At 64.7% G+C, this 56,773-nt stretch carries 46 protein-coding genes and 1 other RNA gene; 33 read left to right on the forward strand and 14 right to left on the reverse strand.

Translation table 11 applies throughout. The features are described 5' to 3' along the window. The first annotated feature begins 200 nt into the window (after positions 1 to 200). The 7 genes from XcyCFBP4188_RS17710 (at position 201) to XcyCFBP4188_RS17740 (ending at position 10,760) form a co-directional block, all read left to right on the forward strand. Positions 201 to 1,781: a CocE/NonD family hydrolase gene (locus tag XcyCFBP4188_RS17710; RefSeq protein ID WP_006452203.1), complete on the forward strand. Its 1,581-nt coding sequence runs from the start codon at positions 201 to 203 to the stop codon at positions 1,779 to 1,781. Between the two features lie 910 nt (positions 1,782 to 2,691). Further along, positions 2,692 to 2,784, forward strand: a complete 93-nt coding sequence (locus tag XcyCFBP4188_RS17715; RefSeq protein ID WP_006452907.1) for a potassium-transporting ATPase subunit F — start codon at positions 2,692 to 2,694, stop codon at positions 2,782 to 2,784. A gap of 15 nt (positions 2,785 to 2,799) precedes the next feature. Continuing rightward, entirely contained in the window at positions 2,800 to 4,614 is a 1,815-nt protein-coding gene (gene kdpA, locus XcyCFBP4188_RS17720; protein WP_006452906.1) for a potassium-transporting ATPase subunit KdpA, read from the forward strand. Positions 4,615 to 4,626: 12 nt separating this feature from the next. Continuing rightward, positions 4,627 to 6,675 carry a potassium-transporting ATPase subunit KdpB gene (gene kdpB / locus XcyCFBP4188_RS17725; protein WP_046932384.1) on the forward strand — a complete coding sequence of 683 codons (2,049 nt, stop codon included), beginning with the start codon at positions 4,627 to 4,629 and terminating at the stop codon, positions 6,673 to 6,675. A 3-nt stretch (positions 6,676 to 6,678) separates the two neighbouring features. Beyond that, the gene (kdpC, locus tag XcyCFBP4188_RS17730) at positions 6,679 to 7,332 is read left to right on the forward strand and encodes a potassium-transporting ATPase subunit KdpC (protein ID WP_104592546.1); all 654 of its coding nucleotides are present in this window, start codon (positions 6,679 to 6,681) and stop codon (positions 7,330 to 7,332) included. 61 nt (positions 7,333 to 7,393) lie between these two features. Next, positions 7,394 to 10,054 (forward strand): sensor histidine kinase, encoded by a 2,661-nt coding sequence (locus tag XcyCFBP4188_RS17735; protein WP_104592547.1) that lies wholly within the window; start codon positions 7,394 to 7,396, stop codon positions 10,052 to 10,054. Next, on the forward strand, positions 10,044 to 10,760 hold the full coding sequence (locus XcyCFBP4188_RS17740) for a response regulator (RefSeq protein ID WP_006451857.1): 717 nt from the start codon (positions 10,044 to 10,046) through the stop codon (positions 10,758 to 10,760). Before XcyCFBP4188_RS17735 ends, XcyCFBP4188_RS17740 begins: the two co-directional genes overlap by 11 nt. 124 nt (positions 10,761 to 10,884) lie before the next feature. Here the strand turns inward: XcyCFBP4188_RS17740 and XcyCFBP4188_RS22925 are convergent, their stop codons facing one another. The 6 genes from XcyCFBP4188_RS22925 to XcyCFBP4188_RS17780 form a co-directional block, all read right to left on the reverse strand. Then, positions 10,885 to 12,369 carry an XVIPCD domain-containing protein gene (locus tag XcyCFBP4188_RS22925; RefSeq protein ID WP_155767017.1) on the reverse strand — a complete coding sequence of 495 codons (1,485 nt, stop codon included), beginning with the start codon at positions 12,367 to 12,369 and terminating at the stop codon, positions 10,885 to 10,887. 9 nt (positions 12,370 to 12,378) lie between these two features. Then, entirely contained in the window at positions 12,379 to 12,942 is a 564-nt protein-coding gene (locus tag XcyCFBP4188_RS17760) for a lysozyme inhibitor LprI family protein (protein WP_080949626.1), read from the reverse strand. Between the two features lie 103 nt (positions 12,943 to 13,045). Beyond that, complete coding sequence (locus XcyCFBP4188_RS17765; RefSeq protein WP_104592548.1) at positions 13,046 to 14,443, reverse strand: FAD-binding oxidoreductase; 1,398 nt, start codon at positions 14,441 to 14,443, stop codon at positions 13,046 to 13,048. Beyond that, positions 14,440 to 14,979 carry a metal-dependent hydrolase gene (locus XcyCFBP4188_RS17770; RefSeq protein ID WP_104592549.1) on the reverse strand — a complete coding sequence of 180 codons (540 nt, stop codon included), beginning with the start codon at positions 14,977 to 14,979 and terminating at the stop codon, positions 14,440 to 14,442. The genes XcyCFBP4188_RS17765 and XcyCFBP4188_RS17770 overlap by 4 nt, the downstream gene beginning before the upstream one ends. A gap of 16 nt (positions 14,980 to 14,995) precedes the next feature. Next, positions 14,996 to 15,364, reverse strand: coding sequence for a YraN family protein (locus XcyCFBP4188_RS17775; RefSeq protein ID WP_006451851.1), 369 nt, complete (start codon positions 15,362 to 15,364; stop codon positions 14,996 to 14,998). Between the two features lie 4 nt (positions 15,365 to 15,368). Beyond that, positions 15,369 to 17,099, reverse strand: coding sequence for a penicillin-binding protein activator (locus XcyCFBP4188_RS17780; protein WP_046932388.1), 1,731 nt, complete (start codon positions 17,097 to 17,099; stop codon positions 15,369 to 15,371). Positions 17,100 to 17,181: 82 nt separating this feature from the next. Here XcyCFBP4188_RS17780 and rsmI point away from each other — a divergent pair, with 82 nt between their 5' ends. Both rsmI and rnpB read left to right on the forward strand, forming a co-directional pair. Further along, positions 17,182 to 18,003 (forward strand): 16S rRNA (cytidine(1402)-2'-O)-methyltransferase, encoded by an 822-nt coding sequence (gene rsmI, locus XcyCFBP4188_RS17785; protein WP_006452799.1) that lies wholly within the window; start codon positions 17,182 to 17,184, stop codon positions 18,001 to 18,003. 146 nt (positions 18,004 to 18,149) lie between these two features. Next, positions 18,150 to 18,499, forward strand: an RNA gene (gene rnpB, locus XcyCFBP4188_RS17790) — RNase P RNA component class A. 384 nt (positions 18,500 to 18,883) lie between these two features. Here rnpB and XcyCFBP4188_RS17795 read toward each other — a convergent pair. Genes XcyCFBP4188_RS17795 through XcyCFBP4188_RS17805 form a run of 3 tightly spaced genes read right to left on the reverse strand, consistent with a single transcriptional unit; the run spans position 18,884 to position 20,267 of the window. Then, positions 18,884 to 19,201, reverse strand: a complete 318-nt coding sequence (locus XcyCFBP4188_RS17795) for a CcdB family protein (protein ID WP_006452800.1) — start codon at positions 19,199 to 19,201, stop codon at positions 18,884 to 18,886. Further along, positions 19,198 to 19,449 (reverse strand): type II toxin-antitoxin system CcdA family antitoxin, encoded by a 252-nt coding sequence (locus XcyCFBP4188_RS17800; RefSeq protein ID WP_006452801.1) that lies wholly within the window; start codon positions 19,447 to 19,449, stop codon positions 19,198 to 19,200. Before XcyCFBP4188_RS17800 ends, XcyCFBP4188_RS17795 begins: the two co-directional genes overlap by 4 nt. A gap of 50 nt (positions 19,450 to 19,499) precedes the next feature. Beyond that, entirely contained in the window at positions 19,500 to 20,267 is a 768-nt protein-coding gene (locus XcyCFBP4188_RS17805) for an NRDE family protein (protein WP_104592551.1), read from the reverse strand. A gap of 324 nt (positions 20,268 to 20,591) precedes the next feature. Between XcyCFBP4188_RS17805 and mraZ the strand changes: the two genes are divergently transcribed. The 15 genes from mraZ (at position 20,592) to lpxC (ending at position 38,414) form a co-directional block, all read left to right on the forward strand. Next, positions 20,592 to 21,047, forward strand: coding sequence for a division/cell wall cluster transcriptional repressor MraZ (mraZ, locus tag XcyCFBP4188_RS17810; RefSeq protein ID WP_095574949.1), 456 nt, complete (start codon positions 20,592 to 20,594; stop codon positions 21,045 to 21,047). A 14-nt stretch (positions 21,048 to 21,061) separates the two neighbouring features. Beyond that, entirely contained in the window at positions 21,062 to 22,120 is a 1,059-nt protein-coding gene (gene rsmH / locus XcyCFBP4188_RS17815; protein WP_006452804.1) for a 16S rRNA (cytosine(1402)-N(4))-methyltransferase RsmH, read from the forward strand. Beyond that, positions 22,117 to 22,380, forward strand: a complete 264-nt coding sequence (ftsL, locus tag XcyCFBP4188_RS17820; protein WP_005991913.1) for a cell division protein FtsL — start codon at positions 22,117 to 22,119, stop codon at positions 22,378 to 22,380. The genes rsmH and ftsL overlap by 4 nt, the downstream gene beginning before the upstream one ends. A gap of 205 nt (positions 22,381 to 22,585) precedes the next feature. Then, positions 22,586 to 24,454, forward strand: a complete 1,869-nt coding sequence (locus XcyCFBP4188_RS17825; RefSeq protein ID WP_006452805.1) for a peptidoglycan D,D-transpeptidase FtsI family protein — start codon at positions 22,586 to 22,588, stop codon at positions 24,452 to 24,454. Between the two features lie 8 nt (positions 24,455 to 24,462). Continuing rightward, a complete protein-coding gene (locus XcyCFBP4188_RS17830; RefSeq protein ID WP_174705860.1) occupies positions 24,463 to 25,938 on the forward strand; it encodes a UDP-N-acetylmuramoyl-L-alanyl-D-glutamate--2,6-diaminopimelate ligase in 1,476 nt (491 codons plus the stop codon). After that, positions 25,935 to 27,428, forward strand: coding sequence for a UDP-N-acetylmuramoyl-tripeptide--D-alanyl-D-alanine ligase (locus XcyCFBP4188_RS17835; protein ID WP_104592553.1), 1,494 nt, complete (start codon positions 25,935 to 25,937; stop codon positions 27,426 to 27,428). The genes XcyCFBP4188_RS17830 and XcyCFBP4188_RS17835 overlap by 4 nt, the downstream gene beginning before the upstream one ends. After that, positions 27,418 to 28,503, forward strand: coding sequence for a phospho-N-acetylmuramoyl-pentapeptide-transferase (gene mraY / locus XcyCFBP4188_RS17840; protein ID WP_006452808.1), 1,086 nt, complete (start codon positions 27,418 to 27,420; stop codon positions 28,501 to 28,503). Before XcyCFBP4188_RS17835 ends, mraY begins: the two co-directional genes overlap by 11 nt. Further along, positions 28,503 to 29,879: a putative lipid II flippase FtsW gene (ftsW, locus tag XcyCFBP4188_RS17845; protein WP_006452809.1), complete on the forward strand. Its 1,377-nt coding sequence runs from the start codon at positions 28,503 to 28,505 to the stop codon at positions 29,877 to 29,879. Before mraY ends, ftsW begins: the two co-directional genes overlap by 1 nt. 59 nt (positions 29,880 to 29,938) lie before the next feature. Next, positions 29,939 to 31,156, forward strand: a complete 1,218-nt coding sequence (gene murG, locus XcyCFBP4188_RS17850; RefSeq protein ID WP_006452810.1) for an undecaprenyldiphospho-muramoylpentapeptide beta-N-acetylglucosaminyltransferase — start codon at positions 29,939 to 29,941, stop codon at positions 31,154 to 31,156. Continuing rightward, complete coding sequence (gene murC, locus XcyCFBP4188_RS17855; protein ID WP_006452811.1) at positions 31,153 to 32,586, forward strand: UDP-N-acetylmuramate--L-alanine ligase; 1,434 nt, start codon at positions 31,153 to 31,155, stop codon at positions 32,584 to 32,586. The genes murG and murC overlap by 4 nt, the downstream gene beginning before the upstream one ends. Beyond that, positions 32,583 to 33,539 carry a D-alanine--D-alanine ligase gene (locus XcyCFBP4188_RS17860; protein WP_006452812.1) on the forward strand — a complete coding sequence of 319 codons (957 nt, stop codon included), beginning with the start codon at positions 32,583 to 32,585 and terminating at the stop codon, positions 33,537 to 33,539. Before murC ends, XcyCFBP4188_RS17860 begins: the two co-directional genes overlap by 4 nt. Positions 33,540 to 33,669: 130 nt before the next feature. Next, positions 33,670 to 34,506, forward strand: coding sequence for a cell division protein FtsQ/DivIB (locus tag XcyCFBP4188_RS17865; protein ID WP_006448954.1), 837 nt, complete (start codon positions 33,670 to 33,672; stop codon positions 34,504 to 34,506). Further along, the gene (ftsA, locus tag XcyCFBP4188_RS17870) at positions 34,503 to 35,738 is read left to right on the forward strand and encodes a cell division protein FtsA (RefSeq protein ID WP_003485272.1); all 1,236 of its coding nucleotides are present in this window, start codon (positions 34,503 to 34,505) and stop codon (positions 35,736 to 35,738) included. The genes XcyCFBP4188_RS17865 and ftsA overlap by 4 nt, the downstream gene beginning before the upstream one ends. 290 nt (positions 35,739 to 36,028) lie before the next feature. After that, a complete protein-coding gene (gene ftsZ / locus XcyCFBP4188_RS17875) occupies positions 36,029 to 37,267 on the forward strand; it encodes a cell division protein FtsZ (RefSeq protein WP_006448955.1) in 1,239 nt (412 codons plus the stop codon). A 235-nt stretch (positions 37,268 to 37,502) separates the two neighbouring features. Beyond that, positions 37,503 to 38,414, forward strand: a complete 912-nt coding sequence (lpxC, locus tag XcyCFBP4188_RS17880) for a UDP-3-O-acyl-N-acetylglucosamine deacetylase (protein ID WP_006448956.1) — start codon at positions 37,503 to 37,505, stop codon at positions 38,412 to 38,414. 186 nt (positions 38,415 to 38,600) lie between these two features. Here the strand turns inward: lpxC and XcyCFBP4188_RS17885 are convergent, their stop codons facing one another. After that, positions 38,601 to 39,047: a DciA family protein gene (locus XcyCFBP4188_RS17885; protein ID WP_006448957.1), complete on the reverse strand. Its 447-nt coding sequence runs from the start codon at positions 39,045 to 39,047 to the stop codon at positions 38,601 to 38,603. Here XcyCFBP4188_RS17885 and XcyCFBP4188_RS17890 point away from each other — a divergent pair, their 5' ends adjacent. The 6 genes from XcyCFBP4188_RS17890 to XcyCFBP4188_RS17915 all read left to right on the forward strand — a co-directional run bounded on the left by XcyCFBP4188_RS17890 (position 39,048) and on the right by XcyCFBP4188_RS17915 (position 49,224). Further along, positions 39,048 to 39,992: a M23 family metallopeptidase gene (locus tag XcyCFBP4188_RS17890; protein ID WP_006448958.1), complete on the forward strand. Its 945-nt coding sequence runs from the start codon at positions 39,048 to 39,050 to the stop codon at positions 39,990 to 39,992. A gap of 155 nt (positions 39,993 to 40,147) precedes the next feature. Next, positions 40,148 to 42,886 (forward strand): preprotein translocase subunit SecA, encoded by a 2,739-nt coding sequence (gene secA / locus XcyCFBP4188_RS17895; protein ID WP_006448959.1) that lies wholly within the window; start codon positions 40,148 to 40,150, stop codon positions 42,884 to 42,886. Positions 42,887 to 43,276: 390 nt separating this feature from the next. Further along, a complete protein-coding gene (locus tag XcyCFBP4188_RS17900; RefSeq protein WP_006448960.1) occupies positions 43,277 to 43,642 on the forward strand; it encodes a VOC family protein in 366 nt (121 codons plus the stop codon). A gap of 136 nt (positions 43,643 to 43,778) precedes the next feature. Next, positions 43,779 to 44,726, forward strand: coding sequence for a Nudix family hydrolase (locus XcyCFBP4188_RS17905; RefSeq protein ID WP_104592554.1), 948 nt, complete (start codon positions 43,779 to 43,781; stop codon positions 44,724 to 44,726). After that, entirely contained in the window at positions 44,723 to 45,241 is a 519-nt protein-coding gene (locus XcyCFBP4188_RS17910) for a P-loop nucleotide/nucleoside kinase family protein (RefSeq protein WP_006448962.1), read from the forward strand. The genes XcyCFBP4188_RS17905 and XcyCFBP4188_RS17910 overlap by 4 nt, the downstream gene beginning before the upstream one ends. A gap of 323 nt (positions 45,242 to 45,564) precedes the next feature. Next, complete coding sequence (locus tag XcyCFBP4188_RS17915) at positions 45,565 to 49,224, forward strand: autotransporter domain-containing protein (protein ID WP_233397339.1); 3,660 nt, start codon at positions 45,565 to 45,567, stop codon at positions 49,222 to 49,224. Between the two features lie 135 nt (positions 49,225 to 49,359). Here the strand turns inward: XcyCFBP4188_RS17915 and XcyCFBP4188_RS17920 are convergent, their stop codons facing one another. Next, complete coding sequence (locus tag XcyCFBP4188_RS17920) at positions 49,360 to 50,019, reverse strand: hypothetical protein (protein WP_104592562.1); 660 nt, start codon at positions 50,017 to 50,019, stop codon at positions 49,360 to 49,362. 141 nt (positions 50,020 to 50,160) lie between these two features. Further along, positions 50,161 to 50,988 (reverse strand): methylenetetrahydrofolate reductase [NAD(P)H], encoded by an 828-nt coding sequence (gene metF / locus XcyCFBP4188_RS17925; protein ID WP_006450126.1) that lies wholly within the window; start codon positions 50,986 to 50,988, stop codon positions 50,161 to 50,163. A gap of 90 nt (positions 50,989 to 51,078) precedes the next feature. On the opposite strand from metF, the gene XcyCFBP4188_RS17930 reads away from it, so the two are divergent. Together XcyCFBP4188_RS17930 and XcyCFBP4188_RS17935 are read left to right on the forward strand one after the other, a co-directional pair. After that, on the forward strand, positions 51,079 to 51,315 hold the full coding sequence (locus XcyCFBP4188_RS17930) for a hypothetical protein (protein WP_043908390.1): 237 nt from the start codon (positions 51,079 to 51,081) through the stop codon (positions 51,313 to 51,315). A gap of 141 nt (positions 51,316 to 51,456) precedes the next feature. Continuing rightward, complete coding sequence (locus tag XcyCFBP4188_RS17935; RefSeq protein ID WP_104592556.1) at positions 51,457 to 52,434, forward strand: NAD(P)H-quinone oxidoreductase; 978 nt, start codon at positions 51,457 to 51,459, stop codon at positions 52,432 to 52,434. Between the two features lie 172 nt (positions 52,435 to 52,606). On the opposite strand, the gene XcyCFBP4188_RS17940 is transcribed toward XcyCFBP4188_RS17935, so the two are convergent. Further along, positions 52,607 to 53,005 carry a VOC family protein gene (locus XcyCFBP4188_RS17940; protein ID WP_043908393.1) on the reverse strand — a complete coding sequence of 133 codons (399 nt, stop codon included), beginning with the start codon at positions 53,003 to 53,005 and terminating at the stop codon, positions 52,607 to 52,609. A 410-nt stretch (positions 53,006 to 53,415) separates the two neighbouring features. On the opposite strand from XcyCFBP4188_RS17940, the gene XcyCFBP4188_RS17950 reads away from it, so the two are divergent. Next, a complete protein-coding gene (locus XcyCFBP4188_RS17950) occupies positions 53,416 to 54,351 on the forward strand; it encodes a Gfo/Idh/MocA family protein (RefSeq protein ID WP_104592558.1) in 936 nt (311 codons plus the stop codon). 148 nt (positions 54,352 to 54,499) lie between these two features. On the opposite strand, the gene XcyCFBP4188_RS23480 is transcribed toward XcyCFBP4188_RS17950, so the two are convergent. Continuing rightward, positions 54,500 to 56,170: a histidine phosphatase family protein gene (locus tag XcyCFBP4188_RS23480; RefSeq protein ID WP_233397340.1), complete on the reverse strand. Its 1,671-nt coding sequence runs from the start codon at positions 56,168 to 56,170 to the stop codon at positions 54,500 to 54,502. Positions 56,171 to 56,773: the final 603 nt, after the last annotated feature.

Consider the following 56,773-nt stretch of genomic DNA (forward strand, 5'->3'; position numbering starts at 1 on the left):
CAATCCCCAATCCCCAATCCCCAATCCCCAATCCCCAATCCCCAATCCCCAATCCCCAATCCCCAATCCCCAATCCCCAATCCCGGCCCTTGAGCCATACCGTACCGTCTGGTACGTTCGCGACGTTCTCCCCCGAACCACGGATGCATGGCAGTTGCCGCTGGGCCATTCCGGCCTGGCCTTGCGTGGGAGAGAGCAGCATGAACAAGCCTTGGATCGGGAGCATCGCCGCACTGGCGTTGCTGGTGGCATCGGCGTCGGCAGTGGCGGGCGCTTTCAGCAAGACTTACGAACGTATTCCCGGCTGGGATGGCGCCCCGATGGGCGCGCTGGTGCTGGTGCCGCAAGGGCAGGGTAGCGGGCCGTTTCCGTTGATCGTGATGCCGGCCAGCTGGTCGTTGCCGAACTTGGAATACCTTGGCCGTGCGACCCAACTGGCCAGCGACGGCTACGTGGTGGTGAGTTACACCTCGCGTGGATTCTGGGATTCGGCCGGGCAGATCGACATTGCCGGTGCGGACACCGTGGAGGACGTCAGTGCGGTGATCGACTGGGCGTTGGCGCATACGCCGGCCAACCCGAACGCGATCGGTGCGTCGGGCATCTCGTACGGGGCGGGCATCAGTCTGTTGGCGGCCGAGCGCGATCCGCGCATCAAGGCGGTGGCTGCGCTCAGTGGTTGGGCCGATCTGGAGGCATCTCTGTATTCCAACCGCACTGTCAGCCAGCAAGGGGTGGGGCTGTTGGTCGGTGCCGGCGCGTTGACCGGGCGGCCCGGGCCGGATCTGGCGCAGATCGGCGCACGGGTTGCGGTGGGCGATTACGACGGCGCGGTGCAGGGCTTCCTGCCGCAGGCGGCCTCGCGTAGCCCGGCAAGCGATGTGGCCGCACTTAACGCGCGTGGCACGGCGGTGTTGCTGGGCAATGCTTTCAACGACGGCTTGTTTCCGCCCAACCAGACCATCGCGTTCTTCAACCAGCTGCGCGGGCCCAAGCAGTTGCTGCTCAGCCAGGGCGATCACGCCACAGCAGAACTGCCGGGCGCGTTGGGCCTGCCCAACGAGGTGTATGCGGCGACCACGCGCTGGTTTGATCGTCATCTCAAGCAAGTGCGTAACGGGGTGGATGCCGAGGCGCCGGTGCGGTTGTCGCCGCGTGCGGGGCAATGGTTGGAATACACAGACTGGGCGTCGGTGCAGCAGGGCAGCACACGCTTGGGGCTATCCGCACCGGCAGGACTGCTTAGCCCCACCGGCGGTTTGATCGGCGGCACTGCCAGCGGTTGGCAGTCGCGCATCGCCACCGATGTGCCGACGTTGGCCGATTCGGGCGTGGTACTGGTCAGTGGTCTGTTGCAGGGCATCGGCCTGCCGGTGACTACTTCGATTCCGTTAGTGAATCGTGCTGGCGCTGCAGTGTGGGTTGGCGCGCCATCAAGCGGTGTGCGGCGGTTGGCGGGTAGCCCATCGCTGCGGGTGACCGTGGTGCCCAGTCAGTCGAAGGTGAGTTTGTTCGCGTATCTGTATCGCATGGATGCACTGGGCGTGGCGCAATTGATCACGCACGCGCCGTATTCGTTGCGCGGGGCCACACCGGGTCGTGCGGTAACGCTGGATTGGTCGCTGCAAGCGGCCGCTGCGGAGATTCCGGCAGGGCAGCGTCTGGTGTTGGTGATCGACACGCGCGACGTGCGTTACACCGACGCAAGCGATGGCGGCGGCACAGTGACATTTACTTCGCCGGTGGCAACGCCATCGGTGTTGAACGTGCCGCTGCGATAAGGTTGCGGTCGGCCAGTAACGCGGTAAGTCTTTGCCGGTTTGCATCTGATTGGGTGATTGCGTTGAGTAGTTTTCATCCCACCCTCTCGCACCTGCCTTTTTATCCGGTTGCAGGGCGGGTGATCTGTTACTTGGCTGCGGGGCCCTTGCCCGCCCACCATCGCGGGACACGCCGCAAGTACGTCCCTGTAGGCTCTTACGCGGCATCCATGCCGCGTAAGGTCCCGCGCCGGTGGGCGGGCAAGGACCAGTCGAGAGGGTCGGTGTGCAAGGTGCAAGCAAGCCACAACATGCGCTGTTCGGATAACGGCTCGACCGATCAGCACCCCAAGCAAGTCAAGCATCAGGCAAACTTTCAACAAAACAACCTACAAACGTCCTGGTGCGGTGTCCTCGCCGATTGCGGGACCATGTGGCGGCATGGATGCCGCCACTGAGCCTACATGGACGTACTTGCGGCGTGTCCCGCGAGCGGCGAGGGCACCGCGCCCTCGACCAACAAGGCTTCGCAACAAAGTCATAACGCCATGATTCGAAAGCTGGTCATCCTGAGTTGAGCTTGGTGATCTGAGCTTGGAAAGTGTGGATAAGGCAGTGACCGTAGCTGCCTTGAGAAATTGGAGAGTGTGGCTGCGTCGTTACAGACCATCGCCACGCAGCATTTATGCGGAATTTATGCCGCCGCCCCGGTAGGTCCATAGCGACTTTACGCAGGCCGGGAAGACACTGCGCAGGTTGGCGGAGCGGTTCCGCCCTGGACGATCCCGATGCATCCCTTGACCTGTCTGCTCCATCGGCGCTGCGCGCACGGTGCGGCAGCGTTTTGCCTTGTTGGCATGCACACGCTGCATGCGCCGTCGCACATCGCATCCATCGCGCCGCGTTGCGCGCGTCTCGGGGAGTAGCCGACATGCCTGCCTGGTTGTCCCTGTTGTGCGGCGTGGCCGTGCTCGTTGCCGCTGCGTACCTGTTGTACGTGGTGCTGCGGCCCGAAGACTTCTGATGCGAGTGCGCTCCGATGATTGAAACCCTACTTATCTATGCGCTGGCCATCGTGCTGGCGTGGCCCCTGGGCCGCTATCTGGCGGCGGTGATGCGTGGTGCCCCGATGCGTGGCGATGCGCTGTTCGGCTGGATCGAGCGGCCGTTGTATGCGTTGCTCGGTACCCGTCCGCAGCAGGGCATGTCGTGGCGCGGCTATGCCGTGGCGTTCTTGCTCAGCAACCTGGTTGTTGGTCTGCTGACCTGGGCGGTGTTCATGACCCAGGCGTGGCTGCCGTTCAACCCCGACGGCATCCCCAACATGCGCTGGGATACCGCGCTGCACACCATGGTGTCGTTCGTCACCAACACCAATCAGCAGCATTATTCGGGCCAGGCGCAGTTGTCGTATCTGGCGCAGATGACCGGCATCGTCGGCCTGCAGGTCGTGACGCCGATGATGGGCCTGGCGTTGGCGTTGGCGACCTTGCGTGCCTTGTTCGGCGGGCGAGCTGTCGCAGGCGTGCCCAATGCCTCGCTGGCATCGAACGCGACGACGAGTACCTCGCCACGGATGGCCGGGCCGGACGATCCGGAGATCGCAATACCGCGTCAGGGACGGCTGCAGTCGAGTTCCGGATTGGAAGCCCTGCCCGAAGCAGACGTCGGCAACTACTGGGCGGATGTGATCCGCGCCAGCGTGCGCGTCTTGTTGCCGCTGTGCCTGCTGTGGAGCGTACTGCTCGGCTGGCAAGGTGTGCCGTCCACGCTGCAGGGCGCTGCGACTGCGACACCGTTGGATAGCAGTGCGAGCATGCCCAAGCAGACCATTCCGGTCGGCCCGGTTGCCGCGATGGTCGCAGTCAAGCAACTCGGCACCAACGGCGGTGGCTGGTACGGCCCCAACAGTTCGGTGGCGCTGGAAAACCCCACGCCGTTGAGCAATTTTCTCGAAACGTTGGCGATCGTGTTGTTGCCGATGAGCGTGGTGTTCATGGTCGGCTATCTGACCGGGCGCAAACGTCTCACCGCCTTGGTATTCGGCACCATGCTGACGATGTCGGCCGCATCCACCGCGCTGTTGCTGTGGTCCGAAGCGCATTCGGCCAGCACGAGCTCGCCTGCCTTGATGGAAGGCAAAGAGGTGCGCATCGGCGCGGATGCCTCGGCGTTGTGGGCAGCGTTGACCACACAGACCTCCAACGGCTCGGTCAATGCGATGCACGATTCGCTGGCGCCATTGAGTGGCCTGGTCACGCTGGTGAATATGCTGATCAACGCGATCTGGGGCGGTATCGGCTGTGGTTTGCAGCAGTTCGTGGTGTATCTGCTGTTGAGCGTATTTCTGGCCGGGTTGATGACCGGACGCACGCCGGAGCTGTTCGGCCGCAAGATCGAATCGCGCGAAGTGCAGTTGCTGGCGTTATTGATCCTGCTGCAGCCGCTGGTGGTGCTGGGCTTCACCGCAGTGGCGCTGGCGGTGCCGGCGTTCACTGCCAATTCCAATCCCGGTTTCCATGGCATCAGCCAGGTGTTCTACGAGTACACCTCTGCCTTCGCCAACAACGGGTCGGGTTTCGAAGGGCTGGGCGATGCCACGTACTGGTGGAACCTGAGTTGCTCGGTGGTGCTGGTGCTGGGCCGGTATCCGGCATTGATCCTGCCGTTGATGGTGGCCGCGCGCATGGCGGTGAAGCGGCGCGCGCCGGAGTCTGCCGGCAGCCTGCAGGTCGAAACCCCCACCTTTGCGTTGACCCTGATGGCGATCGTGCTGGTGCTCACCGTGCTGCAGTTCATGCCGGCACTGGTGCTGGGTCCTATCGCTGAACACCTCGCCCTGGCGGCGTCCTGAGAGTTTTGAGCAATGTCTACGATCGATACGACTGAAAAACGCGAGCGCGGCGACGCAGCGTTGTTCGATGCTGCCGTGCTGATGGCGGCGATGCGTGCGGCCTTCCTCAAGTTGGCGCCGCGGCATTTGCTGCGCAGCCCGGTGATGGCGGTGGTGATGGGCGGCACGGTGCTGGCGGCGGTGATCACCGCCAGCGGGCATGGCAATGCCGGCTTCGGCTGGGCGGTAACGGCAATTTTGTTCGTCACCGTGTTGTTCGGCAATTTTGCCGAGGCCATCGCCGAAGCGCGTGGACGTGGGCAGGCCGCATCGTTGCGCCGTGCACGCAAGGATCTGGTCGCGCGTCGCGTGGAAACCGCGCTCGGCGGCCGCGAGACGCGCGTGCCGGCGGCAGAGTTGCGCCCGGGCGATTACGTGATGGTGTCCGAGGGCGAATTCGTCCCGGCCGATGGCGAAATCGTGCGCGGCGTTGCAACGATCAACGAAGCGGCGGTGACCGGCGAATCGGCACCGGTACTGCGCGAAGCCGGCACCGATCGCAGTGGTGTGATCGGCGGCACGCGGGTGCTCTCCGACGAGATTGTGTTCAAGGTCACCGCCGAGCCGGGGCATAGCTTTCTGGATCGCATGATCGCGTTGGTGGAAGGCGCCAACCGGCAGAAGACGCCGAACGAAATCGCGCTGACCTTGTTGCTGGCGGCGATGACGCTGACCTTCTTGATTGTGGTGGCGTCGTTGCCGGCGATTGCTGGATTCGTCGGTGTCACGCTGGATCCGCTGCTGCTGATCGCACTGCTGGTGTGCCTGATTCCGACCACCATCGGCGGGCTATTGCCGGCGATCGGTATTGCCGGCATGAACCGCGCGTTGTCGGCCAATGTGTTGGCCAAATCCGGCAAGGCGGTGGAAGTGGCTGGCGACGTGGACGTGTTGCTGCTCGACAAGACCGGCACCATCACCTACGGCGACCGTCAGGCCACCGCGTTTCATCCATTGGCCGGCATCGATCCTGCGCAACTGCGCGATGCGGCGATGCTGGCATCGCTGGCGGACCCGACGCCAGAAGGTAAATCCATCGTCAAACTCGCGCACCAGCAGGGTGCGGTGGCAGTCGAACCGGACGGCGGGCATTTCATTGCGTTCACTGCGCAAACGCGCATGTCCGGCGTCGATATCGCCGGGCGCAGTATTCGCAAGGGTGCCGGCGACTCGATCGTGGCCTATGTGCAGGCAATGGGCGTCACGGTGTCGCCGGAATTGAACGGGCGCATCGAGGAAGTGGCACGCGGCGGTGCCACGCCGCTAGTGGTGGCCGAAGGCCGGCATGTACTGGGCGTGGTCGAGCTGAGCGACGTGGTCAAGCAGGGCATCAAGGAAAAATTCGCGCAGTTGCGTGCGATGGGCATCAAGACGGTGATGATCACCGGCGACAATCCGCTCACGGCCGCCGCGATTGCCGCCGAAGCCGGCGTGGACGATTACATTGCGCAGGCGCGCCCGGAAGACAAGCTGGCCCGCATCCGCGCCGAGCAGGCCGGCGGGCGGCTGGTGGCGATGGTCGGCGACGGCACCAACGATGCGCCGGCGCTTGCCCAGGCCGACGTGGGCCTGGCGATGAACTCCGGCACGCAGGCGGCCAAGGAGGCCGGCAACATGGTCGATCTGGATTCGGATCCGGCCAAATTGCTGGCGGTGGTCGAAGTGGGCAAGCAGCAGCTGATCACGCGCGGTGCGTTGACCACGTTCTCGCTGGCCAACGACGTCTCCAAGTATTTCGCGATCCTGCCGGCGCTGTTTGCCGCGGCGATTCCGTCGATGGCGGCGCTCAACGTGATGCAGTTGTCCAGCCCGCGGCATGCGGTGCTGGCGGCGTTGATCTTCAATGCGCTGATCATTCCGGCGTTGATTCCGCTGGCCTTGCGCGGCGTGCGCTTTCGTCCTTCCAGTGCCACGGCCTTGTTGCGCCGGAACATGCTGATCTACGGCGTGGGTGGCGTATTGCTGCCGTTTGCCGCAATCAAGTTGATCGACCTGGCGCTTGTCGCCGCTGTAGGAAACTGAGTCGTGACGATTTCTTCAAACACCAACCTATCCACGTCGCTCCCGTTGCGCGACGACGGCGCTCTACGCGGTTCGGTGATGCTCGCGTTGTTCATCCTGCTCGGGTTGGGCTTGAGCTATTCGCTGATCGCCACCGGCATCACTGGCGCGTTGTTTCCTGCGCAGGCGCACGGCTCGTTGCTGCGTGTGGACGCGCGCGTCGTCGGCTCGGCGCTGGTGGCCCAGCCGTTCGCCGATGCGCGTTATTTCCAGCCACGCCCCTCGGCTGCCAAGTACGACCCGACTGCGGCGGCCGGCAGCAACCAGGCGCGCTCCAATCCCGACCTGCAAGCGCGCATCGCGGCAACGCGTGCAGAAGTTGCTGCACGCGACGGCATCGCGCCCGGGGCAGTTCCCAGCGAGTTGCTCACCCAATCCGGCAGCGGCCTGGACCCGCACCTGAGCCCGGCCGCCGTGCAGGTGCAACTGCGCCGTGTCGCCAACGCGCGCGGCTGGCCGGAGCAACGCGTCGCCGCCATGGCGCAAGCCGCCACCGAACACCCACAGTTCGGTCTGCTTGGGCAGCCGCGGGTGAATGTTCTAGCGCTGAATCTGGCGCTTGATGCGGCTGGGAATCGGAAGTCGGGAATCGAGAATGGGTCAAAGCAACAGCGCTAGAGCCATCAGGTCGCGGTAGGCTCCACGAATTCCCAATCCCGACTCTCCAATCCCGGCCCCAATGCCCGACGCCCGTACCCAACAAGCCGACGCACTCATCGGCGAACTGCAGCGCGAACATGGTGGGCGCCTGACGGTGTTTCTGGGCGCGGCGCCCGGCGTGGGCAAGACCTACGCCATGCTGTCGCGCGCACGCGAGCGCTTGCGGCAGGGCATGGACGTGGTGGCCGGTGTGATCGAAACCCACGGCCGCAGCGAAACTGCTGCGCTGCTGGAGGGCCTGCCGCTGCTACCGCGCGCTCGCGTGAGTTACCAGGGCCGCGTGCTGGAGGAATTCGATCTGGACGCGCTGCTGGCGCGCAAGCCAAAGCTTGCCCTGATCGACGAACTGGCGCATCGCAATGTGCCGGGCAGCCGGCACGAGCGGCGCTGGCAGGACATCGTGGAACTGCTCGATGCCGGCATCGACGTCTACACCACGGTCAACATCCAGCATCTGGAAAGCCTCAACGACATCGTGCTGCGCATCACCGGCGTGCGCGTGTCCGAGACCGTGCCCGATGCGGTGTTCGACCGCCTGCGCGACATCGTGCTGGTGGATCTGCCGCCACGCGAACTGATCGAGCGGCTGCAGCAGGGCAAGGTGTATCTGCCCGAGCAGGCCACGCAGGCCTTGCAGGCGTTTTTTTCGCCCTCCAACCTCACTGCGTTGCGCGAGCTGGCGATGCAGACTGCGGCCGACCGCGTCGACAGCGACCTGCGCGACACCCAGGCCGCACGCGGATTGCCGGGCATCGCTGCGTTGCGTCGCCGCGTGGTGGTGGCCATCGACGGGCGTGGCAGCTCGGATTATCTGGTGCGCGTGGCGCGGCGATTGTCGGAGCGCCGCGATGCGCCGTGGACGGTGGTCACTGTGCAGACGCGCACCGTGGCCGATGCCGCGTGGCAGCTGGAAATCGACCGCGCGTTCGCACTGACACGCCGGTTGGGTGGCGACACCGCGCTGCTCCACGGCGCCAACGTCGCCGAGGCATTGCTGGATTTCGCTGCGCAAAACGGCGTATCCACGCTGGTGCTCGGGCGCACGCGCGAGCGCCCGCTGGCGCGCATGTTCAACCGCACGCTGACCCAGCAACTGCTGCAGCGTGGCGCCCATTACGAACTGGTCATCGTCAGCTCCGCCGATGCGCGTGCACGTGCGCGCCAGCGTTGGCGCAATCCGCGCCAGTGGCTGCAGCGTTACGACCTGGCCTTCGCAGCGATCGCGGCTGCCGCAGCCGTTGCGGTGGCGTGGGTGATCCAGCGCTGGACCGACATCGACGATCTGTCGATGGTGTTCATCGTCGCAGTGGTGCTGGTGGCCTCGCGCACGCGCATGGCCGCTGCGGTGATTGCCGCGTTGCTGAGTTTTGTCGCCTACAACTTCTTCTTCATCGAACCGCGCTTCACCTTGCACATCAGCGCGCGCCAGGGCGTGGTGACGGTGTGCCTGTTCCTGATCGCCGCACTGGTGGCCGGGCGCCTGGCCTCGCGCCTGCGTAGCCAGGTGCTGGCACTGCGCGCCGCCAACACGCATGCCAATGCACTGCAGACGCTGGCGCGCGAACTCAGCACCGCCGCCGATCTGGGGCAGGTATTGGAAGCCGGACGCCGCGCGTTGGCGACAGCGCTCGATGCAGAAACCTGGCTGCGTCTGGAACAACGTGAAAGCGATGCACCGGCCAGCTTCGGCGCACTCGATCGCAGCGCAGCGGATTGGACCCAGCGTATCGGTCAACCGGCCGGCCGTTTCACCGATACGCTTGCCGGCGCGCAGTGGTGGTGCCTGCCGGTGCGGCACGAACGCGGCAGCCTGGGTGTGGCGGCGCTGCGCTTTCGCCAGGCCGTAGAGCGGCCAGGGTTGGAGCAGCGGCGGCTGGCCGAAGCGATGGTGGAAGACATCGGCCAGGCGGCGTTGCGCACGCGTCTGGTCGCCGATCTGGAAGGCGCGCGCGTCAGTGGTGAAACCGAGCGCCTGCGCTCGGCGTTGCTGTCGTCTGTCTCGCACGATCTGCGCTCGCCGCTGGCGTCGATGATCGGCTCGGCCAGCAGCCTTGCCAACTACGGCGACGCGATGGACGCGCAGGACCGCCACAGCCTGCTCGACACCATCCAGCTCGAAGGCGAGCGACTGGATCGCTACATCCAGAACCTGCTCGACATGACCCGGCTCGGCCACACCGGGCTGACCTTGAATCGCGACTGGATCGGCGTGGACGAGCTGCTCGGCTCGGCCACACGCCGGCTGCAGCGCTACCAGCCGGCGGTACGCCTGCAACTGGATCTGGCCGTCGACCTGCCGGCGATCTGGGTGCACCCGGCGCTGGTGGAACAGGCGATCTTCAACGTGCTGGAGAATGCGGCGAAATTTTCGCCACCGGGCATCGCGGTGACTGTGCAGGCGCGGCTGCAGGCCGGCGCCCTGCAGATCGATATCGGCGACCAGGGGCCGGGCATTCCCGAAGACGAGCGCGCACGCATCTTCGACATGTTCTACAGCGTCGAGCGTGGCGACCGCGGTCGCAATGGCACCGGGCTGGGTCTTGCCATTTGCCAGGGCATGATCGGCGCACATGGTGGCAGCGTGGAGGCGCTGGCCGGCGCAGATGGTCACGGCACCACGATCCGCATTACGCTGCCGTTGCTCGTTCCCGTCGCGCCACCTCGCCCCGATGCCGACTGACCCCACTGCCATCCCGCCCGCCCGTGTGCTGATCGTCGACGACGAGCCGCAGATCCGCCGCTTTCTCGACATCAGCCTGCGCGCGCAGGGCTACCGCGTGCTGCAGGCCGGCACCGCCGAAGAAGGCCTGGCCGTGCTGGCCGGGCAGGGCGCCGAACTGGTGGTGCTGGACATCGGCCTGCCCGATCGCGACGGCCACGAAGTGCTGCGCGAGATCCGCCAGTGGTCCAACGTACCGGTGATCATGCTCACCGTGCGCGCCGGCGAAACCGAAAAGGTGGCCGCGCTCGATGCCGGCGCCAACGACTACGTCACCAAGCCGTTCGGCGTGCAGGAATTGATGGCACGCATCCGCGCGCTGCTACGCCAGGCCGGCGCCGGCAGCACGGTAGAAGAAAGCGTGTTCGACGACGGCCGCCTGCACATCCATCTGGGTCTGCGCGAGGTCACGCTGGCGGGCGAAGCGGTACCGTTGAGTCGCAAGGAATACGCCTTGCTCGCGCTATTGCTCAAGCACGCCGGCCGCGTGGTCACCCAGCCGCAACTGCTACGCGAAGTGTGGGGCCCCACTCACGAAGAAGACACCCATTACCTGCGCATCCTGGTCGGCAAGCTGCGCCAGAAACTGCACGACGATGCCGCCGACCCGCAGTACATCGTCACCGAACCGGGTGTGGGTTTGCGCTTTATCGGTGTGACGCGTTGAGCGTGCTGCAATGTGGCGCCCGCCAAATTTAAGAAGCGGCATCGAAATCGCGCATAAACTTCGATTTTTGAAATGCGATTGGAATGACGTGGCAGCTAGGGTTGCCTGAAAAATTATGCGGCATCTATCCTACAACTGGCCCTGGGCGCTCCTGTTCTTGTGCCTGTTCACGTTGCATGCTCTGCTGCTTGCTTAACTGCTCCCGATGAATATCCACACCATGCTGGATGGATACTTCGACTGGTGTATTGATCGCAACCTCTGTTGGCACATGAGCTCGCATACTCGCAGGGTTGCTTGGCTCTCCTTGTACCGCAAAAAGATATTGACCCGCCTGCCTAGATGGGGTGGCCGTACTAAGTATTACGTGGTCCACACGCGTGAGACCATTTGCCATTGCTTCAGTAGCCAGACATGCGGCTGCTCGATCGCTCCGATCATCTGGTAACCGCCCCATCGAGCGGTCTAGCGCATGAACATGTTCCACGCACTGTCCAAATATTTGTGGGAGAGCTGGTGAGTCAATGGCAAATGGTGCAGGCGGTCCAAAGGGGTGTGCGCCCTGGTGATAATGAGGGTCGGTAGGTTCAAGTGCAGAAGACCACGCTCTGCCCTCCCAAGTATGGATCTCCCCTGAAGGATTGGTGACAGACAAGCTACCTTCGCGGTCAACTCGCACCTGAGAAATTTCTTCTCTAGCCAGTTCATTTCTACCTGTAATTGTCAGGATGGGACCAGACGTTCTTTCATCCATCCGGTCGAGGATGCGGGAGCCATTCACCGGATCTCGTAACATCGCGTCAAACAACTGCAAGCTAGGCTCATTGTTGAACCCTCGGGCCAAGGCCGGGTTGTCGGCTTCCCTGACCTTAGATTGCCATTCCTCGCTACCTTGTCCTTGTCCGAGTTCCAATGCGTTGACGAGGCCAACCCCCCGAAGCGTCGCATCGCGCCCGGACACGATCGCTGCCCTGGCAGCGGGATTTAACCCATTAATGCCTTGATTCCCGATCCATTCGCGCACCGCATCCGCAGTCATGCCATCCGATTGCTGGAGGCTTTCGACAAGCAATGCTCCACGGGCTTGGTTTTGGTTGTAAAGTTTACTGGTCACGGCAACAATTGCGGCAGCGCTCTCGGGATGGTCCCTATTGAGATCCTGCAGCCAAATTATCTGCGAAAGGGGCTGGCCAACAGCTTCCCATTTTCGGTCCACCTGCTGATCGTTCAGGCCTTGAACAAATGTCCGGCCGTCGTCTGACCTGAGGAACTCGTTGAGTCGATCCTGCTCTGCGGTCGAAAGGTCATTACCTACTTGTCCAGGGGTCTGCAGGCGCTGCAGAAGGTTCGTTTGCTCTAGGTGGTTGAACTGCTGTTGAGGCGGGGCCCACTCTGCATAGTGGCGAAGCATCTCCTCGGCAGCAGCTCCCCGCCCAGGCTGACCGAAGTCCCACTGCATAATGCCTACAGACCAGCCTGAATTTCCGGTGCCGTGTTGCAAGGCGTACGCGGCGCCAAGATTCACTTCGCTGGCACGGCCCACAGCGCTGTATGCAAGCACTTCGAAGCTTTGACGACTTAACGCGTCGTAGCGGTATCCTTGTGTCATCTTCGTCCCCTAAGGAATGGCTTTTATCAACTGTTCCAGTTGCTCGATACGTAGCCGAGTGGCGTTTATGCTGCAGTCTGCAGTCAGGGCATCTTGTTCATTGCGAGACATGCCCTGCACCAATGGCTCGGCTTGGCAATAGGCATCTCGATAAGTGCGCCAGGCTTTAGACGCAGCATTGAAATTCTTTTCCAGATCATCCAGATAAGCGGGATCGTCAGTCGCATAGCTGGCGTAGCGCACGCGCGCCTTGTCGAGGATTTCCCTTTCGATTCTTGTCAATTTTTCGTTGATCGAACGAGTTTCACGTAACGAGATGCACGTTGCGCCCAATAGCTTGCAGTCAGCTTCCGGCAAGGCCAACAGGCATGCTTGTCGATCTTTGGTTGCAGCAATGCGGGAGCAGTCCGAACTGGCTCTTGTTGATGAAGTGCTTGGCTGGCCTGAAGCGACAGCGCCAGCCTCCGGCGACGAACAGCCTGCCAACGACAGCAATGCAGATGTTGCTATCCATCGCGCGGCCGTTCCCAGTGTGAAAGCGGCTCTATCGGGTTTTTTTCTGGTGGCGATCATAGGCATTCTCTAGTGCAATCGCTTGGCGGCCAAGCTAGCCAGAGAAATCGCTTTGAATCAAGCGACGATCGCCTGACGCCAGCACGGCCAGGGCTATAGACAGCTACGAAGAATTTTCTAGAGAAGGCAGCACTTTCCCCGGATTCAAAATCCCATCCGGATCCAGCGCGGCCTTGATCGCGCGCATCGCGGCCAGTGTCGGTGCACTGAAAGCCTGTGTCATGAAATCGCGCTTGGCCACGCCGATGCCGTGTTCGCCGGAGAGCGTGCCTTCCAGCGCCAGTACCAGCGCGAACAGGCGCGGCAATGCGGCGTGTGCGCGTGCGTCTTCGTCGGCATCGGCCGGGTCGTACATGATGTTGACGTGCAGGTTGCCGTTGCCGGCATGACCGAAGGCGACGATGGGTAATGCGAATTCCGATGCGAGTGCTTCCACACCGGCCACTAGTTCGGGAATGCGCGACACCGGCACCACCACGTCTTCGTTGATCTTGCCCGGCTTGATCGTGCGCAGCGCCGGCGACAGCGCGCGTCGCGCGGCCCACAACTTGTCGCGCGCGCTGCCATCGGCGGCAACGTCCAGGCTCAACACGCCCTCGCCATTGGCGGCGTCGTGCAACGCCTGCAATGCATAAGGCAAGGTGTCGTGATCGCCATCGGCTTCGATCAACAACATCGCGCCGGCCTCGGGCACATCGCTGCCGTTGCGGCGCAGCAGTGCGATTGCGCTGGCATCCATGAATTCCAGCATCGTCGGCGTGGTCGGTTGCGCCATGATGCGCGACACCGCGCCTGCAGCGGTGGCCGCATCGCGATACAGCGCGCGCAAACCGGCTTGTGCGATTGCGCACGGCGTCAGCTTCAACGTCGCTTCGACGATGATCGCCAGGGTGCCTTCGCTGCCGACCAGCAAATGCGTGAGGTCGTAGCCGGTGGAATTCTTGGTATACGCACCGCCGCAGCGGATCACCTCGCCGGTGCCGGTCACTGCCACCAAACCGAGCACGTTGTCGCGGGTGGCACCGTACTTCACTGCGCGCGGGCCGCCTGCATTGGTGGCGAGATTACCGCCGACACTGCAGATGTCCGCACTGGACGGATCCGGTGGCCAGAACAGGCCGTGCGGTTGCAATGCCTGCTGCAAGTCGCCATTGAGCAGGCCCGGTTGCACGATGGCACAGCGATCCGCCGGACGCAGCGCAAGGATGCGGTTCATGCGCGCCATCGAGACCACCACGCCGCCGGAAAACGGCACTGCCGCACCGGTGGTGCCGGTGCCGGCGCCGCGCGCCACGATCGGCACGCCATGCGCGCGGCAGGCCTGCACGATGGCGACCACGTCATCGGTATCGCGCGGCAAGGCGACGGCGGCGGGCAATGCCCACCTGCGCGAATCGTCTTCGCCATAACGACGCCGCGCATCGTCGCCGGTCAACCAGCCATCGGGTCCAAGTCGTGCGGCCAGCAGTTCGGCCAGCACGGTGGGAAGCACATCGGTCATGACGGGTGATCCTGTGGTGCCGCGCGCTGGATGCATTTCCATCCCAGCACTGCGACGGTGAGCGGCAGCCAGACCCAGCGCAGCTCGGAGAGCAGCGTGGCGAGGCCGCGCGCATTGAAGAAACCGTTGGCGAATGGCGACACGCGAATCGGCCTCCACGGCGCAAACCAGCGCGCATCGCTCCACGGCCAGGTCAATGCAACGCCAAGTCCGCCGGACGTCATCGCATCCAGCACAGGATGCGATGCGGTGCAGACAAACAAGAACGCTGCGGCCTGCAGCGCATCAGCACGCAAGACGCGATGGGCAGCACAGCCCAGCAGCGCGATCACCGTGGCGAACACCAACGAGTGGCTGGCACCACGATGGCCGAACGCATCGGCATAAGGAATGTGCAGCGCGAACGCCAGCACATCGGCATCCGGCAACATCGCCGCCACGATGCCGGCACCGAGCAGGCGCGGCGAGAGGCGGCCGCGTTCGCTGGCGCACCAGAGCGCCAGCGGCACCGCGGCGTGGGTGAGGATGGTGGGCATCGCGCGTGGGTCGTTGTCAGCAGTCGTCGGCGCGAAAGGCGTCACGGATCCAGTTCAGCACCGGCGGCTCGCCGCTGGCTTCGACCACATCGAAGCGGCACGGCAAGCTCGCCAGTGCCGGGTGATAGGCAAGGAACACTTGCGCGGCCAGCACCAGTTTGCGGCGCTTGCGCCGGTCCACCGATGCCGCGCCGCCGCCGAAGCGGTTGTCGCGCCGATAACGCACTTCCACAAACACCAGCGCTTGCCCGTCGCGCATCACCAGATCCAGCTCGCCGCCGCGGTAGTTGGCGTTGGCCACGACCAGCCGCAGGCCGGCCTGCTCCAGCAGCGCGCGTGCCAACGCTTCCACCGCCGCACCACGTTGCTGACGTGCTGCCGGCATGGCGTCAGCGGCCGTCGGCGATCGGCACCGGGCGGCCACCGTTGAAGGTGGACCACGCCGGTGTACGCAACACGTTGCCGAAGCCATCCAGATGCAAGGTGCCGGTGGCGCCGCGCAGGCCGCCGTCGGCGCCGGTGGCCAGCTTTTCCAGATACGCGCTGATATTCCAGGCGTCGTAACCGAATGCGAACAGGCGTGCGCCCGGTCCGCGTGCGCTGGGCAGCGTGCTGGCGACCTGGGTGGAGGCCGGCAGGCCGGAGACGCCAAGGGCGGTCCAGGTTTCGCTCGGGTAGATGATGCCGTCCAGCGCCAGGTCGTCTTCGACCTTGCCGGTGCCGGCCACCAACTGCGAGGTGCCCACACGCGATTTGCCGGCGAATCCGCTCAACGCCAGCTGCGGCGCCAGCGCCCGCGCCGTATTGCCGCGCACCGCCAGGAACACCGCATCGGCAGTGCCGTAATTGCGCAGCTGCGCGCCGATATCGCCAGGCACTTCGGCCACGCTGATGCTGCCGGCCACGCTGCCGCCACGTTCGGTGAAGCGGTCGCGGAAGGCCTTGATGGTGCGCTTGCCGTTGTCGTCGCTGGTGCCGACGATCAGCACGTTGCGGCGCTCGCGCGAAAGCAGGTACTCGGCCGCCATGATGCCGTCGTCTTCCGGCGCTAGCGAGAAGCCGGCGCTGCCGCTGGGCGGCGCCTTGTTATCGGTGGGGCGGTTGAGTGCCAGCACCGGCACCGCCAGTTGGCCGCGTGCGAATACGGCGCTGACTTCGTCGCGACCCAACGGGCCGACCACGTAGTCCACACCGGCGCTCACGGCCTTGTCGTAGGCGGCATTGGCGCCGGCGGCGGTGCCGGCGGTATCGAAGAAGCGCAGTTCCGGGCGGCGGCGGGTTTCGGCGTAGTAGCCTGCCAGCAGACCGTCGCGCACCGGCGCCGAGGCGGTCGCCAGATTGCCGCTGAGCGGCAGCAGCACGCCCAGCTTGATCGGTGGACGGTAGCCATCGCGCTCGGCCGGCGGGCGCTTGCTGGTGTCGAAGCCCCACTGCGCATCGCGCTCGAACGCACGCGGCAGCGCCAAGCCGCGGCTGATCATGGCGCGGCCGGCGAAGTTGTACAGCGGGTCGCCGGCCGGTAGTGCGGCGGTGCGGCCTTTGAGCGTGGCGTCGTCGAGCGCGGCGAGCAGGCGCACGATTGCGCGCTGGTTTTCGCTGCGCGCGGTGCCGGTCAGGCTGGCATCGGCGCGTGCACGGTCGGCGGCGGCGCCGAACAGGTCGCCGGTGCCTTCCAGGGCGGCGGCGCGTGCCAGCAGCCAGCGGGTCTGCAGCGGCTGCGGCAGGCCTTGCGGGCTGTCGCCCAGCGCCTGCAGCGCTTGCGCGGCCTGCTTGTCGATCACCGCCAGCTCGCCGGTCAACAGCGCGAAGCGGGCGCGGTCTTCGCCAGTGAGATGGCGTGGGGTCACCTGCGCCAGCAACGTGCGCGCACGTGCGTCATCGCCGGCATCGTGCCAGCCGAACGCCGAGGCGGCCAGCAAGCGGCTGCGCTGCGCACCGCTGGTGCTGGCCGCTTCGGCTTCCAGCTGCTGCGCGGCTTCGCGCGGCTTGCCCTGGTCCAGCAACGCCAGCGCCGCACTCTGCGTGGGCGAAGCGGTCTGGGTGACGCTGCTGGTGGCGCAACCGGCGGCCAGCATGACCATCAGCGACAGGGCGGAGATCCTTGCAACACGCTTGTTCATTTCAGATCCATTGGACGGGGCCCGCCGGGGCGGACCGTTAAAAACGCTACGATTCTACCCTTTGCCCCCGGAAATACCGCTGATGACGTCCCCCGGAACCCTGCATGTGGTCGCCACGCCGATCGGCAACCTGGCCGACCTGTCGCCGCGTGCGCAGGAGGTGCTGCGTGGCGTGGCCGCGATTTGCGCCGAAGATACCCGCCACACCCGCCAGTTGCTCGGCCATTTCGGCATCGACCGCCCGCTGCTGGCCCTGCACGACCACAACGAAGAAGCCATGTCCGAGCGCATCGTCGCGCGCCTGCGCGAAGGCGAGTCGCTGGCCATCGTCAGCGACGCCGGCACCCCGCTGGTCAGCGACCCCGGCTTCAAGCTGGTGCGCGCCGCGCGCGCGGCCGGGATTCGGGTCAGCCCGGTGCCTGGCGCGTGCGCCGCCATCGCTGCGCTCAGCGTGGCCGGCCTGCCCAGTGACCGCTTCAGCTTCGAAGGATTTCTGCCCGCCAAAAGCGCTGCCCGCCGCGAACGCCTGGCGCACCTGGCCGGCGAGACCCGCACCCTGGTGTTCTACGAATCCTCGCACCGCATCGTCGACTCGCTGGCCGACCTGCGCGGCGCCTTCGGCGACGAGCGCGTGGCAGTGATCGCCCGCGAGCTGACCAAGCTGTTCGAAACCGTGCTCGACGGCACCCTGGCCGAGCTGCAGGCCAAGGTCGAAGCCGACGACAACCAACGCAAGGGCGAGTTCGTGGTGATGGTGCAAGGCGCCGCCGACGCCGCCGAAGGCCAACTGGCCGAAGGCCGCCGCGTCTACGCCAAGCTTGTCGAGCACCTGTCCCCGTCCACCGCCGCCAAGCTGGCCGCCGAGCTGACCGGTGCGCCGCGCAAGGCGTTGTATGGCGGGTAGGTTTGCTGTTGCAGGAGCACGTTTACGTGCACTGGGATTTTTCTCGGTAAGGCCTCTCGCGCCCGGGTGCGCTCCTACCGGTAATGGCGGGGCTGGCATCGCTGCGCCGTTCTGCAAGGTGGCGATAGCGTATAGTGCGCCCCGGCGGAGTCGGCCAGACAGTCGCGTCACTCGCAAGAGTGCCGAGGAAAGTCCGGGCTCCATAGGGCAAGGTGCCAGGTAACGCCTGGGCGGCGCAAGCCGACGGAAAGTGCAACAGAAAGATACCGCCTACGTTCCTTTCGGGGAGCCGGTAAGGGTGAAATGGTGCGGTAAGAGCGCACCGCGAGTCCGGTAACGGACCGGCACGGCAAACCCCACCTGGAGCAAGACCAAATAGGGATCCATTGGCGTGGCCCGCGCTGGATCCGGGTAGGTTGCTTGAGCGCTGCGGTGACGTAGCGCCTAGACGAATGACTGTCCACGACAGAACCCGGCTTATCGGCCGGCTCCGCCGCCTTTTTTTGGGCGTAGGCCCAAAATAAAGGCGCCCACGCTTCGTACCGCCGTTGGCGGTACAAAACGCGGGTCCCGCTCCGTGCATGCCAGAACCCTGCGGCTGTTTCGCTGCCTTCTTTGGGCGTTCGCCCCAAGAAGACACCCACGCTTCGTACCGCCTTCGGCAGTACAAAACGCGGGCCCCGCTCCGGGCATGCCAGAACCCCGCGGCTGTCGCCGCGCCCCCTTGACTCAAGGGGGCTTGCACTCGGGTGATTTGCTGGGCGCCTTGCCTTGGCTGCGATCAATGCGATCTGGTTGCTGCGGTCATTTTTACGTGGCTTGGGCTTCGCCCTCGCGGCCGACGACGCGTTGGTGTTTCCCCTGCGGCCGTGTTTGGCGCTTAACCGAATGAGCGGGTGAATAGCTCGTCCAGGGCGTCGATGATGGTTTGGCCCTGGTCTTTCAACGTGCCGGCAGGTTTGCTGAGCACTGCCAGCGGCACCGAGGTCATTTCCAGGGGTTGCAGGATGACGGGTTGGCCGGCCACCGTGAGTTCCGGGGTGAAGCGGGAGGGGGTCGGGGAGTGGGTGGACTTTCGGACCAGGGGCACGACGACGCGGCGAGGTGAGGCGTCGAAGATCTTTGACTGGACGACGACCACGTACGGGATGCTCTTGTTCTGGCCGACGTTCGCGTAGACATCGAACTGGTCGGTCATAGCGTGGAGAACTCGTCTGCGAAGGAGCCGTGCGCTTCGGTGTAGGTCTTCCATTCGCTTGCAGCGCGCTGCAGCTCCATTGCTCGGGCGCTGTGGCTGTCGCGTTCTTTTGTCACGTACTCGGCCAGCAGTTCCTCGACCTTTGCCGACAGGTTGCCGGTCATCGCCCGTGCCTGCGCGGCCAGGTCCGAGTTGATGGTCAGGTTCAGCGGCTTCTTTTGCGCGGAATTGTCGTAATAACGGCTCATGAGCGGCCTCCAGTGGAGTATGCGCACGCTATGCGCATGATGCTGGGTTGTCAATGCGTGCCGGCGATGTCCAGCCGTGTTTCGCCCTGGAAGATCCCGTTTGGTCCAAAGCGGCGTTCGTGGATGAAGCCACGGCCTTGCTGGTCCACCGCCACGATGGTGCTGGCGCGCGTGCCGTAGCTGGCGCCGGTGATGAAGGCGGCCGAGAGCAGGCGTTCGGTGGCCAAGTCCACCCCGGTGTGGTGAAGCGCGGCGTCGGGCGCGATGGCGGGGTTGCCCAGGGCGGTCCACAAGGGTTGCAGGTCGTCGCTGTCGGTGGCGCACCAGTTGTGCAATGCATTAGTCAGTGCGGCGGTCTTGGGCCACTGCGCATCCAGCGGGCCGTTGGACATGCCATGGATGCCGGGCGCCAGCGTGCGGGCCAGTGGCGGGTGGTTGCTGAGGTGCTCGCAACGCTCGGCATCGCACAGCAATAAGTTGAAAGGCGGGAACTCGTGCGCGGCCGCTGCCAGATCGCTGGCGTAGGCGGCTGCATCCAGGCTGCCGGCCAGGTAATCGGCAATCAGATGACCCCGCGAGCGCCCCGATGCGGTGGCGAGCGGGTCGCGCACGTTGGTCGCCACCGCGACGCGACCGTGGTTGCCTAGCCCTACCCAACTGCCGCCCGAGCGTAGGTCGCGGCCCGCCAGTACGCCGTCGGCCGGCGCGGCCCAACGTGCCAGCGGCGCGGTGGGGCGCTCGTGGAATTCATCACGGTTGCCCGCCAGCAGCAAACGCCAGCGGGGGTGGGCTTTCCAGGCGAGAGCGACCAGACACATGCCGCCGATTGTCGCCGATTGTCGCCGGTTTGCGCAGTCATGACGTGTAGCCGGCTCAATATGAAGTGAGACCACGGTCGAGTTTACATGGCCTTCACACCCCTGAACTTTTGTTCAATCTCAAAATCTGAGACGAAACAGCAACTTGTGGATAACCTTTGAACAAGTCTCTAAAGAGTGCTGCAACTCATTGATGCGACTGGCGATTTGCGGTCTCCAAAGTTGTTGACAACCTTTGGCGCACTGCTAAGGTGGGCAACGGAGGGAAAACCAGGTGTTTTGTGGTTTTTCGTGGTTCAATGATCCCCCAGCGGGTATTCGAGGTTGCATTCGGTGTTTCAGGGCGAGACTGCCATCACGGTGGACGACAAGGGGCGTATGGCGGTGCCAACCGCGTACCGCGACCTCGTCACGCGTGCGAGCGGCAACCGCCTGGTACTCACCTACAACCCGTTCGAAGCCGGATGTCTGTGGCTGTATGCGGAAAAGGAGTGGGAGCGGGTGCGTGACGATGTGATGTCCAAGCCCAATACCCAGCGCGTGGTCCGCACGCTGCAGCAGAAACTGGTGGGTTCTTCCGCAATGCTGGAGCTGGACGCCAACGGCCGTCTGAGCATCCCGGCCAGCCACCGCAATGCGGTCGGCATCGAGAAAAAGGCCGTGCTGTTGGGCATGGGCGACAAATTCGAACTCTGGAGCGAGCAGGCACATCGCGCACTGATCCAGCAGACATTGTCTGACGGGGATCTGGGCGATGAATTGCTCGATCTCAGGTTGTGAGCCGGGGTGCCCGGATGCGCGGTGAAGCGCAGCCCGGTCACCCGGTGTCGCAGCCGCCGGCAGCCCATGTGCCGGTGCTGTACACGCAGGTTCTGGATGGCCTGCAGGTGATCGAAAACGGAACCTATCTCGATGGCACGTTCGGGCGTGGCGGACACGCCCGTGGCGTGCTGCAACACCTTGGCCCGGGAGGTCGACTGCTGGTGATGGACAAGGACCCCGAAGCGATCGCGGTCGCCGAACAAGCGTTCGGTGGCGATGCGCGCGTGTCCATCCATCGCGGCAGCTTTGCCGGTCTGGGCCAGGTGGTCGCTGCGGCAACCGTCGACGGCATCCTGCTGGATCTGGGCGTGTCCTCGCCGCAGCTGGATGTGGCCGGGCGCGGTTTCAGTTTCGGCAAGGACGGCCCGCTGGACATGCGCATGGACCCCGATGTCGGGCAGAGCGCGGCCGAGTGGCTGGCCCACGCCAGCGACCGCGAGATCGCCGATGTGCTGTGGACCTATGGCGAAGAACGCCAGAGCCGCCGCATCGCACGTGCCATCGTGGCGCGCCGCACCGAGCAGCCGCTGCTGCGCACCGCGCAGTTGGCCGAGCTGATCGCCTCGGTGATGCCGCGCGGCGACAGCAAGACCCATCCGGCCACACGCAGCTTCCAGGCGATCCGCATCTACATCAACCGCGAGCTGGACGATCTGGAAGCAGGCCTGGATGCCGCCCTGGGCGCGCTCAAGCCCGGCGGCCGCCTGGCGGTGATCAGCTTCCACTCGCTGGAAGACCGCATCGTCAAGCAATTCATGGCCCGCTACGCCAAGGCCCCGCCGAGCAATCGCCGCCTGCCCGAAGCGCAGCCGTTCGTGCCGACGCTGCAACTGGTGACCGGCGCAGTCAAAGCCGACTTCGACGAGTTGAGCGTCAATCCGCGCGCGCGTAGTGCGGTGTTGCGGGTGGCCGAGAAGCTGGGAATGGAGAATGGGGAGTCGGGAATGGGCAAAGGCAACAGCGCCACTGCTTCCCGATTCCCGATTCCCGAATCCCGATTCCTGGCGTCTCCCAACGGAGACGCCGCATGAGCCGCCTGCTGCTCATCGTGCTGCTCGCCTGCAGCATCGCCTCGGCGATCGGTGTGGTGTACATGCGCCACATGCATCGCAAGTTGTTCGTGCAGTTGTCCAAGCTCGAACACACTCGCGATGAATTGAATATCGAATTCGGCCGGCTGCAGCTGGAGCAGGCCACCTGGGCGGAAAGCAACCGGGTCGATCAGGTCGCGCGTGCGCGCATCGGGATGAAGTTCCCGGAGACCAACGACATCGTGGTGGTGCGCCCATGACAAAGCGGCAGGACAGCCGTTTTGCACGGCGCAGCCGCCCGCAGGGTGGCGCACAGGGTTTGTCCATGACAAAACGGCAGGACAGCCGTTTTGCACGGCGCAGCTGCCCGCAGGGTGGCGCCCAGTGTGTGTCCATGACAAAACGGCAGGACAGCCGTTTTGCACGGCGCAGCCGCCCGCAGGGTGGCGCACACGGAGGTGCGCCATGAAAGCCGGCCGCAACCGCGCGCGCAGCAACTTCAACCTGCGTGGCCGCCTGACGCTGGTCGGTATCGCGCTGGGCCTGTGCTCGGTGACGCTGATCGGCCGCGCGGCGTTCGTGCAGCTGGTCAATCGCGATTTCTATCAGCGCCAGGGCGAAGCGCGTTACCTGCGCGAACTGCCGATCGCCACCTCGCGCGGCATGATCACCGACCGCAACGGCGAGCCGCTGGCGGTGTCCACGCCGGTGGAGTCGATCTGGGTCAATCCGCAGGAACTGCTGCGCAATCCGGACCGCATTCCCGAGCTGGCCAAGGCGCTCGGCCAGCCGCTGGACGAGTTGAACGCCAAGCTGGCGCAGAAGGCCGGCAAGGAATTCATGTACCTGCAGCGCCGGATCAATCCGGACAAGGCGCATGCCATCGTCGAGCTGAAGATTCCCGGTGTGTTCTCGCAGCGCGAGTTCCGTCGCTTCTATCCGCAAGGCGAAGCGATGGCCCATGTGCTGGGCTTTACCAATATCGACGACCGCGGCCAGGAAGGCCTGGAGCTGGCCTTCGACGAATGGCTGCGCGGCAAGCCGGGCTCCAAGAAAGTGGTGCGCGATGCGCGCGGCGCGATCGTGGAGAGCGTGGATCTGGTGCGTCCTGCGCAGCCGGGCAAGGACCTGACGCTGAGCATCGACCGCCGCATCCAGTTCCTGGCCTACAAGGAGCTGCGCAACGCGTTGGTCGAAAACAACGCTGCCGGCGGCTCGATGGTGGTGATGGACGTGGCCACCGGCGAAGTGCTGGCGATGGTCAACCTGCCCACCTACAACCCCAATTCGGTCACCGGCATCAATCCGTCGGCGCGCCGCAACCGCGCGGTCACCGATCTGGTCGAGCCGGGTTCGACGATGAAGCCGCTCACCGTGGCCACCGCATTGACTGCGGGCGTGGTGACCAAGGACACCATCATCGACACCAACCCCGGCTACATGGCCGTGGGGCGCTTCACCATCCGCGATGTGCCACGCAACAACGGCGTGCTCAACGTCACCGGGGTGATCACGCGCAGTTCCAACATCGGTGCGGCCAAGATTGCGGCCAAGGTGCCGGATCAGACGTTCTATCAGTCGATCCGCAATTTCGGTTACGGCAGCGCGCCGCATAGCGGTTTTCCTGGCGAATCCTCGGGCGTGGTGCTGCAGCCGGCGCGCTGGAGCGGCCCGTCCAAGACCACGATGTCGTACGGCTATGGCCTGTCGGTGACGCCGCTGCAAATCGCGCAGGCGTACGCCACGCTGGGCAACGGCGGCAAGCTGACCCCGCCGACCTTCGTACGCGGCCAGCACAACGAAACCCGCCAGGTAGTCACGCCGGAAGTGGCGCGCCAGGTCATCGACATGATGGAAACCGTGGTCACCCAGGGCGGCGCCAAGGGCGCGGCCATCCTGGGTTATCACGTGGCCGGCAAGACCGGTACCGCGCGCAAGAACGGCGCCAACGGTTACGAGCGCGGGCATTACAACGCGCTGTTCGCCGGCCTGGTGCCGGCCACGCGCCCGCGCTTTGCCACCGTCATCGTGATCAACGATCCGCAGGGCAAGGTGTACTACGGCGGCCTGGTGTCGGCACCGGTGTTTCACAAGGTGATGGAAGGCGCGCTGCGTCTGATGGACGTGCCGCCGGACGACATCCAGTCGTGGCTGGCCGCGCAGGCCGCCGGCAAGACCGGGCAGCCGATCGCCAAGCCGCAGCCGCCCGAGCTGGACCCGGCATTGATGCCGGATCCGGTGGATGAAGTGTCTGCCGGTATTCCCACCGCACTTGCACCTGCCGCGCTACCCGCGCCGGCCCAGCCCGCACCGTTGCAGGAGAGCCGCCAGTGAGCCGCTCCATGCCGCTGTCGCAGCTGTTGCCGGACGTGCCGCTTTTGCACGACGTGCAGGTGTCTGGCCTGGTGATGGACAGCCGTGCAGTGCGTGCGGGCGATGCCTTCGTGGCGATCGCCGGCTTCGGCGCGCATGGTCTGGGCTTCGTCGAACAGGCGCGTGCCAATGGCGCGGCGGCGGTGTTGTTCGAGCCGCCAGCGCCTGCCGAGTTGCCGGCACCGGCCGATGCGATCGCCGTGCCTGGTTTGCGCGCGCGTCTGGGCGCAATGGCCGATCAGTTCCATGGCCAGCCCTCGCAGGCGCTGCGCATGGTCGGCGTCACCGGCACCAACGGCAAGACCTCCACCGTGCAGTTGCTGGCGCAGGCGTTGACGTTGCTCGGCATGCCCACCGGCACCCTCGGTACCTTGGGTGTTGGCCTGTATGGCAGCGCCGTGCCGACCGGTTTCACCACGCCGCTGGTGCTGCCCACGCACGCGCTGCTGGCACAGTTGCGCGATGAAGGCGCGCAGGCCGTGGCGATGGAGGTGAGCTCGCACGCGCTCGATCAGGGCCGCGTGGATGCAGTGCATTTCGACGTGGCGGTGTTTACCAATCTCACCCGCGATCATCTCGATTACCACGGCGACATGGCGCAGTACGGCGCGGCCAAGGCCAAGCTGTTCACGCGCGCTGGATTGAAAGCAGCTGTGGTGAATCTGGACGATGACTTCGGCCGCACGCTGTTCGCCGCGCTCGACCCGGCGCTGCGCGCGATCGGTGTGAGTTCGCGCGCACAAGCCCAGGCAATGGTGCGTGCGCAGGCGCTGCAGCTGGACCACAACGGCATCAATTTCGCGCTCAACATCCATGGCGAAGTGCATCCGGTGCACTCGCCGCTGCTGGGCCGCTTCAACGTCGATAACCTGCTCGCGGTCGCCGGCGCGTTGTATGCGTTGGACATCGCGCCGGCACAGATCGCCGAAGTGCTTGGTCAGCTGCAGCCGATCCACGGCCGCATGAATCGTCTCGGTGGCGCGCATGGCGCCCCGTTGGTGGTGGTGGACTATGCACACACGCCCGACGCGCTGGAACAGGCATTGGCCAGCCTGCGCTCGCATGCGCAGGACCGGCTGATCTGCGTGTTCGGCTGCGGTGGCGAGCGCGATACCGGCAAGCGGCCGCAGATGGCGGCGATCGCCGAGGTCAATGCGGATGTGGCGATCGTCACCGACGACAACCCGCGTGGCGAAGATGGCGATGCAATCGTGGCCGACATCCTGCGCGGCTTTGCGCGCCCGGATGCGGCGATCGTGCAGCGCGACCGCGCCGCGGCGATCCATCAGGCCATCAGCATGGCCAGTGCCTCCGACATCGTGCTGATCGCCGGCAAGGGCCACGAGCCATATCAGGAAGTCGCCGGCGTGTGGCATGCCTTCAACGACGCCATCGTGGCGGCGCAGGCCTTGCTGCCGCGCACCGTGCTGGGAGTGCGCGCATGAAGCTCACTCCGTTGTCGTTGATCGCCCACTGGGCCGGCGGCGAGTTGCACGGCGACGACGCCATGATCGACGCGGTCGGCAACGACACCCGCACGCTCGCCAACGGCAGCCTGTATGTGGCGCTGCGCGGCGAGCGTTTCGACGGACACGACTTTGCCGCAGACGCGGTGGCGCAGGGTGCCAGCGGGTTGCTGGTGGATCGCCTGCTGCCTGCGCTGAGTGTGCCGCAGGTGCTGGTGGAAAATACCGAACTCGCGCTGGCGCGTATCGCCGCCGGCATGCAGCGCGACCGCGCCACGCGCGTGATCGCGTTGACCGGCTCCAACGGCAAGACCAGCGTCAAGGCCTTGCTGCTGTCGATCCTGGAAGAGGCCGGGCGTGTCGATGGCACCACCGTCTACGCCAATCCGGGCAACCGCAATAACGAAATCGGCCTGCCGCTGGCGGTGATCGCCGCGCCGGACGATGCGGATGTTGCGATCTACGAAATGGGCGCCGGCAAGCCGGGCGATATCGCCTATCTCACCGACATCGCGCAGCCGCACGTAGCCCTGGTCAACAACATCGCACCCGCCCATCTGGAACGTCTGGGCAGCCTGCTCGGCGTCGCGCACACCAAGGGCGCCATCTACGCTGCACTGCCGGCCAATGGCGTGGCGGTGATCAATGCCGACGATGCCTTCGGGGCCTGGTTCGAGCAGCAACTGCATGCGCAGCCGGTGCAGGGCCGTCGCGTGTTGCGTTATGGCTTGCAGGCCAGCGCCGACATCACTGCACGTGGGCTACGGCTGCAGGACGGTGGTGCGCAGTTCACGCTGGTGACGCCGCAAGGCGAGGCGCAGATTGCACTGCCGCTGCCGGGTCGCCACAACGTGCTCAACGCGCTGGCTGCGGCCGGGCTGGCGTTGGGCGCGGGTATCGCATTGCCGATCATCGCCGCCGGTCTTGCGCAGGCGCGCCCGGTGGCCGGTCGACAGATCGCACACACGCTGTCCAGCGGCGCGGTGCTGATCGACGACAGCTACAACGCCAATCCCGGTTCGCTTGATGCGGCCATCGACACCCTGGCTGCCGCGCCGGGCGCTGGTTGGCTGGTGCTCGGCGACATGCGCGAACTCGGCCCGGAAGGCAAGGCGCTGCATGCCGCTGCCGGGCGTCGCGCACGCGCGGCCAAGCTGCAGCGGCTGTACGCGTTGGGCGAGCTCAGTGCCGCCGCCGCGCAGGCGTTCGGCGATGGCGGCCGCGTGTTCGCCACTCATGCCGCGCTGGTCGCGGCGTTGCAGGCGGATCTGGCGCAGGTCGCCGTTTCGCCGACTCAAACGCAGGAATCTTCTTCGATGCACGAACACACCGGTGCGGCGGCGCAGACTGCCGCCACCACGGCGCAGGTCCCGCCCACGTTGTTGGTGAAAGGCTCGCGTGGCAGTGCGATGGATCGCATCGTCGCCGCGTTGCTCGCAGCGTTGGAGGACACCTCCCATGCTGCTTGAGTTGGCCCGTTGGCTACAGCAACTGGAGAGCCTGTTCGGGCTGTTCAACTATCTGACCTTCCGCGGCATCCTGGCAGCGCTGACCGCGTTGTTCCTGTCGTTGTGGATGGGCCCGGCGGTGATCCGCAAGCTGGGCCAGTTCAAGGGTGGCCAGCCGATCCGTCAGGATGGCCCGCAGACGCATTTTTCCAAGGCCGGTACGCCCACCATGGGCGGCTCGCTGATCCTGCTGACGGTGACCTTGTCGGTGCTGTTGTGGGGCGACCTGCGTAACCGTTATGTGTGGTTGGTGCTGGCAGTGATGATCTGCTTCGGTGCGATCGGTTGGTACGACGACTGGATCAAGATCGTGCGCCGCGACCCCAACGGGCTGAAGTCGCGCTGGAAGTATCTGCTGCAATCGATCTTCGGCCTGGCTGCTGGCCTGTTTCTGTACTACACCGCCGATGTGCCGGCCGCGATCACCTTCTACATTCCGATGTTCAAGGCGGTGGCGCTGCCGTTGGCCGGCGTGAGCTTTGTGGTCATTGCCTACTTCTGGATCGTCGGCTTCTCCAACGCGGTGAACCTGACCGACGGCCTGGATGGTCTGGCGATCATGCCGACCGTGCTGGTGGCCTGCGCGCTGGGTGTGTTCGCGTATGCCTCTGGCAACGTGGTGTTTGCCGAATACCTGAAAATCCCGCTGATTCCCGGGGCCGGCGAGCTGATCATCATCTGCTCGGCGATCGCGGGGGCAGGGTTAGGGTTTCTGTGGTTCAACACCTATCCGGCCATGGTGTTCATGGGCGATATCGGCGCGCTGTCGCTGGGCGCGGTGCTCGGCACCATCGCGGTGATCGTGCGTCAGGAACTGGTGCTGGTGATCATGGGCGGTGTGTTCGTGATCGAAACGCTGTCGGTGATCATCCAGGTGGCCAGCTTCAAGCTCACCGGCAAGCGCGTGTTCCGCATGGCGCCGATCCATCACCATTTCGAACTCAAGGGCTGGCCGGAGCCGCGCGTGATCGTGCGCTTCTGGATCATCTCGGTGGTGCTGGTGCTGATCGGCCTTGCCACGTTGAAGGTGCGCTGATGAACGACACCGCGCGTCAAGCCACTCGACTCGAGGCCATCGGCGGCCGCTACGACCCGTGGCTGCTCGGCGCCGCGGCCACGCTCGCCTCGCTGGGCGTGGTGATGGTGGCGTCCAGCTCGATCGAACTGTCCGACAACCCGTTCTATTACCTCACCCGTCATCTGCTGTTTCTGGGCATCGGCGTTGGCCTGGCGTTCTGGGCGATGCGGACCGAGCTCAAGACCATCGAGCAGTACAACCAGGTGCTGCTGCTGGCCTGTTTCGGCCTGCTGATGGTGGTGTTCGTGCCCGGCCTGGGCAGCAGCGTCAACGGCGCCAAACGCTGGATCAATCTGGGCGTGTCGAAATTCCAGACCGTGGAAGCGGTCAAGGTGCTCTACATCGTGTGGCTGTCCAGCTACCTGGTGCGCTTTCGCGACGAGGTCAACGCGACCTGGCCGGCGATGCTCAAGCCGCTGGGCGTGGCGATCGCACTGGTCGGCCTGCTGCTGATGCAGCCGGACTTCGGCTCGTCCACGCTGTTGCTGGCGATCACCGCCGGCATGCTGGTGCTGGGCGGGGTGAACCTGCCGCGCATGTCGATGCCGATCGTGTTCGGCCTGCCGGTGTTCGCCTTCATCGCGATCCTGGAGCCGTACCGCCTGCGCCGTATCACCTCGTTCCTGGATCCGTGGGCCGATCAGCTCGGCTCCGGCTATCAGTTGTCGAACGCCTTGATGGCGGTTGGCCGCGGCCAGTGGACCGGCGTGGGGCTGGGCGCCTCGGTGCAAAAGCTCAACTATCTGCCCGAAGCGCATACCGACTTCATCTTTTCGGTGATTGCCGAAGAGCTCGGGTTTGTCGGTGTGTGCGGGGTGATCTCGCTGTATGCCTTGCTGGTCGGCCGCGCGTTCTGGCTAGGCATGCGCTGTGTGGAAATGAAGCGTCATTTTTCCGGCTACATCGCCTTTGGTATCGGCTTGTGGATCAGCCTGCAGAGCTTCGTCTCGGTGGGCGTGAACCTGGGTATCCTGCCGACCAAGGGCCTGACTTTGCCGCTGATTTCCTCCGGCGGTTCGTCGGTGCTGATGACCTGCGTGGCGATGGGCTTGCTGCTGCGCGTGTCCTACGAAATGGATCGCGCCGAGCGCCTGCGCAGCAAGTTGTCGCCGCAGGGTGCAGGCGCGCCGTCGGCGGAGCCGGCCGAGCCGGTGGTCGACTCGGTGCCGCCGGCGTATGCGCCAGCGCGCAAACCGCAGCGCGACACCGTGGCTGCCGCTGCACCCGCGCCCGCACCGGTCGCTGCAGCATCTGTGGCGCCGGCATCGGCCATTCTGCGCGGCACCAGCCGCATGCAGCCGCGTGTGGAACCGACGTTCGGGAGGATCGCATGAGTAGTAATTATGCGAGTCCCGCACAAGCGCCCGCGCAGTCTGCTGTGGTTCGTCCGGTCATGATCCTTGCTGGCGGAACCGGTGGGCATATCTTCCCGGGCCTTGCCGTGGCCAAGGTGCTGCGCGCGCGTGGCGTGCCGGTGACCTGGCTCGGTGCCGATGGCGCGATGGAAACCCGCCTGGTGCCGCAGCACGATATCCAGCTCGACACGCTGGCCATCACCGGGCTGCGCGGAAAGGGCTTGATGAAATTGCTCGGCGCGCCGGTACGGGTGATGCGCGCGGTGCGCGCCGCCGGCTTCGTACTGCGCAAGCGCCAGCCGCGTGCGGTGATCAGCTTCGGCGGATTCGCGGCCGGCCCGGGCGGTCTGGCGGCACGTCTGCTCGGCGTGCCGTTACTGGTGCACGAACAAAATCGTGCACCCGGCATGACCAACAAGGTGTTGTCGCGTGTCGCGCGTCGCGTGTTGACCGGTTTTCCAGGCAGCTTCGCTGGCGAAGAAGCGGTGGGCAATCCGGTGCGTGCGGAAATCGCCGCGCTTCCCGTGCCGGCTCTGCGCCTGGTCGGTCGTGGTGGCCCGGTACGCATGCTGGTCCTCGGCGGGAGCCAGGGTGCACGCGCGTTGAATCAAGCCGTGCCGGCGGCGCTGGCGGCACTCGGTCACCCGGATGTCGACGTGCGCCACCAATGCGGCGAAAAGCTGCGCGCCGAAGCCGAAGCCTCATACGCGCAGGCCGGTGTCAACGCCAGTGTCGAACCCTTCATCGCCGACATGGCCGCCGCTTACGCCTGGGCCGACCTGGTCGTGTGCCGCGCCGGTGCCTCCACGCTTGCCGAACTCTGCGCCGCCGGTATCGCCAGCGTGCTGGTGCCCTTCGCTGCAGCGGTGGACGATCACCAGACCCGCAATGCCGAATACCTGGTCGGCGCCGACGCCGCCGTGCTGCTCAAGCAGGACGACACCCTGGCAGTGCGTCTGCAGCAGGTCTTGCAGACCTTGCTCGCCGACCCCGCACGCCGCCTGTCGATGGCAACCGCCGCCCGCACCCTGGCCAAGCCGGATGCCGCCGAACGCATCGCCGACATCATTCTTCAAGAGGCCGGGAATGGTGAGTCGGGAATGGGGAATGGGCAGAGCTCAGAACACTTGCAGGAACACAAATTGATGCACGCAGACAAGCGCACCGACCAAGTATCCGTCGCCGCTGGCGCTCCGCTCCACACGATTCCCGATTCCCGATTCCCCATTCGCACCTCCGCAGGAGGTGCCGCGTGATCCGCCGTCTGCAGGACAGCGGCGATCTGGTGCGTGCGTTTCCGCGCGTGCATTTCGTCGGCATCGGCGGCACCGGCATGAGCGGCATTGCCGAGGTGATGCTGACGCTGGGCTATGAAGTCTCCGGCTCCGACAACTCCGATAACGCGGCCACGCGTCGGCTGGCCAAGCTGGGTGCGCGGGTGATGCGCGGGCATTCGGCGGCCAATGTGCTCGGCACCGATTGCGTGGTGGTGTCCAGCGCGATCCGCGAAGACAACCCCGAGCTGATGGAAGCGCGCAGCCAGCGCATTCCGATCATGCCGCGTGCGGCGATGCTGGCCGAGCTGATGCGCTTCCGTCGCGGCATCGCGGTGGCCGGCACGCACGGCAAGACCACCACCACCAGCCTGGCGGCGGCCGTGCTGAGCGAAGGCGGGCTGGACCCGACCTTCGTCATCGGCGGGCAGTTGCTGGCCGCCGGTGCCAACGCAAAACTCGGAGGCGGCCAGTGGTTGGTTGCCGAAGCCGACGAGAGCGATGGCAGCTTCCTGCGTCTGAATCCGTTGATGGCGGTGATCACCAATATCGATTCGGATCACCTGGAAAACTACGGCAACGATTTCTCGCGCATCCAGGCCGCCTTCGCCGAGTTCCTGCAGCGCCTGCCGTTCTACGGGCTGGCGCTGCTGTGCATCGACGACCCGGAAGTGGCCGCGCTTGCGAGCAAGACGCCGCGCCACGTGATGAGTTACGGCATGAGCGAAAACGCCGACGTGCGCGCCGAAGATGTGGTGCAGGATGGCCCGCGCATGCGCTTCACGCTGCGTCTGCCCGAAGGCACCACCACACCGGTGACGCTCGCACTGCCGGGCCGTCACAACGTGCTCAATGCACTGGCCGCAGCGGCGATCGGTTGGCAATTGGGCGTGGCACCGGAAACCATTGCGCGTGCGCTGGAAAACTTCGCTGGCATCGGCCGTCGCTTCAACGATCTGGGCGAAGTCACCACCAGCACCGGTGCACGCGTGCGCGTGGTCGACGATTACGGCCACCATCCGCGCGAGCTGGAAGCGGTGTTCGCCGCCGCCCGCGGTGGCTGGCCGGACAAGCGTCTGGTGGTCGCATTCCAGCCGCATCGTTACAGCCGTACCCGCGATCAGTTCGACGCCTTTGCTGCGGTGTTGAGTACCGTCGATGCGCTGGTGCTGAGCGAGGTCTACCCGGCCGGCGAAGCGCCGATTCCGGGCGCCGATGCGCGCGCGCTGGCGCGTGCCATCCGTGCGCGCGGCCGCAGCGAACCGGTGGTGGTCGGGCAGATTTCCGGCCTGGCCGAAGTGTTGCCGGACGTGCTGCAGGACGGCGATCTGTTGCTGATGATGGGTGCCGGCGATATCGGTTACGTGGCCCAGCACATCATCAATAACGGCTTCACCGGAGCGGCTGCATGAGCGCGACGGTCGCCAACGTGCGCGGCACCGATCCGGCCGCGTTCGGCCGCGTCGCCGTGCTGCTCGGCGGTACCTCGTCCGAGCGCGAAGTGTCGTTGAACTCCGGCAGCAACGTGCTCGACGCACTGCGCGCGCGCGGTGTCGATGCGCGGCCGGTCGATGGCATTCCGGCAATGGCGCAGGCACTGGTCGAAAAACGTTTCGACCGCGTCTTCAACGTGCTGCACGGCCATAACGGCGGCGGCGAAGACGGCATCGTGCAAGGCCTGATGGAAGCCTTCAAGGTGCCGTATACCGGCTCCAACGTGCTGGGTTCGGCGTTGAGCATGGACAAGATCCGCACCAAGCAGGTGTGGCTGTCGCTGGGCCTGTGCACGCCGCGCTATGCACGTCTGGCCGCCGGTGCCAGCGCCGATCAAATTCATGCCGCGGCACAGCAGATCGGCCTGCCGGTCATCGTCAAGCCGGCCAACGAAGGCTCCAGCGTCGGCATCAGCCGCGTGTTCGACCAGGCCCAGCTCGAAGAAGCCGTGGTGCTGGCGGCGCGATACGACGGCGCGCTGCTGATGGAACAGCTGATCGAAGGCGATGAACTCACCGTGGCCGTGCTCGGCGAGGTCGCGCTGCCGTCGATCCGCATCGTGCCCAAGGGCCAGTGGTACGACTACAACGCCAAGTACGTGGCCGACGACACCCAGTACCTGTGCCCGGGCCTGGAAGGCGATGCCGAAACGCAGATCCGCCAGCTCGCACTCGACGCCTTTCGCGCTGCCGGCGCACGTGGCTGGGGCCGCGTGGACGTGATGCGCGATCGCGCCAGCGGCCAGCTGTATCTGCTTGAAGTGAACACCGCTCCAGGCATGACCAGCCACTCGCTGGTGCCCAAGGCCGCGCGCCAGCTCGGTATCGATTTCGAAGAACTGGTTTGGCGCGTGCTGGAGCAGACGCTATGACGGCGGGATTGGGGATTCGGCATTCGGGATTGGTTAACAGCGACGCCGCGTGCGCCGTTGCTGTTGCTGTTGCTGCTGCCGTTGCGAATCCCCAATCCCCAATGCCGAATCCCGCGCGCGGAGCGCGCCCATGAACGCCACCCTGCGCATCCTGGCCTGGTTGATCGCGGTGACGCTGGTCGCGTTGCCCGTGGTGGCCGTGCTCAATGGCTGGGTCGGCGCCGAGCGTTGGCCGTTGGCGCGGTTGCGGGTGTCCGGCGACTTCAAGCGGGTGCCTGCCGAAGAGCTGCGTGCGGTGGTGCTGCCGTATGCGCGCTCGGGTTTTTTCGCAGTGAAATTGCAGAACGCGCAGGACGCCATCGCACGGTTGCCGTGGGTGGAAAGTGCGCAGGTGCGCAAGCGTTGGCCGGACGTGCTGGAAGTGCGCGTCACCGAGCACAAGCCGTTCGCGCGCTGGGGCACCGACCGCATGTTGTCCGAGCAGGGCCGGCTGTTCCGCACCCCGCCGTTGTTGAAGGATTTCAAGTTGCCGCAACTCGGTGGCCCGGACAGCAAGACGCAGGACGTGGTGGCGCTGTACAACGAATCGCGCGCGCTGTTCGCCCCGACCGGGCTGGATGTAGAGCGCCTGGAAATGGACGCGCGCGGCAGCTGGTCGCTGGGCCTGAGCAACGGCGTGCAGATCGTGATCGGCCGCGACGATGCGCGCGCACGCCTGCAGCGCTTCGCCCGCGTGCTGCCGCAACTGGCCGACCCGCAACGCCCGATCGCCCGCGCCGACCTGCGCTACACCAATGGCTTTACGGTCGAACGACGAATGGAGAATGGGGAATCGGGAATGGATAAAAAACTCAAGCCGGCACCGCCCGCTGCGCCGCACACGCTGGTCCTGAATTCTCTACGCCTCCGTACACCGCTGTTGACCATTCCCCATTCCCCATTCGCTATTCCCGGCTTTAAGACATGAACCGCAAAGGCGACAAATCCCTCATCGTTGGACTGGACATCGGCACCTCCAAGGTCGTCGCGCTGGTCGGCGAGTACTCGCCCGGCAATCCGATCGAAGTGATCGGCATCGGTTCGCATGAATCGCGCGGTCTCAAGCGCGGCGTGGTGGTCGATATCGAATCCACCGTGCAGTCGATCCAGCGCGCGGTGGAAGAGGCCGAGCTGATGGCCGGTTGCGAGATCCGCTCGGTATACGCGTCGATTTCCGGCAACCACGTGCAGTGCAAGAACTCGCCCGGCATCGTGCCGATCCGCGACGGCGAAGTGACCTGGAGCGATCTGGAGCGCGTGCTGGATGCGGCCAAGGCCGTGGCCATTCCTGCCGACCAGCGCATCCTGCATGCGATCCCGCGCGAGTACGTGCTGGACGATTCGCAGGAAGGCATCCGCAACCCGGTCGGCATGACCGGCGTCCGCCTGGAGGTGCATGCGCATCTGGTGGTGTGCGCGCAGTCGGCCGCGGCCAACATCACCAAGTGCGTGCAGAAGTGCGGCTTGCAGGTCGACGATCTGGTGCTGTCCTCGCTCGCATCCTCGGTGGCGGTGTTGACCGCCGACGAACGCGAACTGGGCGTGGTGCTGGTGGATATCGGTGCCGGCACCACTGACCTCGCCGTCTACGTGCAGGGCGCGATCTGCCACACCGCCTCGCTGCCGATCGCCGGTGACCATGTCACCAACGACATCGCGCACATGCTGCGCACGCCGACCCCGGAAGCCGAGCAGATCAAGGTGCGTTATGCGTGCGCGCTGGCGCAGCTGGCCACCGCCGAAGAAAGCATCCAGGTGCCGTCGGTCGGCGATCGCCCGCCGCGCCGCATGCCACGGCATGCGCTCGCGCAGGCGGTGCAGGGCCGTTACGAAGAAATTTTCGAAATGGTGCAGGCCGAATTGCGCCGCTCCGGTTTCGAGGAAATGGTGCGCGCCGGCATGGTGCTTACCGGAGGCGCGTCGAAGATGGAAGGCGTGGTCGAACTGGCCGAAGAAATGCTGCAGATGCCGGTGCGCGTGGGCATTCCCCAGCACGTCACCGGCCTGGGCGAAGTCGTCGGCAACCCGGTGCACGCCTCCGGCGTGGGCCTGTTGCTGATGGGCAGCCAGATCGAACACCCGCGTCGTCCGTCGATCCCGACCGGACGTGCCGGGAGTTTGTTCAAGAAATTGAAGAACTGGTATCGCGGCGAATTCTGAGGAATCGGGAATCGGGATTCGGGAATTGGTTGAAGCAAAGGCAAAGCGGTTGCGACAAGTTTGAGTGGAGAGCGGTGAGAGCGGGCAGGGCGTAGTTTTTTTGTGGTTCCGCCGAGGAAGCGGTGGTTGGCGTGAAGGTGATTCGCTGTTGCGATTCCCCATTCCCGACTCCCCATTCCCGGCATTCAAACAACAACATTCGCCGACATGCGGGTGTTGGGCTGGCGAACGGAACAATCCGATTCCCCATTCCCGATTCCCCATTCACGGCATCTAAAGAGGACACTGACATGGCACATTTTGAACTGATCGAAAAGATGGCTCCCAACGCGGTCATCAAGGTCGTTGGCGTGGGCGGCGGCGGCGGTAACGCGGTTGCGCACATGGTCAACACCAACGTCGATGGCGTGGAATTCATCACCGCCAACACCGACTCGCAGGCCATCAAGAACTGCGGCGCCAAGTTGCAGCTGCAGCTCGGCACCAACGTCACCAAGGGCCTGGGCGCAGGCGCCAATCCGGAAGTCGGCCGTCAGGCTGCGCTGGAAGATCGCGAGCGCATCATGGACGCGCTGCAGGGTGCGGACATGGTGTTCATCACCGCCGGCATGGGCGGTGGCACCGGCACCGGTGCAGCGCCGGTGGTTGCGCAGCTGGCCAAGGAAATGGGCATCCTGACCGTGGCCGTGGTCACCAAGCCGTTCCCGTTCGAAGGCCGTCGACGCATGCAGGTTGCGCTGAAGGGCATCGAGGAACTGAGCCAGCATTGCGATTCGCTGATCACCATTCCCAACGAAAAGCTGATCACCGTGCTCGGCCGCAACGCCACCATGATCCAGGCCTTCCGCGCTGCCAACGACGTGCTGCAGGGCGCCGTGCAGGGCATCGCCGATCTGATCGTGCGTCCGGGCCTGATCAACGTCGACTTTGCCGACGTGCGCACCGTGATGTCGGAAATGGGCCTGGCCATGATGGGCACCGGGTCGGCACGCGGCGACGATCGCGCGCAGGCCGCTGCCGAAGCCGCCATCCAGAACCCGCTGCTGGACGATGTGAACCTGGCCGGTGCCAACGGCATCCTGGTCAACATCACCGCCGGCCCGGACTTCACCATGGCCGAGTTCGACGAGATCGGCCGCACCATCGAAGCGTTCGCTTCGGAAGATGCCACCGTGGTCGTCGGTACCGTGCTCGACCCGGACATGCAGGACGAAGTACGCGTCACCGTGGTCGCCACTGGCCTGAACCGTGCGGTTGCACGTCAGACCCAGCGTCCGGACCAGCGCGCGCCGATCAAGCTGGTGCGCAACGCCACCACCGGCCAGCCGGAGTTCGGCGACTTCGAGACCAGCGGTGGCGACGCGGTGTCCAAGGCGGTTGGCGGCAGCATGGGCCTTGGCCTGCGTCGTCCCAGCAGCGACTCGGTCGGCAGCAGCAGCAACAACGGCGGCGGTTCCTCTGCGCCGGCGGCAGACCTGCCCAACGACTACCTGGACATCCCGGCGTTCCTGCGCCGCCAGGCCGACTGACGCGTCACTGCGATGCCGCTTCGGTGGCGCCGCCCGCAATGCCCCGAGGTTCGCTTCGGGGTTGCAATGCCATGTCCTCTTTCTGCCGGATCGACGCGTTGATCCGGCAGCTTTTGCAGTGGCGTGACCGGTCGATTACAGTTGCCGTCACGCGTTTTTTGTTAAAATTCGGATAATCTCAACGATTGGACAGCCGGTTCAGCGCCTGTCTGCATTGTTCATCCAGACTTCGCATATGACCCAGCAACGCACTCTCAAAAACACCATTCGTGCCACCGGCGTCGGCCTGCACAGCGGCGACAAGGTGTATATGACGCTACGACCGGCTCCTGTCGATCATGGCGTGGTGTTCCGGCGTGTGGACCTGGAACCTGTCGTCGAAGTCCCCGCCGATGCCGAGCTGGTCACCGAGACCACGCTGTGCACCGGTTTGACCTGCAATGGCGCCAAGATCCAGACAGTTGAACACCTGATGTCGGCACTGGCCGGCCTGGGTGTGGACAACGTCATCGTCGAACTGTCGTCGGCCGAGTTGCCGATCATGGATGGCTCGTCCGGCCCGTTCGTGTTCCTGCTGCAGTCGGCAGGCATCGTCGAGCAGAACAAGGCCAAGCGCTTCATCCGCATCAAGCACACGGTGGAAGTACGCGAGGGCGACAAGGTCGCGCGCTTCGAGCCATACGAGGGCTACAAGCTCGGTTTCACCATCGAATTCAATCACCCGATGATCCCGGCCAAACAGTCGCGCCAGGAAATCGAGTTCTCCACCTCGGCCTACGTCAAGGAAATCTCGCGCGCCCGCACCTTCGGCTTCATGCGCGACCTGGAGTACATGCGCGAGCGCAATCTGGGCCTTGGCGGTTCGATGGACAACGCCATCGTGCTGGACGAGTTCCGCGTGCTCAACGAGGACGGTCTGCGTTACACCAACGAATTCGTGCGGCACAAGATCCTGGACGCCATCGGCGATCTGTATCTGGCCGGCGGCGCCATCCTGGGCGCCTACGAAGGCTTCAAATCCGGCCACGCGCTCAACAACAAGCTGGTGCGTGCGCTGCTGGCCGATCAAGCCGCCTGGGAATGGGTCAGCTTCCCCGAAGGCAGCGTGCAGCCGCCGGTCACCTACGCCAGCCCCGTCTACGCCTGATGTCAGGGAATGCCTTAGTTGGCGTTCGAAGTGTGAACTCCGTCGGATTTCCGGCCCGTTCTTAACGTTTATTTAAGACTTCTCTAACTCCTGTGTGGCCTATGCCCGCTAGGATGCGTCGGGTCGTGTGCGGTCTTCGCAATTCTTTCACGCACCGGCGGCCGTTTCGAAAAGGCGGCACGGACATCACCGCTTGGTCGGTGGAACGTCCTGCAAGGAGGCCAAGGCGTCGCGCAGTCCTTTGTGCGTCGCCTCGGAGACAGGGCGTGGACGTTCACGGTTCTGCGGCATTGGGGAATGCAGCGGGGTCGTGATGGTCTTGATGGTCACTGCGGTGGCCTTCAGTCCGATGGATCGGGCGGCATCCAACAATTGGGTCTCGGCAAGCCGCAATTTGGCATGCCAGACAGGTGAATCAACCAGAAAAACGAGCTGTTCGCCTCGGACATTGGCCAACCGGCAACGGGTGGCCAGATGAGGCGGTAACAGGGGGCGCAACTGCCGGTCCAGCGCATCGAGCCACAAGGCGCGACGCAAGGGGTCGCCAGCCTTTTCACCCAACGCGGCCTCGATGGCCGGTTGTGGAGCTGAAGGGTTGCGTGCGTTGGACTTGGGCTTGGACATGACACTCATATGGCGTTGAAGAAAGTTGTAATCAAATCTCGGCAAACCCGGACCCAGCGTGTGGTCCGACAGTTCCAGGGCTTCGCCGCAGATCGACCGATGGTAGTCCTCGGCGCGGTGTTGGGCTTGGGGATGTTGATCGGCGTCGGTGCCAGCACCGCCACCGGCATGGTGACCAATTCCGCGCTGCAGGCCAAGGTCGCGCAGCAGCAGGTGGAGCTGGCCCAGGCGCAGCGCGCCTCGCAGGCGCAGGTCAATGCACTGGCCGCACGCATGGGCGAGCTGCAGGCCCAGGCCACCCGCCTCAATGCCTTGGGCGAGCGGCTGACCGAAATGGGCAAGTTGAAGGACGGCGAGTTCGACTTCGACGCGCCGGTCGGCGTCGGCGGCGGCGATGAGCCGGTCAGCGACATGCCGGTCGAATCGCTCAAGGAGACCCTAGGGCAAGTCGAACAGCAGTTCTCCGCCTCCGGCCAGCAACTGAACGTGCTTGCCTCGCTGATGTTCGATCATCAGCTCGAGCAGAATTCGGTGCCTTCGCGGATGCCGATCCGCAATACCTACATCACCTCGGGCTTCGGCGGCCGCGCCGATCCGTTCGACGGTGGTTCGGCCTTCCACAAGGGTGTGGACTTCCATGCCAACGTGGGCGACCCGGTGATGTCGGTCGCCGATGGCGTGGTCAGCTATGCCGGCGTGCGCGGCGGCTATGGCAACGTGGTGGAAGTGGATCATGGCAATGGCTACGTGACCCGCTATGCACATAACTCGCGGCTGGTGGTGAAGGTGGGCGATCTGGTGCGCGCCGGCCAGCAGGTGGCCAGGGCCGGTTCCAGCGGCCGTTCCACCGGCGCACACGTGCATTTCGAAGTGTGGGCGGACGGGCGGGTGGTCAATCCGCGCAAGTTCCTGGGCGATACCAACACGCCGGTAGGACGTCGCGGGCGCGGTTGACGAAGGCGCGCTCAGCGCTTGATTCGTGAAGGCCCGCCCCAAGCTACAATAGGGTGTTGCCATCGACAGGGCGCAGTGCGCCCTGTTTCGTTTACGGCGGCCGGGTCTTGGGGACCGGCGTCGGTCAAACCGTTCCTTTTCAACCGGTTTCTTCAATGATCAACAGTCTGCTTACCCGTGTCTTTGGCAGTCGTAACGAACGCCAGCTGCGCCAGCTCACCCGCCTCGTCACCCAGATCAATGCGCTGGAGCCGACGATCGAGAAGCTCTCCGACGCCGAGCTGCAAGCCAAGACCCCGGAGTTCAAGCAGCGACTTGCCGCCGGCGAGTCCCTGGACAAGATCCTCCCCGAAGCCTTTGCGGTCTGCCGCGAGGCCAGCCGCCGCGTGCTCGGCATGCGCCATTACGATGTGCAGCTGATCGGCGGCATGGTGTTGCACCTGGGCAAGATCGCCGAGATGCGCACCGGCGAAGGCAAGACCCTGGTCGCCACGCTGCCGGTGTACCTCAATGCGCTGCAGGGCGAGGGCGTGCATGTGGTCACGGTCAACGACTACCTGGCGCGCCGCGATGCCGCGCAGATGGGCAAGTTGTACAACTGGCTGGGCCTGAGCGTGGGCGTGGTGTATCCGGGCATGCCGCATAGCGACAAGCGCGAGGCCTACGGCAGCGACATCACCTACGGCACCAACAACGAATTCGGTTTCGATTACCTGCGCGACAACATGGCGCTGTCGCGTGCCGATCGTTACCAGCGCAATCTGCATTACGCGATCGTCGACGAAGTCGACTCGATCCTGATCGACGAGGCGCGCACGCCGCTGATCATCTCCGGCCCGGCCGACGAATCGCCGGAGCTGTACATCCGCGTCAACCGCATCGTGCCGCAGCTGACCAAGCAGGAAAGCGAAGAAGGCGAGGGCGATTACTGGATCGACGAGAAGGGCAAGCAGGTGCATCTGTCGGAGGCGGGCATGGGTCACGCCGAAGAACTGTTGATGCAGGCCGGTATTCTCGAGAATGCCGAAGACGGCCTGTATGCCGCGCAGAACCTGAGCGTGGTGCATCACCTCAACGCCGCACTGCGTGCGCATGCGATCTATCAGCGCGATGTGGATTACATCGTGCGCGATGGCGAAGTGGTGATCGTCGACGAATTCACCGGCCGTACGCTGTCCGGGCGTCGCTGGTCCGATGGCCTGCATCAGGCGGTCGAGGCGAAGGAAGGCGTGCCGGTGCAGCGCGAAAACCAGACGCTGGCCAGCATCACTTTCCAGAACCTGTTCCGCATGTACAAGAAGCTGTCCGGCATGACCGGTACGGCCGACACCGAAGCCTACGAATTCCAGAGCATCTACGGCCTGGAAGTGGTGGTGATCCCGACCAACCGCCCGACCGTGCGCAAGGACCACCCGGACCAGGTGTTCCTCAACCGCAAGGGCAAGTTCAATGCGGTGCTGGCCGATATCGAAGATTGCGCCAAGCGCGGTCAGCCGGTGCTGGTGGGCACCACCTCGATCGAAACCTCGGAGATGCTGTCCGAGCATCTGCGCAATGCAGGTGTGAAGCACGAAGTGCTCAACGCCAAGCAGCACGAGCGCGAAGCCACCATCGTGGCCAACGCCGGCCAGCCGGGTGCGGTGACCATCGCCACCAACATGGCCGGTCGCGGTACCGACATCGTGCTGGGCGGTTCGCTGGAAACCGAGCTGCACGGCATGGGCGAGGACATCAACGACGAACAGCGCCTGCAGGCCAAGACCGAATGGCAGCGTCGGCACGATGCGGTCAAGGCGGCCGGCGGCCTGCACATCATCGGTACCGAGCGGCACGAGTCGCGCCGTATCGACAACCAGCTGCGCGGCCGTGCCGGTCGTCAGGGCGACCCGGGTTCCTCGCGCTTCTATCTGTCGCTGGAAGACAATCTGATGCGCATCTTCGCCTCGGACTGGGTCCAGAAGGCGATGCGCATGATGGGCATGAAGGAAGACGACGTCATCGAAGATCGCCTGGTCAGCCGGCAGATCGAAAAGGCGCAGCGCAAGGTGGAAGCGCACAACTTCGACATCCGCAAGAACCTGCTGGATTTCGACGACGTCAACAACGATCAGCGCAAGGTGATCTACGCCCAGCGCGACGAATTGCTGGACGCCGAATCGGTCAAGGACAACGTCGACGGCATCCGTGGCGATGTGATCTACGACCTGGTCGCGCGCTTCGTGCCGCCCAATTCGGTCGACGAGCAGTGGGACCTGAAGGGTCTGGAAGCCACGCTGGAATCGGAACTGGGCATGCCGCTGGCGCTGAGCGAGATGGCGCGTACCCAGGAAGAGCTGGACGCCGAGCAGATCGCGGCCAAGGTGCAGGCAGCGGTGGATGCGCACTTTGCCGAGAAGGAAGCGGCGGTGGGCAACGACACCATGCGCGCATTGGAGAAGCACGTGATGCTGACCGTGCTCGACCAGGGCTGGAAGGAGCATCTGGCCAAGATGGATTACCTGCGCCAGGGCATCTATCTGCGCGGTTACGCGCAGAAGCAGCCCAAGCAGGAATACAAGAAGGAAGCCTTCGAGCTGTTCTCCGAGATGCTGGAGAACGTCAAGCGCGAAGTGATCAACCTGCTGGCACGCGTGCGCATCCGCAGCGAAGAAGAAGTGGCCGAGCTGGAAGAGCAGGAGCGTCTGCAGGCGCAAGCGCGCTTGATGGCTTCGCAGTTCCAGCATCAGGACGTGGGCGGTTACGGTGCCGACGAGGAAGTGGAACAGATGCAGGCCGGCAACGCGCCGGTGCCGGTGTCGCAGGTGACCCGCGACGAGCCCAAGGTGGGCCGCAACGACCCGTGCCCGTGCGGCAGCGGCAAGAAGTACAAGCACTGCCACGGTCAACTCAGCTGAGCTGAGTTGACCGTGGTGCAGCCCGTGGAGCGGGCTGCACACCTAGCATCCGCTGTGCGGATGCTAGGTGCACGGTATTCCTCCGATTCCCGCGCCTTTGGCGCGCTCCCTTACCAAGGGGGCTCTACTGACGGAGGGGATTCGTGGGGCTTGTTGAGAAGCGGGAATTGTTTGAACAGCGGGATTGAATGTCGGAGGCTGCGTGCAAGGCCTGTCTCCCGATTCCGTTTGCGTTTGGCGAACTTCCTACCAAGAGCCTTGTTTGCAGAGTCGGTAGGCGTTTGTCTGGAAAGCATGGCTTAAGGGCGAGGAGGGCACGCTTGGCGGGCTCTACCCCGGTGAGCGTCAGCGCGGCGTATGCTCATTCCACGTCCTGCGTGGAGTGCGGTCATGTCGCTGTCCAGCCAGCAACTGAAGGTGTTCGTGCCTGCGCGCGACTACGCGTTGTCGCAGCGGTTCTATCGCGCGCTGGGCTTCGTGCAGGAAGACGAAGTAGGCAACGTGACCTGCTTCCGGCATGGCACGCATTGCGCGTTTTTGTTGCAGGATTTCTATCTGCGCGAGCTGGCCGAGAATCTGATGCTGCACTTGTGGGTGGACGACGCGGATGGCTGGTGGCAGCACGTGCACGACACCGGGCTGGCCGAGCAGTTCGGGGTGACCTGCAGTGCGCCGGAAGATCGACCATGGGGCGCACGCGATTTCACCTTGCACGATCCCAGCGGAGTGCTCTGGCGCATCGGGCATCCGCTGTAGGGCCGGGATTTGAGATCGGGATTAGGGATTGGCAGAAGCACATATGCTGCGCTTTGACCAATCCCGAATCCCCAATCCCCAATCCCCGCCCTCAAGCGATTGCACTGAACCGCTCACTCGCGGCACTCTTGTGCCCATGCCAGATTCTCTAAGATCCATCCACGTCGTTGCCGGCGTGATCACCGACGCCCGCGGCCGCATCCTGCTGACCCGCCGTACCGAAACCCGCGACATGCCCGGCCTGTGGGAGTTTCCGGGCGGCAAGCGCGAACCTGGCGAAACCTCCGAACAGGCACTGGTGCGCGAACTCAATGAAGAGCTCGGTATCGAGGCGCAGGTGGGCGAGTGGCTGATGGATGTGCCGCATTTGTACCCGGACAAGCGGCTGCGTCTGGAAGTTCGCCACATCACCGCATGGAAAGGCAGCCCGCGCGGGCGCGAAGGCCAGGCGATGACCTGGGTGGCCGCAGACAAGCTGACCCGCTATTCGATGCCGCCGGCCGACGTGCCGGTGGTCGGTGCGCTGCGCCAGCCCGACCGCTATCTGATCACGCCCGAACCGGATGACGAGATGCTGTGGCTGGAAGGTCTGGAGCGTGCGCTGCAAGAGGGCGTTACGCGTATCCAGTTGCGCGCGCGGCAGGCCGAGCCCGCGCGCTGGCAGGCATTGCTGCAACAGGTGATGCGCGTGCGTGGTCGTGCGCGCGCGCAGCTGCTGCTCAATCGCGACATCGCGCTGGCCGGCGAACTCGGCATCGGTGTGCATCTGGGATCTGAGCAATTGGCCGCACTGCAACAGCGCCCGCTGCCTGCCGAACAGCTGGTTGCCGCCTCGTGCCACGGATTGGAAGATCTGCATCACGCACAGCGCCTGGGCTGCGATTTTGCGGTACTGGGTCCGGTGCAGACGACGACCTCGCATCCGGGTGCGGCACCGTTGGGATGGGACGGTTTCGAAACCTTGCGCGAGCAGGTCTCGCTACCGATCTACGCACTCGGCGGCATGCAGATCGACGACCTGCGTGAAGCACGCTCGCATGGCGCGCAAGGCATTGCGGCAATTCGCTCGCTCTGGCCGCAGTGATTGCTCCGTCGGCGACCCTGGTGGTGTTCGGCGGATTGCCGGGCGTCGGCAAGAGTTCCATTGCGCAGCTGCTGCTCACGCACTGCAATGCGATGTATCTACGCATCGACACCATCGAGCAAGCGCTGCGCGACAGCGGTGCACTCGCCCACGACGTCGGGCCAGCCGGCTATCTGATTGCCTACGCCATTGCAGAGGCGAATCTGCGCCAACGCCAGGTGGTGGTTGCCGATAGCGTCAATCCCTTGCCGGTCACCCGCGAGGCATGGCGTGGCGTGGCGCGTCGCACACAAAGCCACCTGCTGGAGATCGAAGTGGTGTGCAGCGATCGCGACGTTCATCGGCAGCGCGTGGAATCGCGGCATAGCGAAATCCCCGGACTGCGCGCGCCGGACTGGTCTTCCGTACTCGCGCATGACTATGTGGCCTGGACCGAGCCGCATTGGGTGATCGACAGCGCTGTGCTGAGTGTGGAGCAGTCGGTCGCAGAGATCATGCGTCGGCTTGCTGTTTAGTTTGAAGACGCCTAGTAAGCAGTTTTACTGCTGGCGTATTCACCGCGCGCAACATGCAATGCACCGGTGTCGGTCTCGCAGGAGAGAAATTCAATCGCGCATTCAATCTGGGTACATCGCGCGTCTGTGCATAAGAGAAAACCTACGTCACTGTCAGGCGCATCCCTACGCGGCACTAAGTGGCTTGCTCTAGGTCCTGACGCGATAGCCATCTACCTTGGTGAACCCGCGTCGCCTGCGACACGCGGGGATTTTTCAACGCGCCCCGGCGTTCCGCGCAACGCGGCGTCATCGTGCCCTTGATCAACATCCAATGGAGCTTCATGAACAGGATTTATCGCCTGGTGCTTAATCGCGCCACCGGCTCGATGCAGGTTGCATCCGAACTGGCCACATCCCACGGTTCTTCCGCCCGCGCCACCGGCAGCGTCAGCCATCGTTCGCCGCTGACCACGGCGATGCTGGTTGCGCTCGGCCTGCTCGCAGCGCCTTCTGCGTTTGCCGCCGTCTTCGATTTCAACAGCGATGACACCATCACCAGCTCGCGGGTGTACGCCGATGGCTTCCGCGTTGGCCCGAACGGCACCGTGGTGGTCGATGTCAGCGGCACCGCCGTGGTCACCTCCGACGAGGACGTCTCGCTGGGCAGCACCGCAGCCGGTAACGGCACCCTGCGCCTGACTGGCCCGGGCGCGCGCCTGGCCATCAATAGCGGGTTCTGGGACCTGCTCGTGGGCGATGCCGGCATCGGCAACATGACACTGCAGGGCGGCAGCCAGGCCACCACGGCGGGCTTGATGACCTTGGGCAACCAGCAGGGCAGTACCGGCAATGTGCTGGTCACTGGCGCCGGGTCGGCACTCACAGCACGCAATATCCGTGTCGGCCGCGGAGGCACCGGCACCATGGAGATCACCAATGGCGGCACCGTCACGACGACACGCCCCTATTCGGTTGTCAATGACTACGGCATGAGCCTCGGTGACGGCACCAATGGCGCCGGTACGGTCAATATCAGCAATGGCGGTACTCTGGCTATCACCGACAATTTCTTGTTGGTCGGCATGGTCCGCGACGGCACCCTCAACATCGGCAACGGCGGCACGGTCAACGCCGACCGAGGTGTGCATCTGGGCGGCACCCTCATCAGCCTCAGCAACAACGGCACCAGCAACGGCACCGTGAACGTGGCCGATGGCGGTGAGCTCAATACGGCAGAGCTGATCCTTGGTGTACATAGCGATTCCAGCGGCGTGGTAACCGTGACCGGCACAGGCAGGATCAACGCAGACACGGTCTCGGTCGGCTCCAACGGCGACGGAAGTCTGACCCTGTCCGGCGGCGCTGTGCTCCTCGCAACCACCGACGTGCTCGCCGAGCGCCCCAACGGCATCAGCGACAACTTCGGCCAGACCGGCCGTATCGTGGTCAGCGGAGCCGGTTCGGCGATCGAAGCCCCGCGCGTGGATGTCAGCAATGAGCTGCTGGTCGAAGGCGGTGCGGCGATCCGTTCGACCACGGCCACCATCAAGGATTCCTACGCCAATACGCGGACCAACGCGACGCTTACCGGTGCTGGTTCGAACTGGACCAATAGCGGTGCGATGCGGGCCTTCACCAACTTCGAGGTGCTCGGCGGCGCTGTCGTCAGTACCGATACCTTGAACATCTCCGGCGGCCTGAACTCCTCGACGTTTGCGCCCCGGCTTGAGCACGATCAGGTTCGCGTCAGTGGTGCAGGATCAGCGATCGTTGCCGCCAACGGCGTCACCGTTGGAGGCACTGTGTTCGAACCCTACGGCGTGCTAAGCGCCAGCAGCGGTGGCCGCATCGATGGCGGTAGCGGGATTACGCTGGGTACTGCCGGTTATCTGGTCTTAGGTGGTGGCATGGATCAGTGGTCGCTTGTCACGACTGCGCCGACCTGGCGCGCTGCCGAAGCGGCAGGCGAATTGTCCGCTTCACCGATCCTGATGCAGGCCAACTCCGGCGGCTTGGTGTTCAACCACACCGGCGATGCCACCTTGTCAAATACCATCAGCAGCGTGCCGAGCGGCAATTCGTGGGTCAGCGGCCAATTGCTACAGCTATTCGGCAACACTCGCCTGGATGGCAACCTGACTGCATTCGGCGGTGAAATCAACGTCACCGGCGGCACCTTGGAGATCAATTCGGATCTCTACACTGGCCAGGGCTATACGGATCCCGGCGAGGCATTTCCTCAGGAGATCCTGGTCTCAGGTGGCACCCTGGTGCTCAATGGCACGTCCGGTTTTCAGCAGCAGGTCACCCTGGGTAACACCGTCGAGACCATCCGTAGCTCGACTGCAGTAATTACCGGCGAGGGGATCCTGGCCGGCAACGCCAGGCTCGGTAGTACCGCTTTGGGCAATGGCGGGACTTTGTCGCCAGGGCGGAACGGCGTCGGCACGATGGCCTTCGATGGCGACCTGTACTTCGCTGCAAATAACGGGCTCGGCGCCGCGATTACCGGCACTTCGTTCTACGACGTCGACGTGCTCGGCAATGGTCAGAGCGATCGGCTGGTCGTTGCAGGCAGGGCCTACTTCGGCCGTACCTCGGGCCTGACCAACATCGCCGATGCCGCCCTGCGCGTGACCGCTCTTGACCCCGCCGTCAGTTATCAGAATGGCCAGACCTACACGATCGTCGAGGCTGCCGGTGGCGTGGTGGGTCGCTTCGACCAGGTGACTTCGCGGTCGGCCTTCCTCGATCCGAGCGTGACTTACACCGACAACCAGGTGCAGTTGAGTATCGCAGTGAGAGATACCCCCCCACCGGTCACGCCGGTGGATCCGGTCACTCCAGTCACGCCAGTGGATCCGGTTGCCCCAGTTACTCCGGTCGCCCCAATTACGCCGGTCGCCCCGCCGCTGGTATTTGGTGCAGTTGCGGTCAGCAGCAACCAGCGCGCCACCGCCGCCGCGCTGAACACCCTGCAGCAGTCCGGCGCAGCACTGGCGCTCTACAACGGCCTGTTGATGATGGACGCCGACACTGCCCGTGCGGCCTTCGACGATCTCTCCGGCGAAATCCACGCCAGCAACCGTGCTCTGCTGTTGGAAGACCGCTTCCTGCGCGAGGGCATCAACCAGCGCCTGCGCCAGAACCGGACCATCGCCGAGGATGGCGGTGCTTCGGCCTGGGTCTCCGGCGGCGGCGCTTCCAATCGCCAGGACGGTGATGGCTCGGCTGCTCGTGCCAACCAGCATCGCGAAGGCCTGATGGCCGGTGTGGACTGGTCGTTCGGGGAACGCTGGACGGTCGGCCTGGCCGCAGGCTCGGAATCGCTGCGTCAGCAGATCCATGCGCGCAACGCGTCCTCCGATGTGGATGCCGTGCACGCCGGCGTGTATGCCAGTTTTCGTGGCGATGCGGCATGGATCACCGGCGGTGCCAGCTATGCCGATTACCAGGTGGACACCGAGCGTACGGTGGGCATGGGTAGCAGCATCGCCCAGGGCCTGAATAGCCGTTACGACGCGGATGCAGTGTCTGCCTTCGCTGAAGGTGGCTGGGACTTCGAGCTGGATGCGCTCACCCTGACCCCGTACGTGGCCCTGGCATACACGCGTCTGTCCACCGATGCCGGTGTGGAGAACGGCGGTAACGCGGCACTGGCGATCGACGCCAGCAAGGACGAGGTGTGGACCACCACCGCTGGCGTGCGGGCTGCGTGGGATATCAGCGGCAGACAGCAGGATGGTGCGCGACTGGAGGCTGGGCTGGCCTGGCAAAATGCAGGTGGCGAACTGCATGCCGATTCCCGTCACCGTTTCGTGGCCGGCAGCAACACCTTCACCGTCGATGGCGTGCCGCTGGCGCGTAACGTCGGCATTGCCGAGCTGGGCGTGTCGATCAATACCTCCAGCAACAGTCGCTTGTCGCTGTTCGGCCAGGGTCGTGCCGGAGGTGGTCAGCGCGAGGTGGGCGCACAGTTGAACTGGACGTTCGCTTTTTAAGCGTCACCGGTTTGCGTTGAAACAACGCCGAGGGGCCCCGCGAGGGCCCTTTGTCGTTACAGGATGCATTTTTTCTCGCACGATCCTATCTGCTGCACCCGGCTGGCGACTCCGCAATAATTTTTTCCGGCGGCTCTAAAACGTCACCCAGAAGCAGTTGTACTGCCGGCGCAGGCGCAGCACGCTGCGTGCGGGCGTGCCGCTGGGGAGGTTCTGTTCCAAGCGCAGGCCCCACGGTCGTGGGCGGCTTGGAGTTGCGGGAAGCGGGGCGTCGATGGCGCTGCCGTCCAACGATGGAGCGGCTGTGGCTGTGCTGCCGGCCTCGGCTTCCCAGGCTGGTGTCTCGCTTTGCGGATACATCGGGACGATATCCAGCAACGGGCGTTGCACGATCGCTTCCAGGCGGCTCAAGACCTGGTTGGCAGCGGCGTCGGATTGCCCGCTCCAGAGGTAGAGGCTGGAGAGCCGGTTGACGTCGCGGCTGTCCACCGCCAGTTGCAGCAATGACACCAGTTCGCTCAGTCGACGCGGGCAGCCGTAGCGATACAGGCCGGTGTTGCCCTGCGTGCGGGTGGCCGGTGGCGGACGCGCAGCGGCGCCGACGTCTTCGCAGCGGCGGTCGGTGAACATGGTCTGCGCATCCGGCGTGACGCAGCGGCGGATCTCCTGCGCCTGCACGCGCATGGCGGAGCCAAGGCAGAACAACAGCAACAAAGGCAGCAGGAGGCGATGCATCAGCGCAGCGTAGCGGGGGGCGTGTGAGCTGGCGAGATACGTGCGCGCGCAGACGTGCATGCGATACCGGCCGGTCACGCGTTCAACCTCGGCAGCACGCGTGCGCATCAGGGCCTGCGCGTCGGTGTGGGACGTGCTGTGGTTGTGATGCAAGGCCGGCCAAACGCGCGCCAGCAGCGCACGCGCGCGCAAACCCCGCACTCAGCGCCCGATCAGCTGCAACACCTGCGTGGTCGGCTTGGCCAGGTTGAGCGTGTAGAAGTGCAGGGCCGGCGCGCCGCCGGCGATCAGGCGTTCGCATACCGTGGCCACCACTTCCGCACCGAAGGCGCGCACCGCATCGGCATCGTCGCCGTAGGACTGCATCTTCTTGCCGATCCAGCGCGGAATCTCCGCACCGCATTGCTCGGAAAAACGCCGCAGCTGCGAGAAATTGGAGATCGGCATGATGCCGGGGATGATCGGGATCTCCACGCCCATGCGCTGCACCGTGTCGCGGAAATGAAAGTACGCGTCGGCGTTGTAGAAGTACTGGGTGATCGCCGCATCGGCGCCGGCATCCACCTTGGCCTTGAAGTAACGCAGATCGCTCAGCGCATCGGTCGCCTGCGGATGGGTTTCCGGGTACGCACCGACTTCGATACGGAACGCATCGCCGTGTTCGGCGCGGATGAAGGCAATCAGGTCCGAGGCATAGCGCAGGTCGCCCGGATGGCCCATGCCCGAAGGCAGATCGCCGCGCAGCGCGACGATGCGGGTGCAGCCGATCGCGCGATAGAGTTTGAGCAGTTCGCGGATTTCCTGGCGGCTGCCGCCGACGCAGGACAGATGCGGGGCGGCTTCGAAGCCATGCTTCTGCTTGAGGTGACGCACCGTCTCGGAGGTGTAGCTGAGCGTGGAGCCGCCGGCACCGAAGGTGCACGACACGTATTCCGGCGCGTAGCCCTTCAACCTGGCCGCGGTGCGGTCCAGCTGCGCGCGCTGGTCGTCGGTCTTGGGCGGGTAAAATTCGAAACTGAGATGCGTCATCGCGGCGGGTCCGGCAGAGCGTGCGGGCATAATATCGCTTCATCGCGATGAATGAATATTTGGTTGCGGGCGCCCCGATCGGAGCGCAACATGCAAGAAGAGGAAATGGATGTCATCTCCGAATCGTTGGGCCGCATCTGGGTCGCGCTGGCGCGCAGCGTCGGCGACCTGGCGCTCGCCCTGGCCGAGCAGCCCGGTGTGGATGGCGACAAGTTGCTGAGCGACTTCGCTGCACGCCTGCCGTCCGGGCAGGACGACGGCACCTCGAAGGTGTTCGAGGCGATTCGCCAGTACATCGACCAGGGCGTCGCTCCCAGCGAGGAGTGATGCGTGCCACGCGCGTCTGCGTCGGTGCAGGCGCGCGTGGCGATTCATGTGGTCTAGCGCTGCGCAGCATCGCTGCCCACCTGCGCCAAACGTTGACGCCTGCATGCCTACACTGGGCGCCATTTCTATGGAGCGCCTTGCATGAGCGACACCACGATGACCGCCATCGCCATCCGCGATGGCAAGGGCGATGCGGATGCGCTGTACGTCAGCGTGCAACCGCGGCCGCGTCCCGCGCCGGGGCATGTGTTGATCCGCGTGCACGCCGCCGGCATCAATCGTCCCGATCTGCTGCAACGTGCCGGCCACTATCCGCCGCCGCCCGGCGCGCCGGAGACGCTTGGGCTGGAAATCGCAGGCGAAATCGTGGAGCCGGCCGGTCGCTGGAAAGTGGGCGATCGCGTGTGTGCATTGCTGGGCGGCGGCGGCTACGCGCAGTACGCAGCGGTCGACGCGCGCCATGTACTGCCGATTCCGGCCGGCATGGATCTGGTGCACGCCGCCGCATTACCGGAAACCATCTTTACCGCCTACGCCAACCTGTTCGAGCACGGCCGGCTCGCGGCCGGCGAGTGGCTGTTGCTGCATGGCGCCACCTCCGGGATCGGCGTCACCGCGATCCAGATGGCCAAGGCCGCCGGCGCGCGTGTATTGGCTACCGCACGTTCGGCGGGCAAGGCGGCACAGGCGCGCGAACTGGGCGCCGATGTGGCGATCGACTCCACCACCGAATCGTTTGTCGCCGTGGCCAAGGCGCACGGCGGTGTGGATGTGTCGCTCGACATGGTGGGCGCGGCGGTGTTCGCCGATACCCTGGAGGCGCTCAATCCGCGCGGGCGCATCGTCTACATCGCCTCGCAGGCCGGTTCGACCATCGAGGTGCCGATTCCGCTGCTGATGCGCAAGCAGGCGATCCTCACCGGTTCGACGCTGCGCCCGCGCAGTGCCGACGAAAAGGCGCGTCTGGCGGCGGAAGTGGAGCGCGTGGTGTGGCCGTGGATCGCGCAGGGCAAGCTGCGCGTGCTGCTCGACAAGCGCTTCCCGCTGAGCGAGGCCGCTGCGGCGCATCGCTATCTGGAGCAGGGCAGCCACCTGGGCAAGGTGGTGCTGGAGATGTGACTGCCTGCGGTCAGCTGCCTGGCATGCGCGTGTGTCAGGCAGGCGACTCCTGTCGCGGGCAGATCGGCCTTGGGTATCTTCGGCAGGGCATCCGTCCGCTCGTACTTTTTGACGAATCGCGAAACGATTCGGGCATGGGATGCAGTTGCAGCCGGCGTCGTTGCACTGCAGATCACATCGTCGTGTCGACGACCGCTTCAAGGTGGTGACCGTCCGGGTCGATGACGAACGCGGCGTAGTAATCGTCGCCGTAATCCGGCCGCAAGCCGGGTGCGCCGTTGCAGCTGCCGCCGTGCTGTAGCGCTGCCAGATGGAAGGCGTCTACCGCGCCGGCAGCGGAGGCGGCAAATGCCAGATGGAAGCCGGCCCCGGTTGCACAGAGCCTGGCGTCGCGCTGCTTCAACGCCAGGCTGTCTTCACCGCCGGGCCGGCCGTAGCCGACCGCCTGATCGAGCGTACCCGGCTCCAGATCGGACCACACCCGCACATAGCCGAGCGCGCCGAGTACGGCGTCGTAAAAGGCGGCCGATGCCTCGATCGTGCGAACGCCAAGCGAAACGTGATGCAACATCGGTGTCATCCCTCAAGGGTGGAGGCACATCCGCGTGCCGGCGGCGATCGTGGTCTGTGCCGGTACTGGCGTCAATTGGCGTGTCGGGAGGGTTCGCAAGATCGCATGCGTTGCCTGATCCGGAGATGGGCCATCGTCAGCTGGAGGCCGCGACCAGCCGGCCATGCTGCACCTTCGCAATGATGCAGCCGCGCAGCAATGGCCGCTCTTGCGCGGCCACCACGCGTCGCAGGTATAGCAAAACAAGCAGGAGCGATGTCTCGCGGCGAGCCGCACCCTGACCGTACACTGCGTGCTCGCGTGCAGGGCTGCGGAGCTGCATTGCGCCATTGCCGCGTTGGCCCCGCGCAATCGCTTTCCTCATGCGATCGAAGCGGCGCTGTCACTTCCACATCAGCACGAAGGTTTCGATGAAGCATCCAGACGCATTGCGCATTGCCCTTGTCGGTATCGGCAAGATCGCCCGCGACCAGCATGTGCCCACCATCGCCGCGCGCGAGGATGTGCAGCTGGTCGCCACCGTCAGCCGGCACGGCACGGTCGATGGCGTGCCGGCCTATCACACGTTGGAAGAGGCGTTTGCTGCGCATCCGCAGATCGAGGCAGTGGCGTTGTGCACGCCACCGGTCGGGCGTCATGCGCTTGCCCAGGCCGCACTGAGCGCTGGCCGCCATGTGTTCCTGGAAAAGCCCCCCGCCGCTACGCTCGCAGAAATCGATGATCTACGTGCAGTGGCGCAGCGTGCGCAACGCAGCCTGTTCACCAGCTGGCATTCGCGGTCTGCCGCCGCTGTTGAACCTGCGCGGGCGTGGCTGGCCGACAAACAGATCCTGCGCGCGCACATCACCTGGAAAGAAGACATTCGCCATTGGCATCCGGGGCAGGACTGGATTCTGGAGCCGGGCGGCATGGGCGTTTTCGATCCCGGCATCAATGCGTTGTCCATCGTCACGCATCTGTTGCCACGCCCCTTCGCGCTGCGCGAGGCCGAGTTGCATACGCCGGAAAACCGCCAGGCACCGCTATACGCCAAGCTCGCCTTTGTCGATACTGCGGGTGTGCCGGTGACGGCCGAATTCGACTTCCTGCAAACCGGTCATCAGCGCTGGGATATCGAGGTGGAAACCACCGCAGGCCTGCTCATGCTCAGCGAGGGCGGTGCCAAGCTGAGCATCGATGGGCAGCCGCAGGCAGTGGATGCGGCCGGCGAGTACGACGGCTTGTATCGGCGCTTTGTGCAGCTGGTGCGCAGCGGCGAGTCGGAAGTGGATGTCGCGCCATTCGTGCACGTGGCCGACGCGTTTCTGCTGGCTGCACGCAAGGTTACCGCGCCGTTTGCCTGGTAGTCGGTCGCGCTCTCCAGGGTGCTGCAACATTGCAAACACTGGCCATTGGCCGGTGTTTTTTTGCGTCAAAGACCGCGCGTTTCCACGAGCGTGCTCCAGCGAAACGGCAGCAAATGCCTCGGGTCGACACTTCTGCTGCCGGCATGTCTCAGCGACTGTCCAGCACCGCCTTGTCCTGCCCGACAGTGGCGGTAGTGGTCACGCCATTGGCTGAAGTGGAACGACTCGCAAGCTTGCGCATCGCAGGTGCGATCTGCGCGCGGAAACGCCTAACCACCCATGCCTCGTCCAGCAGCGCAAACGCAAAGAAGCCCAGCAAGGTACCGGCTACCAGCGTGGGCGCGTGCGCAAACGTGCCGGGCAGCAACAGGCTCAGCCACAAAAAGATATTGGGCGAGGTCTGCAGCAGATGGATGTCCGAGGCGATGGCGGCACTGATGCGCTTGCCGGTCATCGCCTGGTGCGTGTGCAGATACAACGCGCTGCCCACGCGGCATGCCATCAATAGCGTAAACGGCAGCAGCAATGCAGCCCATGCCTGCCAGCCGCCATGCAGCAATGCATCGGCCAGCGCCGCTCCGTCGGCGCGCAGCGAGACCAGCAAGGCCATCGGTACCATCGTCAATGAGCCAACCCAGCCCCAGTTGGTTGAGAGCTTGCCGGCCGCGATCGGGCGCACACGCCGCCAGCCCTGTGCGAGCAAGGAGGGCAACGCCAAGGCAAGCAACAGCACCACGAAGAAGCGCTCCAGCGCATGCGCGTTGCCCAGTACTTCACGGTGGTCCACATACAACACCAATAACAGCACCGGCAGCAGGATCGACAGCACCAACGTGTAGCGTGCCGCAAAAAAGTAATCGCCACCGCGCGCCAGCGAGAAGGTCGGTACCGACAAGGCGGGCGGCACGATCAGCAGCAAGCCGATCACATGGATCCATTCGTTCTGGAAGTGTGTGAGCAGGAACATGGCACACAGCGCGCGTGCCACGCTGATGATGCTGAGTGCGATGTTTTCCGGACCTTGGGTCAGGCGCAGAGCGCCCGGTTCGATACGCACCGACAGGAAGAAGGCATTCGCTGCCAGCAGCGCGACGACGGCGGTGGTGGTGACGACATGCGGAAGACTGACGCCCAGGCACGACAGTGCGAAACCGCTGATTGCCGCGAGCAACATCCATTGCAATAGGCGGATCTCGGTCTGCTCGCCCAGATAATTCATGCGCGATGAGCTGCGCGCGGTCATCTGCTTGAGTTCGTCCCACGACAGCGGGCGCGAATTGGGCAGGCGGAAGTCGATGTACTCGGCAGGGGGCAGGCCAGAGGCAATCAGCGCGAACACTTCGACGATGTACTTGTGCGCCACCACCAGGACCTGCTTGCCTTGTCGATCCAGCGGGGCCAGCACGGTGTCGTAGTAGTGCTTGCAACGCGCATACATGTCCATCCAGTGTTCGCCATCGGGTGGCGCTCCATCAGCGTCGTGAAAGCAAGCGTCGTAGAGACGATGGCCGATCGACTTCTTGATCAAGGTCTTGTTCTTGCCGGCAAAAATGCCGAAATCGCGCTCCACCAAGGCGGCGCTCGAGCGCACCTGCGGGTTGCCTTGCGCACCCTCCAGAATGATGGCCGCTGTGGCCTGGGCACGCTCCAATGTGGACACATGCACTTCGTCGAAACGTAATGCGCGTTGGCGCACGTGGCGTGCTGCCTGCTGTGCCTGGCGGCGGCCGAGCGGCGTGAGCGGTGAGTTCTGCGCACCGGCAAAATAGTTCTGTTCGTTGGCGAGCGACTCACCATGGCGCACGAAATAGAGAGGCATCGCATTGCTCCGGTCTGCTGCATAGTTCATCGAGACTGAGGCGTCGCTGCCTGAAGCAGGGCGGCGTCGCCTCATCGGGGGATAGCTGCGGCGCATGCGATGTGCTGATCACACTGCATGCGTCGAGTTGCCCCCGTAGGTCCGGCGAACAAGCGGCTTCGTTGCAGTCGCGAGATTTCTTTTTTCAATCAATGCGAGTTGAACGCGAGCGCGCGTTGATGGTGCTGCGATATTTCGCTCCCTCTGCGTTGCCGCATCACGTGTGCGAGCGTTACTGGAAACATAGGAAAACTGCGCAAATTATTCGGGAGATAAAAAGTCATTCGCGGCCATGACGCGGCAGAGGCACCGTGTCGATCTCAACAAGGCGGTGTATTGGCAGGTTCACAGGTGCGCTACAAGTCACCTTGTCGTGCGATGAGAACAGTGGCGTGTGGCGTATTTGCCTGGATTGCCTCGCAACTCAACGACGCCAAAGACGTGCCCCGCGCGCGGGCAGGGGATGGGGATGACGCGTGCTGTCCAGGCGTGGCCGGCCGATGAAGCAGATGCCCCCGGTAAGCGCGCCGAGCACCAGGACCACGCGCTGGCCGCTAAACTATG

It is taken from the genome of Xanthomonas hortorum pv. cynarae (assembly GCF_002939985.1).
Taxonomy (GTDB): domain Bacteria; phylum Pseudomonadota; class Gammaproteobacteria; order Xanthomonadales; family Xanthomonadaceae; genus Xanthomonas; species Xanthomonas hortorum_D.

Excerpts from the sequence above, each read along its gene's own strand:
- metF (WP_006450126.1), bottom strand. The coding sequence starts at position 50,988 with ATGACGCATCTCAGTTTCGAATTTTACCCGCCCAAGACCGACGACCAG.
- kdpA (WP_006452906.1), top strand. The coding sequence starts at position 2,800 with ATGATTGAAACCCTACTTATCTATGCGCTGGCCATCGTGCTGGCGTGG.
- lpxC (WP_006448956.1), top strand. The coding sequence starts at position 37,503 with ATGACCCAGCAACGCACTCTCAAAAACACCATTCGTGCCACCGGCGTC.
- XcyCFBP4188_RS17915 (WP_233397339.1), top strand. The coding sequence starts at position 45,565 with ATGAACAGGATTTATCGCCTGGTGCTTAATCGCGCCACCGGCTCGATG.
- XcyCFBP4188_RS17775 (WP_006451851.1), bottom strand. The coding sequence starts at position 15,364 with ATGCCGGCAGCACGTCAGCAACGTGGTGCGGCGGTGGAAGCGTTGGCA.
- XcyCFBP4188_RS17900 (WP_006448960.1), top strand. The coding sequence starts at position 43,277 with ATGTCGCTGTCCAGCCAGCAACTGAAGGTGTTCGTGCCTGCGCGCGAC.
- XcyCFBP4188_RS17710 (WP_006452203.1), top strand. The coding sequence starts at position 201 with ATGAACAAGCCTTGGATCGGGAGCATCGCCGCACTGGCGTTGCTGGTG.
- XcyCFBP4188_RS17825 (WP_006452805.1), top strand. The coding sequence starts at position 22,586 with ATGAAAGCCGGCCGCAACCGCGCGCGCAGCAACTTCAACCTGCGTGGC.
- XcyCFBP4188_RS17765 (WP_104592548.1), bottom strand. The coding sequence starts at position 14,443 with ATGACCGATGTGCTTCCCACCGTGCTGGCCGAACTGCTGGCCGCACGA.
- XcyCFBP4188_RS17780 (WP_046932388.1), bottom strand. The coding sequence starts at position 17,099 with ATGAACAAGCGTGTTGCAAGGATCTCCGCCCTGTCGCTGATGGTCATG.
- mraY (WP_006452808.1), top strand. The coding sequence starts at position 27,418 with ATGCTGCTTGAGTTGGCCCGTTGGCTACAGCAACTGGAGAGCCTGTTC.
- XcyCFBP4188_RS17950 (WP_104592558.1), top strand. The coding sequence starts at position 53,416 with ATGAAGCATCCAGACGCATTGCGCATTGCCCTTGTCGGTATCGGCAAG.
- XcyCFBP4188_RS17760 (WP_080949626.1), bottom strand. The coding sequence starts at position 12,942 with ATGATCGCCACCAGAAAAAAACCCGATAGAGCCGCTTTCACACTGGGA.
- ftsA (WP_003485272.1), top strand. The coding sequence starts at position 34,503 with ATGAACCGCAAAGGCGACAAATCCCTCATCGTTGGACTGGACATCGGC.
- kdpB (WP_046932384.1), top strand. The coding sequence starts at position 4,627 with ATGTCTACGATCGATACGACTGAAAAACGCGAGCGCGGCGACGCAGCG.
- XcyCFBP4188_RS23480 (WP_233397340.1), bottom strand. The coding sequence starts at position 56,170 with ATGCCTCTCTATTTCGTGCGCCATGGTGAGTCGCTCGCCAACGAACAG.
- XcyCFBP4188_RS17715 (WP_006452907.1), top strand. The coding sequence starts at position 2,692 with ATGCCTGCCTGGTTGTCCCTGTTGTGCGGCGTGGCCGTGCTCGTTGCC.
- ftsZ (WP_006448955.1), top strand. The coding sequence starts at position 36,029 with ATGGCACATTTTGAACTGATCGAAAAGATGGCTCCCAACGCGGTCATC.
- rsmI (WP_006452799.1), top strand. The coding sequence starts at position 17,182 with ATGACGTCCCCCGGAACCCTGCATGTGGTCGCCACGCCGATCGGCAAC.
- XcyCFBP4188_RS17835 (WP_104592553.1), top strand. The coding sequence starts at position 25,935 with ATGAAGCTCACTCCGTTGTCGTTGATCGCCCACTGGGCCGGCGGCGAG.
- rsmH (WP_006452804.1), top strand. The coding sequence starts at position 21,062 with ATGCGCGGTGAAGCGCAGCCCGGTCACCCGGTGTCGCAGCCGCCGGCA.
- XcyCFBP4188_RS17805 (WP_104592551.1), bottom strand. The coding sequence starts at position 20,267 with ATGTGTCTGGTCGCTCTCGCCTGGAAAGCCCACCCCCGCTGGCGTTTG.
- XcyCFBP4188_RS17920 (WP_104592562.1), bottom strand. The coding sequence starts at position 50,019 with ATGCACGTCTGCGCGCGCACGTATCTCGCCAGCTCACACGCCCCCCGC.
- XcyCFBP4188_RS17905 (WP_104592554.1), top strand. The coding sequence starts at position 43,779 with ATGCCAGATTCTCTAAGATCCATCCACGTCGTTGCCGGCGTGATCACC.
- XcyCFBP4188_RS17800 (WP_006452801.1), bottom strand. The coding sequence starts at position 19,449 with ATGAGCCGTTATTACGACAATTCCGCGCAAAAGAAGCCGCTGAACCTG.
- XcyCFBP4188_RS17830 (WP_174705860.1), top strand. The coding sequence starts at position 24,463 with ATGCCGCTGTCGCAGCTGTTGCCGGACGTGCCGCTTTTGCACGACGTG.
- XcyCFBP4188_RS17890 (WP_006448958.1), top strand. The coding sequence starts at position 39,048 with ATGGCGTTGAAGAAAGTTGTAATCAAATCTCGGCAAACCCGGACCCAG.
- XcyCFBP4188_RS17860 (WP_006452812.1), top strand. The coding sequence starts at position 32,583 with ATGAGCGCGACGGTCGCCAACGTGCGCGGCACCGATCCGGCCGCGTTC.
- ftsW (WP_006452809.1), top strand. The coding sequence starts at position 28,503 with ATGAACGACACCGCGCGTCAAGCCACTCGACTCGAGGCCATCGGCGGC.
- XcyCFBP4188_RS17940 (WP_043908393.1), bottom strand. The coding sequence starts at position 53,005 with ATGTTGCATCACGTTTCGCTTGGCGTTCGCACGATCGAGGCATCGGCC.
- secA (WP_006448959.1), top strand. The coding sequence starts at position 40,148 with ATGATCAACAGTCTGCTTACCCGTGTCTTTGGCAGTCGTAACGAACGC.
- XcyCFBP4188_RS17740 (WP_006451857.1), top strand. The coding sequence starts at position 10,044 with ATGCCGACTGACCCCACTGCCATCCCGCCCGCCCGTGTGCTGATCGTC.
- XcyCFBP4188_RS17770 (WP_104592549.1), bottom strand. The coding sequence starts at position 14,979 with ATGCCCACCATCCTCACCCACGCCGCGGTGCCGCTGGCGCTCTGGTGC.
- murG (WP_006452810.1), top strand. The coding sequence starts at position 29,939 with ATGATCCTTGCTGGCGGAACCGGTGGGCATATCTTCCCGGGCCTTGCC.
- XcyCFBP4188_RS17935 (WP_104592556.1), top strand. The coding sequence starts at position 51,457 with ATGAGCGACACCACGATGACCGCCATCGCCATCCGCGATGGCAAGGGC.
- XcyCFBP4188_RS22925 (WP_155767017.1), bottom strand. The coding sequence starts at position 12,369 with ATGACACAAGGATACCGCTACGACGCGTTAAGTCGTCAAAGCTTCGAA.
- XcyCFBP4188_RS17735 (WP_104592547.1), top strand. The coding sequence starts at position 7,394 with ATGCCCGACGCCCGTACCCAACAAGCCGACGCACTCATCGGCGAACTG.
- XcyCFBP4188_RS17795 (WP_006452800.1), bottom strand. The coding sequence starts at position 19,201 with ATGACCGACCAGTTCGATGTCTACGCGAACGTCGGCCAGAACAAGAGC.
- XcyCFBP4188_RS17865 (WP_006448954.1), top strand. The coding sequence starts at position 33,670 with ATGAACGCCACCCTGCGCATCCTGGCCTGGTTGATCGCGGTGACGCTG.
- XcyCFBP4188_RS17885 (WP_006448957.1), bottom strand. The coding sequence starts at position 39,047 with ATGAGTGTCATGTCCAAGCCCAAGTCCAACGCACGCAACCCTTCAGCT.
- ftsL (WP_005991913.1), top strand. The coding sequence starts at position 22,117 with ATGAGCCGCCTGCTGCTCATCGTGCTGCTCGCCTGCAGCATCGCCTCG.
- XcyCFBP4188_RS17930 (WP_043908390.1), top strand. The coding sequence starts at position 51,079 with ATGCAAGAAGAGGAAATGGATGTCATCTCCGAATCGTTGGGCCGCATC.